Annotated in this window: 43 protein-coding genes and 1 riboswitch (1 of these 44 running past the window's edge); of the genes, 28 read left to right on the top strand and 15 right to left on the bottom strand. The window is 69.8% G+C overall.

What is annotated here, in order from left to right; translation table 11 throughout:
* Positions 1 to 190: 190 nt before the first annotated feature.
* The 3 genes from phoA to ACZ6Z4_RS36775 form a co-directional block, all read right to left on the bottom strand.
* Entirely contained in the window at positions 191 to 1,552 is a 1,362-nt protein-coding gene (gene phoA, locus ACZ6Z4_RS36785) for an alkaline phosphatase (protein ID WP_465576268.1), read from the bottom strand.
* A gap of 156 nt (positions 1,553 to 1,708) precedes the next feature.
* Positions 1,709 to 2,437: a DUF427 domain-containing protein gene (locus ACZ6Z4_RS36780; protein ID WP_465576263.1), complete on the bottom strand. Its 729-nt coding sequence runs from the start codon at positions 2,435 to 2,437 to the stop codon at positions 1,709 to 1,711.
* Positions 2,438 to 2,492: 55 nt separating this feature from the next.
* On the bottom strand, positions 2,493 to 4,625 hold the full coding sequence (locus tag ACZ6Z4_RS36775; protein WP_465576260.1) for a fibronectin type III domain-containing protein: 2,133 nt from the start codon (positions 4,623 to 4,625) through the stop codon (positions 2,493 to 2,495).
* A 112-nt stretch (positions 4,626 to 4,737) separates the two neighbouring features.
* On the opposite strand from ACZ6Z4_RS36775, the gene ACZ6Z4_RS36770 reads away from it, so the two are divergent.
* A complete protein-coding gene (locus ACZ6Z4_RS36770) occupies positions 4,738 to 5,499 on the top strand; it encodes an alpha/beta fold hydrolase (protein ID WP_465576257.1) in 762 nt (253 codons plus the stop codon).
* Positions 5,500 to 5,616: 117 nt separating this feature from the next.
* Here the strand turns inward: ACZ6Z4_RS36770 and ACZ6Z4_RS36765 are convergent, their stop codons facing one another.
* Positions 5,617 to 7,146 (bottom strand): MFS transporter, encoded by a 1,530-nt coding sequence (locus ACZ6Z4_RS36765; protein WP_465576254.1) that lies wholly within the window; start codon positions 7,144 to 7,146, stop codon positions 5,617 to 5,619.
* Positions 7,147 to 7,255: 109 nt separating this feature from the next.
* Between ACZ6Z4_RS36765 and ACZ6Z4_RS36760 the strand changes: the two genes are divergently transcribed.
* Both ACZ6Z4_RS36760 and ACZ6Z4_RS36755 read left to right on the top strand, forming a co-directional pair.
* Entirely contained in the window at positions 7,256 to 8,146 is an 891-nt protein-coding gene (locus ACZ6Z4_RS36760; RefSeq protein WP_363674832.1) for a LysR family transcriptional regulator, read from the top strand.
* A gap of 32 nt (positions 8,147 to 8,178) precedes the next feature.
* Positions 8,179 to 9,954 (top strand): thiamine pyrophosphate-requiring protein, encoded by a 1,776-nt coding sequence (locus tag ACZ6Z4_RS36755; RefSeq protein ID WP_465576250.1) that lies wholly within the window; start codon positions 8,179 to 8,181, stop codon positions 9,952 to 9,954.
* Positions 9,955 to 9,957: 3 nt separating this feature from the next.
* On the opposite strand, the gene ACZ6Z4_RS36750 is transcribed toward ACZ6Z4_RS36755, so the two are convergent.
* The gene (locus tag ACZ6Z4_RS36750) at positions 9,958 to 10,767 is read right to left on the bottom strand and encodes a UbiA family prenyltransferase (protein WP_465576247.1); all 810 of its coding nucleotides are present in this window, start codon (positions 10,765 to 10,767) and stop codon (positions 9,958 to 9,960) included.
* 18 nt (positions 10,768 to 10,785) lie between these two features.
* On the opposite strand from ACZ6Z4_RS36750, the gene ACZ6Z4_RS36745 reads away from it, so the two are divergent.
* From ACZ6Z4_RS36745 to ACZ6Z4_RS36735, 3 genes are read left to right on the top strand one after another with little or no spacing between them, the layout of a single operon-like run.
* The gene (locus ACZ6Z4_RS36745; RefSeq protein WP_465576243.1) at positions 10,786 to 11,835 is read left to right on the top strand and encodes a type III polyketide synthase; all 1,050 of its coding nucleotides are present in this window, start codon (positions 10,786 to 10,788) and stop codon (positions 11,833 to 11,835) included.
* Positions 11,835 to 12,392, top strand: a complete 558-nt coding sequence (locus ACZ6Z4_RS36740) for an isoprenylcysteine carboxyl methyltransferase family protein (protein WP_465576240.1) — start codon at positions 11,835 to 11,837, stop codon at positions 12,390 to 12,392. The genes ACZ6Z4_RS36745 and ACZ6Z4_RS36740 overlap by 1 nt, the downstream gene beginning before the upstream one ends.
* The gene (locus ACZ6Z4_RS36735; RefSeq protein ID WP_465576236.1) at positions 12,389 to 13,474 is read left to right on the top strand and encodes an NAD(P)/FAD-dependent oxidoreductase; all 1,086 of its coding nucleotides are present in this window, start codon (positions 12,389 to 12,391) and stop codon (positions 13,472 to 13,474) included. Before ACZ6Z4_RS36740 ends, ACZ6Z4_RS36735 begins: the two co-directional genes overlap by 4 nt.
* Before the next feature lie 193 nt (positions 13,475 to 13,667).
* On the opposite strand, the gene ACZ6Z4_RS36730 is transcribed toward ACZ6Z4_RS36735, so the two are convergent.
* Positions 13,668 to 15,224, bottom strand: a complete 1,557-nt coding sequence (locus ACZ6Z4_RS36730) for a helix-turn-helix domain-containing protein (protein ID WP_465576232.1) — start codon at positions 15,222 to 15,224, stop codon at positions 13,668 to 13,670.
* Positions 15,225 to 15,314: 90 nt separating this feature from the next.
* Here ACZ6Z4_RS36730 and ACZ6Z4_RS36725 point away from each other — a divergent pair, with 90 nt between their 5' ends.
* The gene (locus tag ACZ6Z4_RS36725) at positions 15,315 to 16,583 is read left to right on the top strand and encodes an NAD(P)/FAD-dependent oxidoreductase (RefSeq protein WP_363674847.1); all 1,269 of its coding nucleotides are present in this window, start codon (positions 15,315 to 15,317) and stop codon (positions 16,581 to 16,583) included.
* 815 nt (positions 16,584 to 17,398) lie between these two features.
* Here ACZ6Z4_RS36725 and trxA read toward each other — a convergent pair.
* Entirely contained in the window at positions 17,399 to 17,788 is a 390-nt protein-coding gene (gene trxA / locus ACZ6Z4_RS36720; RefSeq protein ID WP_363674849.1) for a thioredoxin, read from the bottom strand.
* A gap of 296 nt (positions 17,789 to 18,084) precedes the next feature.
* Positions 18,085 to 18,960 carry an aldo/keto reductase gene (locus tag ACZ6Z4_RS36715; RefSeq protein WP_465576227.1) on the bottom strand — a complete coding sequence of 292 codons (876 nt, stop codon included), beginning with the start codon at positions 18,958 to 18,960 and terminating at the stop codon, positions 18,085 to 18,087.
* A gap of 796 nt (positions 18,961 to 19,756) precedes the next feature.
* On the opposite strand from ACZ6Z4_RS36715, the gene ACZ6Z4_RS36710 reads away from it, so the two are divergent.
* Genes ACZ6Z4_RS36710 through ACZ6Z4_RS36675 form a run of 8 tightly spaced genes read left to right on the top strand, consistent with a single transcriptional unit; the run spans position 19,757 to position 29,621 of the window.
* On the top strand, positions 19,757 to 20,656 hold the full coding sequence (locus tag ACZ6Z4_RS36710; protein ID WP_465576223.1) for a conjugal transfer protein: 900 nt from the start codon (positions 19,757 to 19,759) through the stop codon (positions 20,654 to 20,656).
* 46 nt (positions 20,657 to 20,702) lie between these two features.
* On the top strand, positions 20,703 to 20,990 hold the full coding sequence (locus tag ACZ6Z4_RS36705) for a hypothetical protein (RefSeq protein ID WP_363674855.1): 288 nt from the start codon (positions 20,703 to 20,705) through the stop codon (positions 20,988 to 20,990).
* Positions 20,991 to 21,554: a hypothetical protein gene (locus tag ACZ6Z4_RS36700; RefSeq protein ID WP_465576217.1), complete on the top strand. Its 564-nt coding sequence runs from the start codon at positions 20,991 to 20,993 to the stop codon at positions 21,552 to 21,554. It begins immediately after the preceding gene.
* On the top strand, positions 21,554 to 24,472 hold the full coding sequence (locus tag ACZ6Z4_RS36695; protein ID WP_465576214.1) for an ATP-binding protein: 2,919 nt from the start codon (positions 21,554 to 21,556) through the stop codon (positions 24,470 to 24,472). Before ACZ6Z4_RS36700 ends, ACZ6Z4_RS36695 begins: the two co-directional genes overlap by 1 nt.
* Entirely contained in the window at positions 24,469 to 26,484 is a 2,016-nt protein-coding gene (locus ACZ6Z4_RS36690) for a hypothetical protein (protein WP_465576211.1), read from the top strand. Before ACZ6Z4_RS36695 ends, ACZ6Z4_RS36690 begins: the two co-directional genes overlap by 4 nt.
* Positions 26,485 to 26,491: 7 nt before the next feature.
* On the top strand, positions 26,492 to 27,388 hold the full coding sequence (locus ACZ6Z4_RS36685; RefSeq protein ID WP_465576208.1) for a hypothetical protein: 897 nt from the start codon (positions 26,492 to 26,494) through the stop codon (positions 27,386 to 27,388).
* Positions 27,389 to 27,392: 4 nt separating this feature from the next.
* Positions 27,393 to 28,556: a VldE C-terminal domain-containing protein gene (locus tag ACZ6Z4_RS36680; protein ID WP_465576205.1), complete on the top strand. Its 1,164-nt coding sequence runs from the start codon at positions 27,393 to 27,395 to the stop codon at positions 28,554 to 28,556.
* Between the two features lie 15 nt (positions 28,557 to 28,571).
* Positions 28,572 to 29,621: a hypothetical protein gene (locus ACZ6Z4_RS36675; protein ID WP_465576201.1), complete on the top strand. Its 1,050-nt coding sequence runs from the start codon at positions 28,572 to 28,574 to the stop codon at positions 29,619 to 29,621.
* A gap of 55 nt (positions 29,622 to 29,676) precedes the next feature.
* On the opposite strand, the gene ACZ6Z4_RS36670 is transcribed toward ACZ6Z4_RS36675, so the two are convergent.
* Positions 29,677 to 30,762 (bottom strand): winged helix DNA-binding domain-containing protein, encoded by a 1,086-nt coding sequence (locus ACZ6Z4_RS36670; protein WP_465576198.1) that lies wholly within the window; start codon positions 30,760 to 30,762, stop codon positions 29,677 to 29,679.
* A 203-nt stretch (positions 30,763 to 30,965) separates the two neighbouring features.
* On the opposite strand from ACZ6Z4_RS36670, the gene ACZ6Z4_RS36665 reads away from it, so the two are divergent.
* The 7 genes from ACZ6Z4_RS36665 to ACZ6Z4_RS36635 all read left to right on the top strand — a co-directional run bounded on the left by ACZ6Z4_RS36665 (position 30,966) and on the right by ACZ6Z4_RS36635 (position 40,734).
* The gene (locus ACZ6Z4_RS36665) at positions 30,966 to 32,432 is read left to right on the top strand and encodes a M36 family metallopeptidase (RefSeq protein WP_465576195.1); all 1,467 of its coding nucleotides are present in this window, start codon (positions 30,966 to 30,968) and stop codon (positions 32,430 to 32,432) included.
* Positions 32,433 to 32,483: 51 nt separating this feature from the next.
* Positions 32,484 to 33,404 carry an oxidoreductase gene (locus ACZ6Z4_RS36660; RefSeq protein ID WP_465576192.1) on the top strand — a complete coding sequence of 307 codons (921 nt, stop codon included), beginning with the start codon at positions 32,484 to 32,486 and terminating at the stop codon, positions 33,402 to 33,404.
* 75 nt (positions 33,405 to 33,479) lie between these two features.
* Positions 33,480 to 34,559: a lactonase family protein gene (locus ACZ6Z4_RS36655; protein WP_465576190.1), complete on the top strand. Its 1,080-nt coding sequence runs from the start codon at positions 33,480 to 33,482 to the stop codon at positions 34,557 to 34,559.
* 88 nt (positions 34,560 to 34,647) lie between these two features.
* Positions 34,648 to 37,113 carry a LamG-like jellyroll fold domain-containing protein gene (locus ACZ6Z4_RS36650; RefSeq protein WP_465576187.1) on the top strand — a complete coding sequence of 822 codons (2,466 nt, stop codon included), beginning with the start codon at positions 34,648 to 34,650 and terminating at the stop codon, positions 37,111 to 37,113.
* A 90-nt stretch (positions 37,114 to 37,203) separates the two neighbouring features.
* A complete protein-coding gene (locus ACZ6Z4_RS36645) occupies positions 37,204 to 38,055 on the top strand; it encodes an aldo/keto reductase (protein ID WP_465576184.1) in 852 nt (283 codons plus the stop codon).
* Positions 38,056 to 38,119: 64 nt separating this feature from the next.
* Entirely contained in the window at positions 38,120 to 40,369 is a 2,250-nt protein-coding gene (locus ACZ6Z4_RS36640; RefSeq protein ID WP_465576181.1) for a right-handed parallel beta-helix repeat-containing protein, read from the top strand.
* Positions 40,370 to 40,391: 22 nt separating this feature from the next.
* A riboswitch (guanidine-III (ykkC-III) riboswitch) is annotated at positions 40,392 to 40,459 on the top strand.
* Between the two features lie 20 nt (positions 40,460 to 40,479).
* On the top strand, positions 40,480 to 40,734 hold the full coding sequence (locus tag ACZ6Z4_RS36635) for a CBU_0592 family membrane protein (protein ID WP_465576178.1): 255 nt from the start codon (positions 40,480 to 40,482) through the stop codon (positions 40,732 to 40,734).
* Here ACZ6Z4_RS36635 and ACZ6Z4_RS36630 read toward each other — a convergent pair.
* The gene (locus ACZ6Z4_RS36630; protein WP_465576174.1) at positions 40,731 to 41,585 is read right to left on the bottom strand and encodes a hypothetical protein; all 855 of its coding nucleotides are present in this window, start codon (positions 41,583 to 41,585) and stop codon (positions 40,731 to 40,733) included. The genes ACZ6Z4_RS36635 and ACZ6Z4_RS36630 overlap by 4 nt on opposite strands.
* Positions 41,586 to 41,769: 184 nt before the next feature.
* On the opposite strand from ACZ6Z4_RS36630, the gene ACZ6Z4_RS36625 reads away from it, so the two are divergent.
* Genes ACZ6Z4_RS36625 through ACZ6Z4_RS36615 form a run of 3 tightly spaced genes read left to right on the top strand, consistent with a single transcriptional unit; the run spans position 41,770 to position 44,746 of the window.
* A complete protein-coding gene (locus ACZ6Z4_RS36625) occupies positions 41,770 to 42,804 on the top strand; it encodes an AAA family ATPase (RefSeq protein ID WP_184793736.1) in 1,035 nt (344 codons plus the stop codon).
* A 29-nt stretch (positions 42,805 to 42,833) separates the two neighbouring features.
* Positions 42,834 to 43,793 (top strand): DUF58 domain-containing protein, encoded by a 960-nt coding sequence (locus ACZ6Z4_RS36620; protein WP_344168433.1) that lies wholly within the window; start codon positions 42,834 to 42,836, stop codon positions 43,791 to 43,793.
* The gene (locus tag ACZ6Z4_RS36615) at positions 43,793 to 44,746 is read left to right on the top strand and encodes a VWA domain-containing protein (protein ID WP_465576168.1); all 954 of its coding nucleotides are present in this window, start codon (positions 43,793 to 43,795) and stop codon (positions 44,744 to 44,746) included. The genes ACZ6Z4_RS36620 and ACZ6Z4_RS36615 overlap by 1 nt, the downstream gene beginning before the upstream one ends.
* Here the strand turns inward: ACZ6Z4_RS36615 and ACZ6Z4_RS36610 are convergent.
* Together ACZ6Z4_RS36610 and ACZ6Z4_RS36605 are read right to left on the bottom strand one after the other, a co-directional pair.
* Entirely contained in the window at positions 44,743 to 44,874 is a 132-nt protein-coding gene (locus tag ACZ6Z4_RS36610) for a hypothetical protein (RefSeq protein WP_465576158.1), read from the bottom strand. The genes ACZ6Z4_RS36615 and ACZ6Z4_RS36610 overlap by 4 nt on opposite strands.
* A 274-nt stretch (positions 44,875 to 45,148) precedes the next feature.
* Complete coding sequence (locus ACZ6Z4_RS36605) at positions 45,149 to 45,895, bottom strand: SDR family NAD(P)-dependent oxidoreductase (RefSeq protein ID WP_465576153.1); 747 nt, start codon at positions 45,893 to 45,895, stop codon at positions 45,149 to 45,151.
* Between the two features lie 25 nt (positions 45,896 to 45,920).
* Here ACZ6Z4_RS36605 and ACZ6Z4_RS36600 point away from each other — a divergent pair, with 25 nt between their 5' ends.
* The gene (locus ACZ6Z4_RS36600; protein ID WP_465576150.1) at positions 45,921 to 46,385 is read left to right on the top strand and encodes a TetR/AcrR family transcriptional regulator; all 465 of its coding nucleotides are present in this window, start codon (positions 45,921 to 45,923) and stop codon (positions 46,383 to 46,385) included.
* Positions 46,386 to 46,428: 43 nt separating this feature from the next.
* On the opposite strand, the gene ACZ6Z4_RS36595 is transcribed toward ACZ6Z4_RS36600, so the two are convergent.
* Positions 46,429 to 49,527: a glycoside hydrolase family 9 protein gene (locus tag ACZ6Z4_RS36595; protein WP_465576147.1), complete on the bottom strand. Its 3,099-nt coding sequence runs from the start codon at positions 49,525 to 49,527 to the stop codon at positions 46,429 to 46,431.
* Positions 49,528 to 49,632: 105 nt separating this feature from the next.
* On the opposite strand from ACZ6Z4_RS36595, the gene ACZ6Z4_RS36590 reads away from it, so the two are divergent.
* Together ACZ6Z4_RS36590 and ACZ6Z4_RS36585 are read left to right on the top strand one after the other, a co-directional pair.
* Complete coding sequence (locus tag ACZ6Z4_RS36590; protein ID WP_465576144.1) at positions 49,633 to 50,634, top strand: LacI family DNA-binding transcriptional regulator; 1,002 nt, start codon at positions 49,633 to 49,635, stop codon at positions 50,632 to 50,634.
* 184 nt (positions 50,635 to 50,818) lie between these two features.
* Positions 50,819 to 51,316 (top strand): DUF3145 domain-containing protein, encoded by a 498-nt coding sequence (locus tag ACZ6Z4_RS36585; protein WP_465576141.1) that lies wholly within the window; start codon positions 50,819 to 50,821, stop codon positions 51,314 to 51,316.
* Positions 51,317 to 51,543: 227 nt separating this feature from the next.
* Here the strand turns inward: ACZ6Z4_RS36585 and ACZ6Z4_RS36580 are convergent, their stop codons facing one another.
* The gene (locus tag ACZ6Z4_RS36580; protein ID WP_465576138.1) at positions 51,544 to 52,962 is read right to left on the bottom strand and encodes an acyl-CoA carboxylase subunit beta; all 1,419 of its coding nucleotides are present in this window, start codon (positions 52,960 to 52,962) and stop codon (positions 51,544 to 51,546) included.
* Between the two features lie 70 nt (positions 52,963 to 53,032).
* A protein-coding gene (locus ACZ6Z4_RS36575) for a beta-ketoacyl-[acyl-carrier-protein] synthase family protein (protein ID WP_363674904.1) crosses the window boundary here: on the bottom strand, positions 53,033 to 53,514 show its 3' end. The gene runs 754 nt beyond the window's last position; only the last 482 of its 1,236 coding nucleotides appear in the window; its start codon lies beyond the right edge, outside the window — the gene reads right to left on this strand; it ends in the stop codon at positions 53,033 to 53,035.

Here is a 53,514-nt window from a genome sequence, read left to right as displayed (position 1 = left end):
AAGAGGAAAAAAACCAGCGCGCGCAAGCCCGCACAGAAACAGAACGCCGAGAACCGCACAAACCCCCCCCCCCCCCCACCCCCCCCCCCCCCCCCCCCCCCACCCACCCCCCCCCCCCCCCCCCCCCACCCCCCCCCTCCCCCCCCCCCCCCCCCCCCGCAGCGGGGTTGATCAGTGGTGGGCGTCGGTGTCAGCTGACGCCGAGCGCACGCCGCATCGTGTAGAACAGGTCGGTCTGGTTGGTGACGCCCAGCACGTTGGCCGCCTGCGGGCCGCCGGCGGCGATCCGCACCTCGGTGCCGGTGTGCTGCTGGTCGGTGCCCAGCGGAGCGGTCGCGTAGGAGATCGTCATGTCCGCGCCGTCGTGGGTGCGCAGCGTCGCGGTGGCGCCGGTGGTCTTGCTGCCGGCCTCGACGATCTGGCTGGTGTGCGCGTGGTCGGCGGTGACGACGACCAGCGTGTCCGGGTTGTCCTTCTGGTACTTCAGGGCCTCGTCGACCGCCTTGTCGAAGGCGACGGTCTCACCGACCTGGCCGCACGGGTTGGCGGCGTGGTCCTGCTTGTCGATCGAGGCGCCCTCGATCTGCAGGAAGAAGCCCTTCTTGCTGTCCCGGGTCTGCTTGTCCAGGACCGAGATCGCCTTCTTGGCCATGTCGACCAGGTGCGGCTGCTTGGCGTCGCGCGCGGTGTTCACCGCGCAGGTCGCCGCCGGGGTCCCGTTCGGGGTCGGCTGCGGGCCGGTCCACTCCAGGTCCATGTTGTTCGGGGCGAAGGCGCCGAGGATCGGCTTGTTCGCCGGGGCCTTGGTCAGCCCGGCCAGGTCGGTGACGATGTGGTAGCCGGAGACCTGCGCCTGCTGCAGCACGGTCAGCGTCTTGTACTTGCCACCCTGCACGGTCTGGTCGAAGTACTGCTTGCCGCCGCCCAGCAGGACGTCGGGCTTGGTCTGCACCAGCTGCTCCGCGATCGACCCCGCGCCCTTGTTCTCCTTGGCGTTGGTTGGGCACGCGGTCATCGACTGCGGTCCCTTGCAGTCGCGGCTGACCACGTGCGAGCCGAGCACGGCCGGGGTGGCGTCCTGCAGCTCCGCGGTGGTGACGTCACCGGTGCGGTAGCCGGCCTTCTTGGCCAGCTCCAGGATCGTCGGCAGCGGCTTGCCCTTCGGGTCGACCGAGATCGCGCCGTTGTAGGTCTTGGTGCCGGTCGCCCAGCCGGTGCCGGACGCGGCCGAGTCGGTCACGTAGTCCGGCAGCTTCGGGTTGTTCTTCTGGACGGCGTACGTCGTGTAGGCGCCGGTCAGCGGCAGCTTGTCCATCGACAGCCGGCCGGCCGCGCCGACCTGGTAGTTGCGGGCGATGGTGATCTCGCTGTCGCCCATCCCGTCGCCGATCAGCAGGATGACGTTGCGCGCCTTCCCGCCGACGATCGCCTTCGACGCCGCCTTGGTGTTGTCCTGGTGCTGGTCCGCCGCGGTCGCGAGCGCCGGGACGCCCACCACCAGCGCGGCGACGGCACCCGCCGCCACGATCCGACGGTTTCCGGAGAACTTCATACTCGGTCCTGCCCCCATCAATGAGATTGCTCGAACCGCTCCATAGCAATCCCGGCGGCGTGCGAACGCACCATGAACAGATGGATTCTCCCCGTCGTCCCGGTGAATTCCATTGGTCGCGAATGCATTCGGTGAACAACTGTTCACTGGGTGGGTTCAGGAGAAGGGTGTCACCGGTCGCTCGTGCGGTACGCCGTCGACGGTGAGGTCCACCTTCTCGTTGAAGAACGCGATGTGGTTGGCGACCGCGAGCAGGGGAGCGGTCGGGAAGTTGTACGACCACGCCAGGTCGTCGTACAGCTGGTCGGTCCGGACCGACCAGTACTGGCTGGTGTGGCCCTTGTACGGACAGGACGTGCTGGTCTCGCTCGGCTCGAGGTGCTCGAACGCCACGGCGGTCCGCGGGAAGTAGTAGCGCGGCGGCAGGCCGGTCTCGAAGACGATCACCGTCGAGCTGGAATCGGCCAGGACCACGCCGTCGAGGGCGACCTGGACGTGCCGGCCGGACTTGATCGCGTCGACCCGGGCGTACGGGTTGCGTGGGTGGACGAAGATCTCCTCGTCCTCCTCGAACCAGGAGTCGACGGCGTCCCACTCGAAACGGACCAGCCCGGCGAGGTCGCCCTCGTCGTACTGCCAGGCCGTGCCGGTCCCCGCGCGCATCACGCGCGCCTCGCCGTGGTGGAACGTCCGCGTCTCGCCGGTGTCGGTCAGTACGCCGTCCGCGACGTCGCCGACCGGCACGTAGTACTGCGGGTACGGCGGGATCTCCCAGACGTAGACCGCGCCTTGCGTGTCGAGCACCACCTCGCCGGCGTGCAGCGCGCGGATCCGGCGCGGGGAGGGAACGGGTGCGGTCGGGACCATCGGCTCGGGATAGCTCATGGAGCCAGTAAAGAACGGGGGACCGGCCCTCGGGAAGGCCGATCCCCCGAGGGAGTCAGACGGTGATCCAGTCGATGTCGGCGATGTAGCCGTTCGGGTTGCTGATCTTGAGGGCGTTGGTGCCGGCGCTGAGCTTGACCGGCAGGTAGGTGACCTGCGGCGTTCCCCAGTCGTTGTCACCGAGGCCGTGGTAGTTCACCCAGTACGAGTCGGCGTCGTTGACGGTCAGCATGCTCTGACGGCTGGTGTCACCGTCGGTGTAGGCGATCTTCACCAGGTAGGTGCCGGTCGCCGGGACGGTGATGCCGTTCAGCGTCACCGACGCGTCGTACCCGATGTTGCCGACCTTCTGGCCGCCGGAGCAGAGCGTGCAGCCGCCGACCCCGGCGTTGCCGGTGAAGGTGCTCGTCGAGGCCTCCGCCTCGTACCGGACCGGGCCGCCGCCGGACTTGGCGGTGAAGAAGGTGATCGGCGCGCTCGCCTCGGAGGACTTGTTGCCCTGCACCGCCTTCACCGTGAAGGTGTAGGAGGTCTGCGGCAACAGACCCGGCACGGTTGCCGACGGCGACGAGCTGGTCGCGACCTGCTTGCCGTTGGCAAACACCTTGTACGCCGTCGCGCCGCTGCTCGGCTGCCAGGTCAGCGCGGCCGTCGTCCGGCTCACGTCGGTCGCGGTCAGATCGGCCGGGCGGCTCGGACCCGAGGCGGCGTTCGGCACGATCTTGTACAGCTTCGACCCGTGCGCCGGCAGCGTCGCGCTGACCTTGCCGGAGACGTTGCGCGCGGTCCGCGCGGCCCACACGTCGCGGACCGACGCCTTGCCGGACAGGCCGAGCTGCGCGAAGTCGCCGGTCACGGTCGCGGCGGTGTCGGCCAGGTTGAACAAGCCGACGGTGACGCTGCCGTCCGGGTTCTTCGCGTACCAGGTCTGCTGCAGCTGGTCCTGGTTCAGCGGCCTGGCCGGTACGCCGGCCTGGTTGATCGCGAGCACCTCGCGGTTGGTGAGCAGCTTCAACCCGTACGCGTCGAGCTTGGTCAGGTCGTCGCCGATGAACAGCGGCGCCGCGTTCATCGCCCAGAAGGTCATGTAGCTCTGCCGCTCGACCTCGGTGATGCCGTCCATCTCGCCGTTGCCGACGTTGATCGCGTCCAGGTTGTTCCAGTGCCCCGGTCCGGCGTCGTCGACCCACTGCGGCAGGTCCCACCAGCGGCCGACCAGTGAGCCGTTCCAGCGCACGATCGTGTCGCAGTAGCACTCGACGTCGGTGTCGATCCGCCAGCCGTTCGAGTTCGCCTTCCAGGTGTCGGCGTACCGGTGGCTGAGCGACCACGACAGCGTGTACATCATCGGGCGGCCGGAGTTCTGGACCGCGCGCCACCAGGCCTCGACGTCCTCGGTGTTGTTGTGGTTCGGGTCGTCCGGCGCGCCCTTCCAGGAGCCGGGGCCGACGCCGTCCATCTTGATGAAGTCGACACCCCAGTCGGCGAACAGGTTCGCGATCGAGTCGGCGTACTTCTGCGCGCACGGGCTGGCGTAGTTGATCTTGTACGCCTGGTCCCAGCCGTTCGTGGTCCGCAGGTCGGGGTAGACGATGTCGCGGGTGAAGCAGCCGGGGGCGTTGTAGATGGGGGTGTTGCCCTCGCGGTAGACGTCGAAGCCGAGACCGACCACGGTGTAGATGCCGAACTTCAGTCCGAGCTCGTGGATGTCCTGGCCGACCGCCTTCATCCCGCGCGGGAAGCGCACGGTGTTCGCGACCGGGCGGCCGTACTCGTCGCCGCCGTTCTGCCAGCCGGCGTCGATGTTGACGTACTCGTACCCGTACGGCTTGAGCTTGGTCGCCATCGCGTGTGCCTGGGCGAGGATGTTCTTCTCGCTGATGAAGCTGCCCGGGCCGTCCGGGTTGACGCCCGGGTAGTTGGTCGACTGCAGGCTCCAGCTGCTCCAGCCGAGGTACGGCTTGGCGGCGACCTGCGGGTGCTTGGCCGGGACGGACTTGGCGGCGGGCGCTTCGAGCGGCGCCTGGCCCTGGAAGACGGAGTCCGGTTCGACCAGCGACGGCTTCGGCTGGACCGAGCGAGGCGTGGACGCGTCGGCCGGGGCGATCGCCACGGCGGCCGACACCAGGGCGGCAGCTGCGGTGACCACGATGGCGGCGCGGCGTTTTCGGCCGGTGGGAAGCGGCATGAGGAGGTTCCTCCGTCTCAGGGCGGGAGCGGGACGAGTGCCGACGAGCCTAGGTGGGATAAATTTACGAGGTCAAGTAACAAGCGCCGATAACTCTGCGTAGGGTTGATCCATGCACCTGTACGCCGAACGCCGGGGCGCCGGCGAGCCGCTGCTGCTGATCATGGGGATGGCCGGGCACCACCGGATCTGGGGCGAGCCGTTCCTGTCCGGCCTGGCCGAGCACTTCGAGGTGCTCACCTTCGACCAGCGCGGGATCGGGACCAGCGACCGCACCGACGGCGAGTTCAGCACGGCGGACCTGGCCGACGACGCCGCCCGCGTGCTCGACGAGGCCGGCTGGGACACCGCGCACGTGTTCGGGATCTCGCTCGGCGGGATGGTCGCGCAGGAGCTCGCGCTGAACCACCGCGACCGGGTCCGGCGGCTCACGCTCGGGTGTACGTCGGCCGGCCTCGGCTCGCGGCCGGAGGAGATCGCGCCCGGCGCCGGGCGGTTGCTCACGGCGATGCGGTCAGATCGCGAGGAGGCGGTGCTGCGGACCGGCTTCGAGGTGAACCACTCGGCCGGGTTCGTGGCGGATCCGGCGCACTTCGCGGCGTACGAGGAAGACGCGCTCGCCGTGCGGGTCCCGGTGCCGGTGGTCGGGATGCAGTTGGCGGCGGCACAACGGCACAACGCGGCGGACCGGCTGCCGGCGCTCGACGTACCGGCGCTGGTGATCCACGGGACCGCCGACGAGATGATCTACGCCGCGCAGGGGGAGCGGCTGGCGCAGCTGATCCCGGGTGCGCGGCTCGAGCTGTTCGAGGGCGCCGGGCACCTGTTCTGGCGTGAGCAGCCGGAGCGTGTGATCGACCTGCTGAGGAACTGAGGCAACTCAGCGCTTGGGGACCATGGCTCGCGGTCGGTGCGTGAGGTCCTCTGCGGTGCGCGCACCAGCGCACCCGTGCAAGCCCCGCACCCCTGGGGGTGCGGGGCTTCCTCTTGCTCAGCGGTGCAGCGGTTTCCGGCGGGGCCGGGTGACGGTGTGCTGGTCCGTGCGCTGGTACCTGCGACGAGCCAGCGTGAACGGCCGGGGCCTGGACGGGACGACCGGCTCGGGACGGGTGAGCTGGATGGGGAGTTGCTCCAGGCCCAGCCGGACCGGTGGTTGCCGCCACGGCGAACGGGTGCCGCGGACAACGACCACCCGGAAGCGGCCGGCCCTGGCCAGCTTGATGCCAATGGCAACTGTTGCCGTGGCCGGGATCAGGCCGGCCAGCAGCAGGCTGGTCCGGGCGCCGAAGTGCTCGGCGATCGCACCGACGGTCGGACCGCCGATCGCGCCGCCGCCGATGAAGACCAGGTTGTAGATCCCGGCGACCCGGCCGCGCAGCCCGTCGGGAGTGGTGAGCTGCACCATCGACTGCGCCGCGGTGAGGAACATCAGCGTCGCCATGCCGAGCGCGCACAGCAGCGGCAGGAAGGTCCACAGCGACGGCTGCACCGCGGCGATGATCTCCGTCACCGCGAGGATCGACGCGATCCCGACCAGGTTGCGCAGCCGGGTCGGCCGGATCCGGCGCGCCGACAGCAGCGCCCCGGCCAGCGAGCCGACCGCGACGACGGAGTTCAGGACGCCGTACCCGGTGGCGCCGGTCTTGAAGACGACGTCCGCGAACGCCGTCAGCGTCACCGGCAGGCTGATCGTGAACATGCCGAAGATGCCGACCAGCACGATCGCCCAGCGCACCGCCGGCTCGTGGAACGCGTACCGGACGCCGTCGCGCAGGCCGTCCCGGATCCGCATCCCCGCACTGGCCTTGCGGGCCGCGTGCAGCCCCGGCATCTCGCTCTCGCGCATCATCAGCAGCGCCGAGATCGAGCCGAAGAAGGTGATCGAGTTCAGCGCGAAGGCCCAGCCCGCACCGACCGTGCCGAGCATCGCGCCGCCCAGCGCCGGACCGATCAGGCCACCGAGCTGGAAGGTGGACGAGACCATGCTGATCGCGTTGCGCAGCCGCTGCTTGCCGACCAGCTCGTTGACGAACGACTGGCGGGTGGGGTTGTCGACCGCGGTCGCCAGGCCGAGGACGAGCGCGAGCGTGTAGACCTGCCACACCTGCACCTCGCCGGTGAACGCGAGCACCGCCAGGACGGCGGCCAGGCTGCCCATCGTGGTCTGGGTGACGAGCAGGATCCTGCGCTTGGGGAAACGGTCGGCGATCACGCCGCCGTACAGGCCGAGCAGCAGGGTGGGCAGGAACTGCAGCGCGGTGGTGATGCCGACCGCGGTCGCGCTGCCGGTCAGGGTCAGGACGAGCCAGTCCTGCGCGATGCGCTGGACCCACCCGCCGGTCGAGCTGACGAACAGGCCGCTGACGAGGAGCCGGAAGTTGCGGACCTCGAGAGCGCTGAAGGTCTCCCGGAAGCCGGGTCGCCGCTGGGTCGGCGGCAGTTCGCCCGGGGTGGTCCGCGGAGTGGAACGGTGGGTGTGGAAGTCGGGGACGGGAACAGAACCGGTGGCCCGGGTGGTCAAGAGTCAACCCTTTGGAAGTGGACGTGTCAGGGGAGGTCTCCACCATCCTCACCGGTCGAGGCCGGATTCTCGTAGCGAATTAGACCTATTAGTCTTATTACGAGTCGCGATGAGAGGGAAATCGATGGCCTACGACCCGGACCAGCTCCGCACGTTCCTCGCGGTGGCGCAGTCGCTGAGCTTCACCCAGGCCGCGGAACGGCTGGGGATCCGGCAGCCGACGGTGAGCCAGCACATCCGCAAGCTGGAGGCCGCGGTCGGGCGGCCGCTGTTCGTGCGGGACACGCGGACGGTGACGCTGACCGCGGACGGGGAGGCGATGGCCGGGTTCGCGCGGACGATCCTGGCGGCGCACGAGGAAGCGGTGGGGTACTTCACCGGGTCCGAGCTGCGCGGGCGGCTGCGCTTCGGGGTGACGGACGACTTGGCGCTGACGCCGTTGCCGCGGATCCTGCGGGACTTCCGGCAGTTGTACCCGCGGATCGATCTGGAGCTGACGGTCGCGCAGAGCCCCAACTTGCTGCGGCGGGTCGAGTCCGGACACCTCGACCTGGCGTACGTGAAGCACTCGGTCGGCGCCGCGTCCGAACCCAACGGGCGGCTGGTCCGGCGCGACCCTCTCGTCTGGGCCGGTATCAGCGGCACCCGCATCGCTCCCGACGGTCCCGTGCCGCTGGTCGCCTACCAGGCGCCGAGCTTGAGCCGGATGCTGGGCGTGCAGACGCTGGAGAGCGTCGGGCGGCCGTACCGCGTCACCTGCATCGTCCGCGGCGTCAACGGCGTACTGGCTGCGGTGCGGGCCGGGCTGGGGATCGCGATCTTCGCGCACTCGCTGATGCCCGCGGACCTGGTCGAGCCGCCGCCGAGCGCGGGGCTGCCCGAGCTCCCGTCCATCGACTTGGTGCTGATCACCAACCCGCGCGCCGCGAAAGAGCCGGCCGAGGCGTTGACCGCCGCGATCCTGGGCAGCAACGCGCCCTTGAAGCCGTCGAACGGCTGAATAGCGTTCTGTACCTGGGGCACCGGGCGCCCATGGCTACCACCGTGGGCGACTACCTGTTGGAACGGCTGCGCGAGTGGGAGGTCGACACCGTCTTCGGCTATCCCGGTGACGGCATCAACGGCCTCCTCGCCGCCTGGACCAGGGCCGACGGCCCCCGTTTCATCCAGGCTCGCCACGAGGAGATGTCCGCCTTCCAAGCGGTCGGCTACGCCAAGTTCACCGGCCGGGTCGGCGTCTGCGTCGCGACCTCGGGTCCGGGCGCGATCCACCTCCTGAACGGCCTGTACGACGCCAAGCTCGACCACGTCCCCGTCGTCGCGATCGTCGGTCAGACCAACCGCACCGCGATGGGCGGCTCGTACCAGCAGGAGGTCGACCTGCACAGCCTCTTCAAGGACGTCGCCAGCGAGTTCGTCGAGACCGTGAACGTCCCCGAGCAGCTCCCGAACGTGCTCGACCGCGCGATCCGGACGGCGCTGAGCCGCTCCGCGCCGACCGCGATCATCGTTCCGGCCGACGTCCAGGAACTGGAGTACACCCCGCCCGAGCACGCCTTCAAGATGGTCCCGTCGAGTCTGGGCTTCGCGCCGGCGGTGCAGGCGCCCGATCCGGACGCCGTACGACGAGCCGCCGACCTGCTGAACGCGGGCGAGCGGGTTGCTCTGCTGGTCGGCCAGGGCGCCCGCGGCGCCCGCGCCGAGATCGAGCAGCTCGCCGACCTGCTCGGCGCCGGCGTCGCGAAGGCGCTGCTCGGCAAGGACGTGCTGAGCGACCACCTCCCGTACGTGACCGGCTCGATCGGCCTGCTCGGCACGCGGCCGTCGTACGAGCTGATGACCGGGTGCGACACCCTGCTGACGATCGGCTCCAGCTTCCCGTACTCGCAGTTCCTGCCCGAGTTCGGCCAGGCCAAGGCGGTCCAGATCGACGCCGACGCCGCGATGATCGGGATGCGCTACCCGTACGACGTCAACCTCGTCGGCGACGCCGCGACCACGCTCCGCGCGCTGATCCCGCTGCTCGACCGCAAGGACGACCGCTCCTGGCGATCCGGCATCGAGGAGGGTGTCGAGCGCTGGTGGAAGGTGATGGCCGGCGCCGCCCACGTCGACGCCGACCCGGTGAACCCGCAGCGGCTGTTCCACGAGTTCTCCGAGCGCCTGCCCGACGACTGCATCGTCGTCGCCGACTCCGGCTCGGCCGCCGACTGGTACGCGCGGCAGCTCCGTTTCGACGGCTCGACCCGCGGCTCGTTGTCGGGCACGCTCGCGACGATGGGCTCGGCGGTCCCGTACGGGATCGGCGCGAAGTTCGCGCATCCCGGGCAGCCGGTGGTCGCGTTCTCCGGCGACGGCGCGATGCAGATGAACGGGCTCGCCGAGCTGATCACGATCAAGCGGTACTGGGAGGAGTGGGCCGACCCGCGGCTGGTGATCGCCGTACTGCACAACAACGACCTCAACCAGGTGACCTGGGAGATGCGGTCGTTGCAGGGCGCACCGAAGTTCCCGGACTCGCAGACGCTGCCCGAGGTCGACTACGCCGGGTTCGCGCGGTCTGTCGGGCTGACAGGGATCGCGGTCAGGAATCCTGACGAGCTGCCCGCTGCGTGGGACAACGCGCTCGCCGCCGACCGGCCGGCCGTGCTCGACGTGTACTGCGACCCCGACGTCCCGCCGATCCCGCCGCACGCGAGCTGGGACCAGATCAGCAAGATGACCGAGTCGCTGTGGAAGGGCGACGAGGACCGCTGGGGTGTGCTCAAGGAAGGCGTGAAGACGAAGCTGCAGGAGCTTCGGCCGTGAGCCTCAGAGCGTGTCGCCGCGGATGATCAGGACGACGACGCTGACCACCGCGACGCCGATCGTGACCAGGAACGGCGCCTGCTTCCACAGCACGATCACGGCCAGCAGCACCGCGACGACGGCGAGCGCGATCCAGCCGGTGAGGCCGACCGGGCCGGCCGGAGCGACCGTGAGCAGGACTGTTGCCGCGGCGAGCGGGAGGGGAGCGAGGAGCCTGGACGCCTGCCCGATCCGCTGCGGCCACCCCCGGACGCCGGTCGCGAGGTCGTCGGCGAGATCCGGTACGACGTTCGCCAGGTGCGCGCCGACACCGAGCAGCGCGGTCGCCGCCGTCGCCCACCACGGCGCCCAGTCCCCGCTCGTGCCGAGCGTGACGAACGACGGCAGCGCGCCGAACGCCACGGCGTACGGAAGCCAGGAAACCGGCGTCGACTTGAGCCCCAGGTTGTACGCCCAGGCGCACGCGACGAACAGCAGATGCGCGAGCCCGGCGAGGACGCCGTTGGCCAGCGAGACCGGGATCGTGACGGCCAGCGCGACCAGCGCGGCGATCCAGAGCGTACGGCGGCCGACGAGTCCCAGGACGACAGGCTTGTCACGCCGGTTCACAATGGAGTCGCGGGTGGCATCTATCGCGTCATTGCTCCAGCCGATCGAGAGGTGGCCGGTGAGGATGGTTGCGGCAACGAGGAGAGATCCGGTGAGGCCGCGGCCCGCGGACCAGGCCACGGCGGTGACCAGCGCGGTCACCGCGACGGTCGGGCCGGGATGGCAGGCCAGCGCCAGACCCTTGACGGCAGCGAGTCGGCTCACCGAAGCAACGATGCCACGATGAGCCGGGTCGCCGCGGTGCAGGCCGCGCTTCCGCCGTACCGGTATCCGCAGGCCGAGCTCACCGAGGCGTTCGCCGACCTCTGCCTGCCCGACGGCAAGGGCCTCGCACTGCTGCGCCGGCTGCATGCGAACGCGGGGGTGTCGCATCGACATCTGGCGATCCCGCTGGAGCAGTACGGCGAGCTGAAGGACTTCGGGGCGGCGAACGACGCGTGGATCTCGGCGGCGGTTGATCTTGGCGCCGAGGCTGTTGGCGGTGCTCTCGCTGCCGCTGGGTTGTCGGTGGACGATCTGGATCTGCTGATGTTCACGACGGTGACGGGTGTCGCGGCGCCCTCGATCGACGCGCGGGTGGCGGTGCGGCTGGGGTTGCGGGAGGACGTGAAGCGGCTGCCGCTGTTCGGGCTGGGGTGCGTTGGGGGAGCGGCGGGGATTGCTCGGTTGCACGACTATCTGTCGGCGTGGCCTGGGCATGTCGCTGTGTTGCTGTCGGTGGAGCTGTGTTCGCTGACGTTGCAGCGGGATGACTCGTCGCTGCCGAATTTGGTGGGTGGGGCTCTGTTCGGGGACGGGGCTGCTGCGGTGGTGATGGTTGGCGATGAGGTTGCGGTTGGTCGAGATGGACCATCAGTAGTTGCCACCCGCAGCCGGCTCTACCCCGACTCCGAGCGCGTGATGGGCTGGGACGTCGGCTCCGGCGGCTTCCGGATCGTGCTCGGGGCCGACGTACCGGAAGTGGTCCGCAAGTACCTCGGCGGCGACGTCCGCGACTTCCTCGCCTCGCACGGGCTGACCGTCCCGGAGATCAGCACCTGGGTGAGCCACCCCGGCGGCCCGAAGGTCCTCGAAGCCGTCGCCGAGACCCTCGACCTGCGGCCCGGCGCCCTCGACCTGACCTGGAAGTCGCTCGATGCGGTCGGCAACCTGTCGTCGTCCTCGGTGCTGCACGTGCTCGGTGACACCATGACCCTGGATCCTGCTGGTCCCGGGGTGTTGCTCGCGATGGGCCCGGGTTTTTGTTCCGAGCTCGTCCTGATGGAGTGGTGATGGACACGTCGTTGTGGTGGTACGCCGTACTGGTCCTGCTGGTCGGCCTCGAGCGCGTCGCCGAGCTGGTCGTCTCGCTGCGCAATGCCAAGTGGAGCGTCGCGCAGGGCGGTGTGGAATCGGGCAAGGGCCACTACCCGTTCATGGTCGTCCTGCACACCGGCCTGCTCGCCGGCTGCCTGGTGGAGGCGATCGCCGCCGACCGCCCGTTCATCCCCGCGCTCGGCTGGGTGATGCTGGCGGTGGTGCTGCTCGCGCAGGGTCTGCGGTGGTGGTGCATCAGCGTGCTCGGTCGCCAGTGGAACACCCGCGTGATCGTCGTCCCCGGCCTGTCGTTGGTTGCCCGCGGCCCCTATAAGTTGCTGCGGCACCCGAATTACGTGGCGGTGGTCCTGGAGGGCATCGCGCTCCCGCTGGTCCACACGGCTTGGGTCACCGCGGTGGTCTTCACCGCCCTCAACCTCCCGCTGCTCGCGGTCCGCATCCGCGCAGAAGAAACAGCCCTGGACACGGCGCTCACCAGGGCCGGGTCGTCCGGAACGCCGCCCCCGGCGTGATCGACCTCCTCGTCGTCGGCTGCGGCCCCGCCGGCGCCGCCACGGCAATCCGCGCCGCGCTGGCCGGCCTCGAAGTCGTCGTCCTCGAACCCCGCGAAGCCCCCATCGACAAGGCCTGCGGCGAAGGCATCGCCCACTCCGCCGCGGCCTACCTGAACCGCCTCGGCGTACACCTAGAAGGCCGCCCCTTCCACGGCATCCGCTACCTCGACGCCACCCACTCCGTCGACGCCCACTTCCGCACCGGCCCCGGCCTCGGCGTCCGCCGTACGACGCTCCAGCAATCCCTCCGCTCCCGCCTCGACGACCTAGGCGTCCGAGTCGTTCGCACCCGCGCCGACACCATCACCCAGACCCCGACGTCGGTCACCACCGCCGGCCACACCGCCCGCTACCTCGCAGCAGCCGACGGCCTCCACTCACCCATCCGCCGCCAGCTGGGGCTGGCAGCAGATCGTCCCCTCGCCAGCTCCGCCTCCCGCCTCCCGCTCTCTCCCCGCGCCGCCCGCCCCGCAGGGGCGGGCGCCGCGGGTGCAGTCCGCCGGGGCCTACGGCAACATTTCGCCATCCGCCCCTGGACCGACCTCGTCGAGGTCCACTGGTCCTCCCTCGGCGAGGCCTATGTCACCCCCGTCGCCGACGACCTCGTCGGCGTCGCCGTGCTCACCTCCGCCCGCGGCTCCTTCGACGAGCACCTCCGCGCCTTCCCCCGCCTCCGCGCCCGCCTGACCGGCGCCGCGCCCGCCTCCGCCGTACTCGGCGCCGGGCCACTCCGTCAGCGAGTACGACGCCGGGTCGCGCATCGCGTTCTCCTGGTCGGCGACTCCGCCGGCTACGTCGACGCCCTCACCGGCGAGGGCATCGCCGTCGCCCTCCGCACCTCCGCCGAGCTTGTCGACTGCGTCCTCGCCGACACCCCGCAGACCTACGAGCAGGCCTGGCGCAGAGTCTCGCGCGAGTGCCGCGCCCTCACCGCGTCGTTGCTCTGGGCCCGCAACCGTTCGTTGCTCGCTCCCCGCATCGTCTCCGCGGCGGCCGCCCTGCCAGGCGTGTACGGCGCGATCGTCAACCGGCTGGCATGACAGGGGCCCGGCGACCGCTCAGGCGATCGCCGGGCCCGCTTGGTTCGAGCTCCCTGGTGAAGAGCTCGAACCGGTCGGCTCAGCTCCCTGGTGAAGAGCTGAGACGTCTTGGTGAGAAGTACTTTTCCACTCCGATGTTGCTCGTCGATTGCCGGAATGTGAAGCCTTGTTACGCCGCGCTGTGGCGAACGTCTCAGTGCTCGGTGCGCACCGACGCGATCTGCAGCTGCAACGCGAGCCGTTCGCGCGGGTCGGTGAGGTCGAGCTTGGCGATCTCCCCGATCCGTTTCATCCGGTGCCGCAACGTGTTCGTGTGCAGGTGCAGGTCTTTCGCGGCCTGCTGCGGCTGACCGGGATGGTTGAGCCACGCCTCCAACGTGTCCACGAACGCCGTGTCGTTCTCGATGTCGTGCCGCAGCAGCGTCGCCAGCGGCCCGTCCATCTTCGTCGTGTCCAGAGAAGTCACCGCCCGGTGCACGGTCAGTACGTGCCAGGCCTGCTCGACCCGCAACGCCGGGCCGCGCGCGACACCACGGCGTACGAGGTTGAGCAGCTCCACCGCTTCGGCGCGGGAGCTGGGCAGGTCAGCGGGGTAGCGGGCGCGGCCACCGGCAGCGGCCGCCGTACCGGGGTTGTCCTTGGCCTGGTCACCAACCAGCTTCCGCAACCACCGCCACGAACCTGGCACAGGTTCGCCATCTGACACCACAGCGAACACAGTCCCGTCCAGGTCAGCCAGCAGCGGCTCGCTCCAGCCGTGCCTGCGCCCCAGCGACTCCCACAGGTCCAGCTGCTGCGGTACGTCGTACCCGTCGGGGGAGTTGAGCGCGACAACCCGCCACGGCGCCGAGGGCAGCCGCACCTCCACCGGCGCCTCAGGAGAGAACTGCCGCAGCACAGTACGCAGCCGGTCGATCGCTGACCGCCTGGCGACGTCCGCCTGCGCCCGTAGCCGCAGCAGGTGCAGCGCCAGCACCGACGCGGCGTTGCTGAGCTCCTCAGTGACCTCTTGGCTCACCGGCCCGTCCACTACCGCCCAGATGGACCCCAGCCACTCACCACCAGCCCTGACCGGTACGACGAGCCGCGGGCGGATGCCGTTCGGCCCGTCGGGCACCAGAAACGGCTCGCTGGACCTGGTGAGCCGCCGGAAGATCCCCCGGGCCCGGAAGTGCGCGATGACCTCAGCTGGGACCCGGCGGCCGACGATGGTCGACACCCGCGTCGGGTCGGTGTCGGACAGGTCCTGCTGGGAGGAGTACGCCAGCACGCGCGACTGGTTGTCCTCGATCGTCACCGGCGCGCTCACGATGGCTGCAGCCGCATCTGCCAGAGCAAACAGCTCCTGGTGGACCCCTGCGTCACCAGCAGCGGGGGAGTCGGGCGCTGCGGCCCGGTCGATGACACCGCGCAGCAGCCAGACCACGTGCGCCCAGGTCACGGTCGGCTGCAGTGAGATGAGTGTGAGCAACCAGCGCTCCGCAGTAGCCACTACGGTTGGCTCCTGCGCCAGCCCGGTCCGCAGTACGACGCCGGACGCGTTGCCGGCCGCACAGCGCTCCAGGAGCTCGACCGCCTCCTCGGCGTTCCGCAGGCCGAGCCCGAGAACCAGGTCGCCCGGCCCGCCGGTGGCCGGCTCCTGCGGATCGGCGAGGAAAACGTCCCGCACCTCGCCGTCGCCGTGACCGGCGACGACGATCTCGAACAGGGCTGGGCCGACGGCAACGACCAGGTCAGGCGCGGTGATCATGAGGTTATTGTGCTCTGCGCACTGTCATTTGCTCCAGCAGTGGTGCGATCGCACCATGACAGCGGTCTGGGAGCGGCGCACCATCGATACATGGTCGCTGCTGGTTCAACCACTCACATCGTCCCCGACCGGGTCGCCGTCGTCGGCGCCGGGATGGTCGGCCTCGCCACTGCCTGGTTCCTCCAGGAGCGGGACATCGAGGTCACCGTGTACGACCGCGAAGGCGTCGCCGCCGGAGCGTCGTGGGGCAACGCGGGCTGGCTCACCCCGGGTCTCGCGACCCCGCTTCCGGAGCCCGCGGTGCTCAAGTACGGCGTACGGGCCGTGCTCAGCCCGTCCTCGCCGGTCTACGTACCGCCGACCGCGAGCCCGCGGCTGCTGTCCTTCCTGACCCGGTTCGCGCGGAACAGCACCGCCGGGCGCTGGAAGACGGCGATGGACTCGCTGGTCCCGATCAACCGGCAGGCGCTGAGCGCGTTCGACCTGCTGGCCAAGGCCGGGGTCGAGGCCGAGACGTACGAGGCGAAGTCGTTCCTGGCGGCGTACCGGACCACTGAAGAGCGGTCGGTGCTGCTGGAGGAGATCGAGCAGATCCACGCCGCCGGCCAGGGCATCGAGTTCGAGGCGATCACCGGCGACGACGCCCGCGAGATCGAGCCGTCGCTGTCCGACGAGATCGGTGCGGCGATCCGCCTGCACGGGCAGCGCTTCATCAACCCCGGCGACTACGTGCACCTGCTGGCCGAGTCGGTCGTCGCCCGCGGCGGCCGGATCCTGACCGGCGCGAACGTCGCCGACATCGTCGACGGGATCCGCGACACCCGCGTGGTCACCGCCGACGGCGACAGCCGGACGTACGACGCGGTCGTGATGGCGACCGGCGCCTGGATGGGCGACCTGGCCCGGCGGTTCGGCGTCAAGACCGTCGTCCAGGCGGGGCGTGGGTACTCGTTCAGTGTCCCGATCGAGCACGTCCCGGCCGGCCCGGTCTACTTCCCGGCGCAGCGGATCGCCTGCACGCCGCTGGGTGACCGGCTGCGCGTCGCCGGGATGATGGAGTTCCGCAAGCCCGACGCGAAGCTCGACCCGCGCCGGATCGACGCGATCGTCGAGGCCGCCCGTCCGCTGCTGCGCGACGCCGACCTGGACGCCCGCACCGACGAGTGGGTCGGCCCGAGGCCCTGTACGCCGGACGGCCTGCCGCTGATCGGTGCCACCTCGTCCCCGCGGGTCTTTGCCGCCGGCGGGCACGGGATGTGGGGCATCACCCTCGGCCCGGTCACCGGCCAGCTCCTCGCCGAGACCATCACCACCGGCCGCCGCCCCTCGGAGCTGGCGCCGTTCGACCCACTCCGCTGAGCTTGCGGCGGATCGCACCCAGCGACCCGCCGCCCTCCCGGGGCCGTGGCGACACCTCACCGCCACGACCCCACCCGGCCGGCCAGAGCTCTCTGACCCGGCCCCACCCGCCTCCAGCGCGGGCGCCGTACCCGCTCATCTCCTCGAGCGGCGCAGGACCCCCGGACCACCTCAGACCCGGGGCGCACCACACTCCCGACACCTCAACGGGAGGCACCACCCCACCGGACCCTCGGTGGGCGCACCACTCCCCGTCCCTGCGCGGGAGGCGCCACCACCCGTTCAGCAGCGAGCGGGCAGCACCACCGCTCAACTCAACAGTGGACAAGGTCAGCACCACCGTTCACCGATGAATGAGCGGACAGCACGACGCCCGTCCCTGCACGGGCAGGACCACCGCTCGCGCCTGGAGCGGACGCACCACCCGCTCGCGCCTGGAGCGGCAGCACGATCGCAGGACCCGCTCGCGCCTGGAGCGGCAGCACCACCCCGTTCGCGCCCCTGGAACGGGCAGCACGGAGTCCGCCATGCGGGGCGGACCAGCACCACGGGGCGGCCACAGCCACCCCGGCACCACCCGCTCGACCCTGAGCGGCCAACCCGCCCCTTCCGGGACGGAGACGCACCATCCGCCACCCCTGTGGCGGCAGCACCACCGACCGGGCATCCCCGAGACCGGTCCGAGAGCGTGGTTCCCACCAGCACCTGGGAACCACGCTCTCGTCGTACCACCCCGGCGTCCTCAGACCCCGCCGGGACAGCGAAAGGCCCTGGAACCGCCTCTCGGCGGCTCCAGGGCCTTTTTGCGTACTACGTCAGTGCGTGTGCGGCTCCGTGCCGTGCTCGGCCTCGTGGGCCGCGATCTGGGCGCGGACCTCGTCCATGTCGACCGCGCGGAGCTGGCTGATCAGGTCCTCCAGCGCCGGGGCCGGGAGCGCGCCCGGCTGGGAGTACAGGACGACGCCGTCGCGGACCGCCATCAGGGTCGGGATCGACCGGATCTCGAACGCCTGCGCCAGCTCCGTCTGCGCCTCGGTGTCCACCTTGCCGAAGGTGATGTCCGAGTGCTCCTCCGAGGACTTCTCGAACACCGGCCCGAACATCTTGCACGGACCACACCACTCGGCCCAGAAGTCCACCAGGACGAGCCCGTCGGAACCGACGACCTCGTCGAAGTTCTGCTGGGAAAGCTCGACCGTTGCCACTACGACCTCCGAAAGATTGGGGAATTCGTGCTGTTCAACACCGCGGGCGCCGCCGGTGTTCCCAAGCACCGCCGGACGGCCGGCGAGCACGGTCCCACCATCACACATCGCACCCCGCCGGGCACACTCCGCACCGGTCACCGACCTGACCGGTTGACCCGTCCAATCGGTCGCCTGAACCGAACAACTGATTCACGTCCGGCAAGACACCGGACTGGAACCCCCCGTCCCGGGGCAAAATGCCCCCGCGAAGGATCTGCCGCCCCAGCCCGGCGCGACGCCGTACCGGGGCGGGATCAGATCGGGATGTCGACGAACGGAGACGCGTAGTCGTGCACCTCGTCCAGGATCGCCGCCGCGGCCTCCGGCGTCAGGTCGGCCCGCTCGCGCTCCGCGATCACCATCTGGCGCAGCAGCCGGGTCTCGCCCGCGGTGGCCAGCCCGGTGATCTCGGGGTGCCCGTTGAGCAGCCAGGCTGTCGCGGCGGTGATGTAGCGCTGCTCGTCGAACGGCCGGTACCAGGTCGAGTACGTCTTCTCCTCGCCGTCGTTCCAGTTCCGCCGGGCGATCATCTTGATCGTCATCAGCGCCGCGTCGGAGGCCTGCACGGCCTCGACCAGGGCCGCGTAGTCGTCGGCGTACTTGGCGTCGGTCGAGAGCCGGTAGTTCAGCGGCGTCAGCACCGAATCGAAGTCGAACCGCCGCAGCCCCTCCCGATGCACCGCCGGCGCCTGGTCGGTGTGCCCGGTGATCCCGATCGCGCCGACCATCCCCTCCTCCTTGGCCCGTACGGCGGCCTCGAGCGACCCGCCCTTGCCGGTCACCAGATCCAGGTTCTCCAGGTCGCACACCGCGTGCATCTGGATCAGGTCGATCCGGTCGGTCTGCAGCCGCTCCAGCGACCGGTTGATCTCCGACCACGCCTCGTCGTACGTCCGTCGTCCGGTCTTGGTCGCGAGGAAGATCCGGTCCCGGATCTCACCCATCCGCGGCCCGAGCCGCAGCTCCGCGTCGCCGTAGTCGGCGGCCACGTCGAAGTGGTTCACGCCGGCCTCCAGCGCCTCCTGGATCGACGCGTCGGCGGTGTCCTGATCGACGCCGCCGAGCGCCGCGGCGCCGTAGATCAGGACCGAACTGCGGTGCTCCAGCCTGCCCAGCCGTCGAGTCTCCATGCCAGTCCTTCCGCAAGTCCTTCGGGATGCCGGCCCGGGGGTCGGCAAAGTCACCAAGAACCTATTACTTTGACCCCGCGCCACGACAGAGTTTTCCACAGGCTGGTACGGGCATCGACTACACTGCGTGATCAGTTGAATCGGTTCTCTACCCTGTCCTTCGCACGGATTTTCGAACCTGTCCGCGGCGTGTGGCATGGTTTGCGCTGCCTGATCGAGCCGGTCGGGCATGAGAGAGGAGCTATGGCGACGGTACCGAAGGTGTCACGCTTGCGGTCGAAGTGTGCATCTGCCCCCGAGTGGGGTAACAGTATGGCTGCGGGGAGCGATGGAGCATCCGGATCCTGGTCTCAGGACTCCCGGAGGACAGTTGCTTGCCGTATCCTCCCGGCTACTGTCCGCATAACTGCTGTCTGAGGGGCGGGGAGAGATGAGTTGGTGGCGAACGGTCCTGAACTTGCCGCCAAAAGGTGAGCACTGGTCGGACCAGCGGCGGACGAAGAAGCCCAAGGGCCGTCCGCAGAACACCGCACCGGAGTGGTGGCAGCACCCCGACGGTCCGGTGTCACCCACCCCTCGCCAGGCCCAGGGCGTCGCCGCGCAGTACAGCGCACCCCCGGCCGGTAACGGCGGGGTGATGGCGCCTCCGCGCCGCCCTCAATCACCGGACGCACCCCGTACGGCGAACCAGCAGCCGCCGCAGCACGCGGCGGCTCCCAGCCAGCGGCCCCCGGAACGTCTTCGCCAGCGGTCCCCGCACGGCGCTCACGCGGCACCCCAGCCGCCGCGTGGCCCGGTGGACCCCGGCCAGACCCCGTGGGCGACCGAGCCGGAATCCTCCTTCTCGACCTGGGCCCGCAGGTTCTTCCGCGGCCTGGTGGTCGCCGTGCTGCTGCTCGCGGCGATCAGCGGCGTCCGCTCCTGGATCCGGCCGAACACGGGGACCAACAACGGCGTCGTGACGAGCCAGTCCGGTTTCCCGGCCGACGAGGCCCGCGCGGTCGCGACCAGGTACGCCGTCTCCTACCTCAACTGGGACGAAGGCAACCCGGACGCCCGCCCGGCCCAGATCGGCCTCGACCTGGCCGCCGGGCTGGACGCCCGGGCCGGCTGGAACGGCCGCGGCAAGCAGACCGCCAACGCGGCGTACCCGGGTGAGGTCAAGGTCGACTCCGGCGGCGTCACCGCCGTGGTCGACGTCCGGGTGCAGGTGCGCACGTTCACCAAGCAGGGCCGCGGTTTCGCCGGCGGTCCGTACACCTGGCAACGGGTTTCGGTGCCGGTGGCCCGGACCTCGTCCAGGATCGTTGCCAGCGGCCCGCCCACGTTCGTCGCCGACGAGCGGGTGGCGCTGCCCGACAACATGCCGGACGCCGGCGTACCGGACGACGACCTGACCGCGGCCACGTCGAAGGATGCGGAGGCGTTCTTCAGCGCCTACGCCGAGTCCGACGCGAAGGTCGAGGCGGTGGCCGCCCCGGGGGCCGCGATCCGCAGCCTGAACGGCTCGGTGAAGCTCGGCGAGCTGAAGGACTGGCAGGTCTTCACCGGAAACGATGACGAGCGCCGGGCCACCGGTGCCGTCACCTGGAACGGTTCGGGGGACACCACCCTCGACCAGACCTACACGCTCACGCTGCGGCGCACGGTGGCCGCGGACGGGGCACAACGATGGCAAGTGGCTGCCGTCGGATGATCACAGCCAACTGCCGGACGACCAGAACACCTTGGGAGACACCGCAATGATCACGACTCAACTGGTAGCCGGCGTGGTGGAGCTCACCGCGCCGCTGGCCGACCCGAACGTGCCCACCGGCGCGGACTTCAAGGACTGGGTCCTGGTCATCGCGGGCAACATCTTCATCGCCATCCTGGTGCTGCGGGCCATCGGCCACTACTTCAAGCGCGAGTGGGGCGAGCTGTTCGGCCACATCGCGGCCGGCGTACTGGTCGGTGGGCTGATCTACGCCAACAACCAGACGATCAACGTGCTCAAGGGCTTTTGGGGATTGCTCTCCGGGGGTAACTGAATGCGCGTCGGCCGGACCCTGACCCACCACTTCGAGATCGAGACCCGGCAGTACGACCTGCTCGGCATCGACCTCGGAGAAGGCGCCCGTCGCCGGATGATCATCTTCGGTGCGGTGATCATCCTGCTCTGGATCGCCCTGCTCGTGCCGTTCATCGGCGTACCGAAGAAACCGACGGTCAGCCTGTACGTCGTACCGCCGTTCGTGATCACCGCGTTCGGCTGGCGGGCCGGCAAGCACCACGAACGCCGCCGCCGCGTCACCGAGTGGGCGCTGGCCGTCCGCTACGCGTTGCGCGCGCACCGGCCGATCATCGGGCTCGGGGCCCGGGCGGCGGACAAGACGGAGTACCTGCCGTGGCGTGAGCGCGTCGCGACCCAGAAGGTGGCCAGCCTGGCCAAGGCCAGAGTGACCCCGGAGTGGGAGCGCGAGGTCGTGGAGGAGCTCGACCCGCAGGTCCGCGCGGGTGCGGACATCACGGTGAGCCAGCGGGCCCGCCTGCTGGGGTCGGACTACGTGCAGAAGGTCAGTCGCAGGACGTCACCCTCGGGGAAGAGGCACTGATGAAGATCGCCGACAAGCTCCTCAACCTGGTCGGAGTCGGCCGCGAACGCGGTCTCCCGCCGCCACGCCTGGTCGCGATCGCCGACGGCCTGCTCGTCACCGAGCGCAGCGCCGAGGCGTGGTTCCTGATCTCCGTCGCGAACACCGACCTGGCCACCGAGGGCGAGCAGGACGCCGCCCTCGACGCCGCGGTCAGTGCGGCCGCGACGATCCTCGGCGACCGGCTCAGCCACCTCAAGGTGGTCTGGGGCCGCTCGACCGGCCAGGACTACATCGACTCCGTCGCCGGCCACTACCGGCTCGGCGACCACGAGGCCTGGGCGCAGACCCGCGCCGACCGGATCGACGAGATGCGGATGCCGGAGCGGTACGTCGCGCTCGGCGTCCACCTCAGCGACCGCGACCCACGCGCGACCGCGCAGGTCCGCGGCTCGATCAGCGACGCCCTCGGTACGACGTCCTGGCGGGTCAGCGCGCGCGAGCTCGCGCACCTCGACGAGCGGGTCCGCAAGCTGGCCCGGCAGCTCGGCTCGACGGTCTGGCGGGCGCACACCGCGCCGGCCGAGGTGATCTCCTGGCTGGTCAGCCGCGAGATGCACCGCGGCGCCGTCGCCGCGCCCCGCCGCGGTCTGATCACCGGCGCCTCGCTGGCCCGCCTCACGGCCGGTCGAGTCGTCCCCTACACCGACCACCTGCGCATCTACGACACCCGCGGCCAGATCGCGGCGTACACGAGTGTGCTGGCGATGACCGACTTCCCCGAGGAGCTCGAGACCCCGGGCCCGGGGGAGTGGCTGCGGACGCTGTCGGAGATCAAGGCGATCGACGACGACGGCGACGAGATCGATGTCACCGTCGAGGCGTCGGTGCGGTTCCGGGTGCTGACCAAGAAGACCGCGCGGCACCTGGTCGACGAGACCCGCAAGTCGGCCAAGGAGCAGCGCCGCTCGGCCGCCAAGGGCACCGCCGAGGAGACCGCCGACGAGATCGTCGAGACCGAGCGGATCATGCGCGAGGTCAAGCGCGACATCAACCGCTCCGGCCTGACCCTGGTCGAGGACCACCCGCGCCTGCTGGTCAGCGCGGACACCCGCGAGGACCTCGAGGCGTACGTCGACGCCGTCATCGCGCACTACGCCGACCGCGGCATCACCGTCGCCGCGGGCGCCGACGAGCAGCGCGACCTGTGGCTGGAGTCGCTGCCCGGCGACCAGCTCCGGGTGCCCGACCTCGGGCACGTCCGCGAGTCGACGGCGTTCTTCGGCTCCTGGTTCTGGGGCGGTGCGTCGATCGGTGACGCCACCGGCCCCTCGATCGGGTACCTGACCGGCTCGACACCGGGCCTGGTCCGCTTCGACGCGGCCGCCGGCTCGGCGCTCGGCGACGCGACCACGACGCTGTTCCTCGGCCGCTCGGGCCGAGGCAAGACCACCGCCGCGATGCTCGGCGGCCTCGACTCGGCCTTCGCCGGCGCGTGGGTCCCGCTGCTCGACCTGAAGGGCGACGCCGCGGGCGTCTCCGCGGTCGCGGCGGAGTACGGCGTACCGACGGCGGTCATCGAGATCACCGCCCAGTTCTCCGGCGCCGCGGACCTGCTCCGCGTCCTCCCGGTCGACGACGCGCTCCTCCAGGCGCCGTCCCAGCTGATGCTCCTGCTCCCGCCACACCTCCGCGGCGCCGCAGAAGCCCCCGTCATGGCCGCGACCCGCGCCGAGATCCAGTCCCCGGACCCCTCGTCCTGGGGCGTGATCCAGCGCCTCTGCGCCTCCGAGTCAGAAACCACCCGCACAGTAGGCTTCGCCCTACGAGACCTCGTCGAAACCGGCCTGGGCTCGGTAGTAGCCGGCCCACCCTCAGGCCTCTCGTCCCTCACGACGAACCCAGGCCTCTGGGTAGTCCAGATGCCCGGCCTGACCCTCCCCTCACCCGAATCGGCCCCGGAATCCTGGTCCCCGATCGAACGAGTCGGCATGGCCTGCCTCCGCGGCTGCCTGGCCTGGATGGTCCGTACGACGGGCCGCCGCGAGTTCCGCGGCCGCTCGAAGGTCGTCATCGTCCCCGAGGTCCACCTCCTGACGAAGACCCCCGACGGCGCCAGCTTCCTCGACTACATCGCCCGAGTGGGCCGAGCCCTCGGCGCATCCCTCGTCCTGGACACCCAGGACCCCGCGTCGATCCTCAAACTCCCCGGCCTCGTAGAGCAGATCACCACCCTCTTCGCCTTCTCCCTACGCTCCCGCGAACAGGTCGATTCCCTCCTCGAACTCCTGGGCCGCCCCCAAACGGCCCCGTACCAAACCCTCGTCCGAGGCATCAACACCGCAGCCAACGGCAAATCCATCCGCCACGGCCACTGCATCATGCGAGACCGCTGGGACGAGGTCGCCACCGTCCAGATCGACATCCCCAGCCAACGCGTAGCCGACCTCCTCCGCACCACCCCCGAGTCGGAACACGCCCTCGAACCCACCCAGCCCATCCCCACCCTCCCCGAGGACATCGACCCCTTCGCCGACGACGAAGAAGACGACGCCCTCCTCCCCGAACCAGCCGCCACCGCCACAGCCCAAGCCGAAGCCCACACCCTGGCCCCAGAGCCCACGGCGGACGTCCCGTCAGAAGACGCCCCCACCCCCGCTAACCCCCAGGACCCCCCAGCCGCCGTAACCCAGCCCACGGCCACCCCCAACGGCACACCCACCACCCCCAACGGCACACCCCCCGTAGCCCAACAATCCGGCACGGCCCCCGCCCCCCTCTCCCCGAACACCAACGGCCACACCCCCCACCCCACCCACCACGATTCCCCCATCGGCCCCGACGAGGTCTACGACCAGGAAGCCGACGACCCGGGCTACAACAAGGCCATGTACAACCCGGACAACCCCCACCCGACAAAGAAAGAGCACGTCGGATGACGTGGCCCCGCCGTGCCCGAACGGCGCTCACCGTCCTCGCCATCTCCTTCATCGTCACCGCCCAGGTAGCTTTGGCCGCCGACCCCGACACCGGCCCCACCAACCCAACCGGCTTCGGCGACCTCCTCCCCACCCCCGACCTGACCCACGGCGACACCCGAACCCTGTTCGAGCAGTACAGCCCGACGGTCTACGGCCTGGATTTCGAGACCAGCTTCAGGGACCCGGTCGAGGCAGTCTTCAACGGCTACGCCCACATGGTGATGCTCTACATCGTGGCCATCACACGGGCCGCGATATCGGTCGGCTGGTGGTTGTTCTCGTTCACCGATCTCAAGCCGCTCACCGAGACGGCGGCTACGGCGATCGGGTCGGTCAACACCGAACTGGTCGGATGGCTACTGCCGTCGGCATTGGCGTTCGGCGCCATCGCCGCTTATGCCGCTCGACGGGCCAACGGCAGCGCGATGGGGCAACTGGTGTGGGTCTTCGCTGCGGGCCTCCTCGCCACCAGCTTCGCCGTTGCGCCGTCGACGTGGCTGTCGGGCGTCGACGGCGCTCGGCAGGTCGGTTCGGACGCCGTCGTGAGTACTTCGAACGAGGTGCTCGGCAGCACGGTCAAGGTGCCTATTCCGATGCCGGAGCCGAGTTTCTCCGGGACGGCCCGGGACAATCTGCTGCGTAAGTCGGGGGATGCGACCTGGCGAGCTTTCGCGGCGACGCCTTGGTGTGTCGCGGAGTTCGGCTCGCTGGCAGCCTGTCAGCGTTACGGCAAGGCGATCCTCGACAAGGGCACCGACGGCGATGCGAGGACGAAGTACATCGACACCGAGGTCAGCAACGCTGAAGGTGGGGGAAACTCCGCGACGGTCAAGTGGGCGAAGGGCGACAATCCGTTCGGGCGCGTCGGAGTTCTGACGCTCGGCGCGATCGCGGCGACACTGTTCGCCTTCCTCACCGTTTCGCTGGCTTTCACGGCGTTGATGGCGTTCGTCGGTTGCATGCTGTTGCTGGTAGTCGGTGTGCTGTTCGCCTGTTTGTGGGCGGTGCCCGGGCGAACCCGGCAGTGGGGCATGAACTGGTTCGAAGCGCTGCTCGGCCTCGTCCTCCAGTCGATTCTCGCGCTCCTGGTGTTCTCCACCACGCTTGCGTTCGTCACGGCCGTCTTCAGCCTGACGGACACACTTGGCTGGCTTCCGGTGAGCGGCCTCGCGATCGCGGTGCTGATCGCCGGCTTCCGGCTGCGGCGCCTCTTCGAGAGCATGAGCTCGATGATGCGTCCGGGTGCGGGAAGCCTGTTGATGGGAGGCCTGGCGCGGCGCGGAGCCATGACGGCGGTACGTCGCCTGATGGGAGCTGTGGGCAGCCGGGCAGCGAGCCCGACGATGGGGGAGCGATTCGCAGGCCGGGGTGGCAGCGCATCTGATCCGCCCGCGGAGCGGGCCACTGCGGTGCGGGTTTTTCGGCAGGCGCCAGCGATCGGTGCAGGTGCGCCGGGCGCGCTGGCCCGCCAGCAGCCGGCGCACGAGATCGGAGGCGGACAGGAACGTCGTGCGATTGGTTCCGGTTCGACCTCGACCGGTACCGGCCCAGCTGCCCGTAAGGAGGGTCTGCTGGGTCGCTTGAGGGACCAGCCACGAGCCACTCACGCAGCTGCCATCTCGACCGCACCTGTTCCGGGTGACACGTCGCAGTCCGGGCGACGCCGAGCGATCTCGGTTGGGCTGGCCTCGACCTCAGGCGCGTCGGCATCGGGAGCCGCGAGTAGTGCCGCAGCTCCCAGCACATCGTCTGACAGGCGCGGCAAGCATGCTCGGGAAGCCAAACCGGCGCCCGCGTCGTCGAGCCGCTTCGAGCCGCGCGTGCACAGCCACTCGGCCAGCCTTCGTGACGGTCCGCCGAAGACTGTGCGGGAGCGTCGGCGACCGGCGGCTGGTACGCAGCGCCGGTTCCGGGAGTACTCGACAGTGACCAAGGACGGCGTGACCGTCATGGTGCCCAAGCGCAGGTGAGCCGGGGATGACCAAGCGGAACCGGACGCCCACCGGTGACAACCCCGATGGCGCCGACGGCGAGAACACCTCCGGGGGAGCCCGGCGGCGTCCGGATCAGCCCTCGAACTGGCGCGACGTGATGAGCTCGGATTACTCGTACCCGGAGGAGATCGACGATCTCGGCCGGCGTGAGCGAAGGCGGGCCAAGCGCTCCTGGCGTCGTGACGATCAGGCTCAGCGGATGGCGTGGCTGCGGGACCAGCGGCGAGCTGAGCCGACGAGCCCTGTCACGGTGATCGTGGCTGTCGTGATTCTTGCCATCGTCGTTCTGGGATTCGGTGGTGGCCTTCCGCGCTTGCTCGGCAAAGACGAACCGGCGGGCCCCAATGTCGGTCTGCTCACGCCTTCTGCACAGCCGCCGCAACCAACGACGGGAAACGATTCTGAGCAGAATTCGCCGACGGACACACTGACCCCTGAAGCCACGCTCTCCACGCCGCCCGTCCTGACCGAGCGGCCGTCCGGGCTGGCGACCACTGCGGCAGCGGACATCGCGACCCGATGGGCTCGAACTTTCTACACGCGCGATCCGTCGGTCGAGAGCTACGCAGACCTGGTCCAGCGGACCGGGCCTTACATCAGTGACGAGGTCGGCGCGAGCCTCACTGCTGCGGGCGACTCCACGTACGAAGCGCTGAAAGCAGACGGCGGCAAGTCCAAGGTCGTCTCGCTGACGGTCGGCGTCCCGAGACCTGAATCTGCTCCGGTCGACACACCGACCCGCATCAGTCGTCTGCTCACGATCACCATCGACGTGACCGGCAAGCAACCGAACCGCATCGTTCTACCTCTGGTGGTCACCCTCGTTCCCGAGGACGCGGTCTGGGTGATCAGTGATCTCAACGGCGGAGCGGGACCATGACGAAGTGGGTGAGCTGACCGTGTTCGAGGAGCGGCAGCAGGGAGGACTGTTCGGCGCTGTGGCCGGACAGTCGATGGTGGTGAAAGCCGTAGGCGTCATGGCGGCACTCGGTCTGATGACACTGGTCCTCGTCGTGCCGTTCGGGGCAGGTGACAGCAACTTCGCCTCAGGGTGCCCAGGCAGCAACGGAGCTCGTACGGACGATCCGCCGGCAGACGCGTCGACGCGAGCACGTCAGGTCGGCTTCGCCAAGATCATCGACTCCGTCGCCGTCGCACGTGGTCTCCCTGGCCGCGCGACACTGGTAGCGCTGATGACCGCTCTGCAGGAGTCTCAGCTCGAGAACATCGACTACGGCGACCGAGACTCTGTCGGTCTGTTCCAGCAGCGCCCTTCGGCTGGGTGGGGAACTGTCAAACAGATCCTCGACCCGAGATACGCGGCTGAAGCCTTCTTCGGTGGTGCGAATCCGCCGAGTCCCCCCGGACTGGTCGACATCGACGGCTGGCCGTCGATGTCCTACACCGAAGCAGCTCAAGCAGTTCAGGTGTCTGCCTTCCCGTACGCGTACGCGCGGCACGAACGCACTGCTCAGCAGATCGCGGCCGAGGCTGGGATCGACCTGTCCCGAGCCGGTGATCCGTACGCCGGTCGAACCAAGGCAAAACCGACCGACAACGCGTCGCCGGGTGAGCAACTGCTTGACGAGTGCGACGACGGACAAGGACTGATCGCAGGCCGGCCGGTGAACGGTGTCTGGCCGCCACAGCGTCCCAGTGTCACCGATCCGACCGGAACGGGTGGCCTGGTTACCGAACGCACTGCGCTGTGGGTTGGCCAAGCTCGCGCAGCGTTGGCCAACCCGTCGATGAGCTGCTGGGACCGGCATGCCTGGAACCCGACCAGCGACCATCCCCAGGGCAAGGCCTGCGACGTCTTCGTCGGAGCCGATTCGCGGCGCGCGCCGGCAGCCCGGGCGAAGGGCGACCAGATCGCGAACTGGACGATCTCGACGGCAGGAAAGACAGGCGTCCGGTACCTGATCTGGTATGGAAAGATCTGGAGCGCGCGCACTGGTCAGTGGAAGGTCTACAACGGCGGCGGTGTCTACGATCCGAACAATGCAACTGGCGGTCATTACGACCACGTCCACGTGTCGCTCTACTGAAGGCAGGAGCGTCGCATGAACAACGGGAACGGCCCAGATGATGGTCGCGAGCCAGAGCCGCCGAACTCCTTTCCTCGTCCGCAGCAGGGTCCACCTCCCGAGTCGGGACGTCCGCAACTGCCTGGCGGTGCATCAGGTGAGGTGAACCGCGCCGTTCCGCCGTCCAGCGGTCCGCAACACCCGGGCGGGACCGGTCTCTTGGTGGCCGAGTCCTTGAACAGTTTGCTGTGGGCGGTTGCGAGCTTCGTGATCATTTACTGGATCTGTCAGGCCTTCGATCTGTACGAGGGCACGTGGGTGCTGATCTCGCTCTGGATCTTGACCGGCCTGATCGTGCTGTGGCCCGGCTTCGACGGTTTGGTCGCTAAGTACCTGCTCGGTCTGAGGCAACCGACGATGGTCGAGGCGCAGCGGCTCGCGCCGAGCTGGATCGGTGCTGCGACCCGCGCACGTGTCGACCCCCATCGCTACACGCTGTGGATCGAGGCGGGCGAGAACGCCACCGGGACCGCCGCAGGCGGCTACACCGTGACAATCACGGGCTGGGCGCTCTATACCTTGCCGCCGAGCCATCTGGAAGCAGTGCTTGCACAGGACCTCGCGACGCACTTGCGGGGTCGCACCTGGGTCAGTCGGCTAGCTCTGTGGTACTCGGTGCCAACTCGCATCGTCGCTCTGGTGATCAGGTTGCTGCTCAGGTTGAGCCGGACCATCCCGGCCGTCGGGTGCACGATCATCGGCTTCCTGATGGTGTCCTACTTCGGATTCATCCTCGCGTCGCTGATCTTCTACGACAGTCTGCTGGTACCGCTGCTGTTCCTCTCGCCCTTGTTCGCGCCGTTGCTGTTCATCGGAGTCGGCAAGTTCGTGGAGCGGATGGCAGATCGGGCTGCGGTGGATCTCGGCTACGGCCGGCGCCTGCTGGAGGTGTTCTACGGCTGGCAGGCACAACATCAGGAGACCGCACGCCGGATCGGGCTCAGCCAGCCGGATTGGATGAGCGGTCAGCCTTCGGTAGCGGAGCGGATCCGGGCGCTCGAGGTCTACATCCAGCAGCCCCGCTGATCGGCGCTCGGCCGGTACGACAGCTCGATCCCCTTGGGGATCGGGCTGTTGTGGTTTACGGGGTGAGGAACTTGACCTCGTGGTTGGTTTCGGGGGCGACGAAAGTTAGGAGTTTGTGAGCCTCGGATTCCAGGGCCTCGCGGGTGGCCTTGGGGAGCTTGGCGATGGGTTGGATCTCCAAAGCCTTGGGTTGGAGTTTCCACAGTGCGGTCACCTGGCCGTTGTGGAGGGCTGTGCCTCGGGTGAGGAGTTCGGTGAGGGCCAACTGCTTTCTCGTGGAGTCCGGAATGAAACGGGATCGGTCCTGGTGGGAGAGGAGGAGGTTGTCGTACTCCGGGAGGAAGCGGACCGGGGTGGGGAGGTCTTCGGGTGGGAGGGGGGTGTCGGGGAGGTCGTAGAGGGTTCGGCCGGTGGGGGAGGTGTAGGTGCGGAGGTCTAGGCGGGGGAAGACTTCGGCTAGGTGGGTCAGGCCGGACCAGGTTTGGGTGTCTTGGATTGAGGCTGGGCCGTAGGAATTCAGGTAGCGGAGGATTAGCGGGGCTGGGTCGGGGTTTGGGGTGATGGGGGTGTTCAGCCAGAGGTCGGCGGTGGTGAGGGTGGGGGTGGAGCCTTGGTGCCAGAGGCCTCGGGGTGGGGTTTGGAGGGTGGGGAGTAGGCAGCGGATGGCGTGGGCCAGGGAGGCCGGCGGGTGGTTGGGGAAGAGGGGGGCCAGGTGGGCTCGGAGTTGGGTGGGGGTCGCGGGGGAATCGGACAGGCGGGCTTGGCCGGCGGCTAAGACCGCGGGGATGTCCAGGCCGTCGAGGTGGTGGCGGCCGTAGGTTTGGTTTTGGTAGATCTCTCGGTCCAAGCGGGGCTGGAAGAGGGCTCGGTAGGCGAGGAAGTCTCGGCTCGACATCAGGTGGATGGTGGCTCGCATGATGGAGCCTCGGACTGCCGCGCGGGTTTCCAGGAGGGTTGAGAGTTCGGTGGGGTTGAAGTCGGCGAGGCGGGACCAGAGGCCGACGTAGGGGGCTTGGGGGCTTTGGGCCTGCATGCCGACTAGGTGCTCCAGGGCCTGGAGGGGTGTGGCCTCCTGGCGGGTGGTGAGCCACTGGCGGTGGAGGGTGGCTCGGTTGAGGGCCTGGAGGGTCAGCTTGGTCATACGGCGACGGTACGAGGGGTAGCGGTCAGGTTCTGGCCGCTGACAAGGCGACGTTTGCCGGGGGCAAGGCGGTGGCGTGTTTGTGCCGGGGGAGCGGGGTTTTCCCTTGCCGCTGCTTCGGTTGCTTCCCAAGACGGCGGTGGGCGAACTAGGGTCGCGACGGATCGTAGTCGTGTCACCACGGATGTCCACAGGGAGGGAAGATGTCGAAGCGCAAGGCGGTCGCGGCAGTCACTGCCGGGGTCGCGGCGGTCACGCTCGGGATGTCGTTCACCAGCGCCGCGGGGGCGGCGCCGGGGAGTGCCGACGCCGTGCCGGCGAATCTGAAGCTGATCAAGACGAAGAACTCGTTGCTCGGCCAGCACGTGTGGTACCAGCAGACCTTCAAGGGGCTGCCGGTGATCAACGGGTACTACGCGAAGCACACCGACAAGTCGGGCAAGGTGCTGCAGGTCTCCGACGGCCGCGACGCCGTACCGGACTCGCTGGACGTGACGGCCAAGGTGCCGTCGGCAACGGCGACGAAGTCGGCGAACACCGCGGTCAGCGCGCGGGCCGCGCGGAACCGGATCGCGCAGCCGAACAAGAGCGTCGTCCAGACGCCGGCCGCGACCAGCGGCGCCGCGCAGCTCGCCGTCATCGGCGGGCCGAACGCGCGGCTGGTCTGGAACGTCACCTCGCGCTCGTCCGAAGGCGTCAGCCGGTCGCTGGTCGACGCGAAGAACGGTGCCGTCGTCGAGTCGAAGGTGATCAGCGACAACGTCGACGGCAAGGGCTCGGTGTTCGACCCGAACCCGGTGGTCAGCCAGAAGAACGAGGACCTGACCGACCAGAACGACAAGAACCAGAACGCCCTGTTCGTCGCGCAGAAGAACGTGATCCTGCGCAACCTCGACGGGTCCGGCAAGCTGAACGGGACCTACGTCAACATCGCCGAGGCCAAGGGCGGCGTCGCGCAGAACAAGAACAACACGTTCGTGTACCAGCGCGCCAACGACAAGTTCGAGCAGGTGATGGCGTACTACCAGGTCAACCAGACCCAGGAGTACATCCACTCGCTCGGCTTCACCGAGGTCAACAACGAGTCGCAGGACTTCTCGATCAACACCTTCGAGGGCGACAACAGCTTCTACGACCCGTCGACCGACGTCATCACGATGGGCGAGGGCGGCGTCGACGACGCCGAGGACGCCGAGGTGATCTGGCACGAGTACGGTCACGCGATCCAGGACGACGTCGTCCCGGGCTTCGGTGAGTCGCTCGAGGCCGGTTCGATCGGTGAGGGCTTCGGCGACTACTGGGCCGTCCAGCAGTCGATGCCGGTCAGCAAGAACTACGACATCCCGTGCGTGATGGACTGGGACGCCACGTCGTACACCGACGGCCCGAAGCACTGCCTGCGCCGCACCGACACCGGCAAGACCACCGACGACATCGTCGGTGAGGTGCACGACGACGGTGAGATCTGGTCGAACGCGCTCTGGGACATCCAGAAGGCGCTCGGCCGCACCAAGGCCAACAAGGTGATCCTGCAGGGCACGTTCTTCTACGCGCCCGACACCAGCTTCGCCGACGCGGCCCGCGTCACCGTCCAGGCGGCTCGCCTCCTGTACGGCAAGGGCGTCGCCGCCCAGGTCACCGAGGCCTTCCAGGCCCGCAAGATCCTCTAGTACGCCGTACGACGCGCTTCCGGCTCGTGCGCCCACCGCTACTGTGGGCGCATGAGCTGGAGCACTGCGGACATCCCCGACCAGTCCGGACGGCGAGTTCTCGTCACCGGGGCCACCAGCGGCATCGGCTACGCCACCGCCCTCGAACTCCTCCGCCACAACGCCGACGTACTGATCGCGGCCCGCAACCCGGAGAAGGCCGCCAAAGCAGCCGCCGACCTGAGCACCCGATCGGGCAAGGCCCCGGAAGTCGTCGAGCTCGACCTCGCGGATCTCGCCAGCGTCCAGAAAGCCGCCGAGCAGCTCGGCGAGAAGTACGACCGCCTCGACCTGCTGATCAACAACGCCGGCGTGATGGCTCCGCCGTACCGGGAGACGCCCGACGGGTTCGAGCTGCAGATGGGCACCAACCACCTCGGGCACTTCGCGCTCACCGCCAGGCTCCTGCCGCTGCTCGATCAAGCGGAGCAGCCGCGGGTGGTGACGGTCAGCTCGTTCATGCACAAGACCGTCCGCGGGATCAGCCAGGCGGACTTCAGGCCCACGAGCTACCGCAAGTGGGACTCGTACGGGAAGTCCAAGCTCGCCAACCTGTTGTTCATGCGCGAGCTGGATCGGCGGGCACAGGCCGCTGGGTCGAAGCTGATCAGCGCGGGGGCACATCCTGGCTATGCGCGGACCGGTTTGCAGGCTGCCGGGCCGGAGATGGCCGGGCGGCGACTTCAGGCGAGGGTGTGGAACGGGTTCACCAGCTTGGTCGCGCAGTCGGCGGCTGCCGGCGCTTGGCCGACCCTGTACGCCGCGACGCAGCCGCAGCTGCGACCGGGCTCGTTCGCCGGGCCCGCTCTCTTCGGCTACCGCGGGGCTCCCAGGGTGGAGTCCCCGAGCAGCGCCGCGCGTGATCCGGAGCTCGCGCAGCGGCTGTGGGCCTGGTCCGTCGAGGCCACCGGTCTCGACATGCTCGACCACTGAAAGTACGCGGTACGTGACACAGCGGTGATTTCGAAGCTAGTCTTCGATAATCCTCAACCGCCCCGGAGGTCCACCATGACGACAACCCGACGCGCCTTCCTCGGTCTCACCGCGGCTCTCGCCGCCTCCACGGCCACGCCGGCCGCAGCCAGACCCAGAGCCACCACCAACCTGTACGTCGGCACCTACACCTCCGCCGGTGGCACCGGCATCGGTCTCGCCTCGTACGACGCCAGCACCGGCGCCATCACCAGCAACGGCGTGCTCCAAGGTGTCCAGGAGCCGTCGTTCCTGATCGCCGCCCCCTCCAAGAAGTTCCTGTACGCCGTCAACGAGCAGGCCAACGGCGGCGTCACCGCGATCGCGGTCGATGCCCCCGGCAAGCTCCGTGTCCTGAACCGCCAGTCCACCGGCGGATCCGCGCCCTGCCACCTCGCTCTGGTTGCCAACGGCAAATACCTGCTGAGCGCCAACTACGGCTCCGGCGACGTCGCCGTCCACCCGGTCAAGACCGACGGCAGCCTCGGTGCGCGGACCGATCTGGTCAAGCACGTCGGCGCCGCCCCGCACGCCCACCAGGTCGTCCAGGACCCCACCGGCAACTACATTCTCGCCGTCGACCTCGGCACCGACACGGTCTACACCTACACGATCACGGCGGCCGGGAAACTGAACGAAACAGCCCAGGCGAAGCTGAAGACCGGCGCCGGCCCACGCCACCTGGCCTTCCACCCGAACGGCCGCTTCGCCTACGTCGCGAACGAGCTCGACAGCACCGTCGTCCCCTGCGCGTACGCCGACGGCCGCCTCACCCCCGGTACGCCGCTCCCGACGGCGCCGGCCGGCCCGCAGAACTATCCCGGCGAGGTGATCGTGTCGCCCGACGGCAACTTCGTGTACGTCACCAACCGCGGCCACAACAGCGTCGCGGTCTTCGCCGTCGGCGACGGCGGCGCGACGCTGACCCGGATCGCGACGCCGTCGGTCAACGGCGACTGGCCGCGGCACTGCGCGATCGACCCGACCGGCACCCTGCTCCTGGTCTCCAACCAGCGCTCGAACACCATCACCACCTTCCACAGAAACCAACAGACCGGAACGCTCACTCCGGCCGGTACCTTCAGCACTCCGAGCCCGGTCTGCACGCTGGTGTGATGTTCGAATCTGATTGAGCCCTTGCAATTCTGTCGTGGGAGCGTTTCCATCGTGCTGTCCTTTCCCCGCCCCGGAAGGAAACCTCAGCATGAAACGACGCCTCGCCGCGGTCGCGGCCGGACTCCTGGCCGCGACCGCGATCGTCGTCCCGACCTCCCAGGCCGCACCGGCCTGGGAGCCCGGGACGCCACCGCTCAGCACCCCGTGGACCGATGACGTCTCACCCACCAACGCGCTGCCGGAGTACCCACGCCCGCAGCTGACCCGCCAGCGCTGGCAGAACCTGAACGGCCTGTGGGAGTTCGCGGCCGCCCAGCCCGGCGAGGCGCCGCCGCTCGGGAGGCAGCTCGCCGAGAAGGTCCTCGTCCCGTACCCGATCGAGTCCGCCCTCTCCGGAGTCCAGCGCCACGAGGACCGGATGTGGTACCGGCGCACGTTCACCGTCCCGCAAGGCTGGAAGGGCCGGCAGCTCCTGCTGCACTTCGGCGCCGTCGACTACGACGCGAAGGTCTGGGTCAACGGCCGCCAGGTCACCACCCATCGCGGCGGCTACGACGGCTTCTCGGTCGACATCACCAACGCCCTGCACCAGCGCGGCCCGCAGGAGGTGATCGTCTGGGCCGAGGACCTCACCGACGAGACCTTCCAGCCGATCGGCAAGCAGCGCGAGGTCGGCGACCACGGCATCTTCTACCAGGGCAGCTCCGGCATCTGGCGCACCGTCTGGATGGAGCCGGTCGCCCGCTCCTCGATCGAGCGCCTCCAGCTGACCCCCGACGTACCGGGCAAGGCCCTGAAACTCACCGCCGACACCACCGGCCCGACGAACCTCGACGTCGAGACCACCGTGTACGACGGCAACCGCAAGGTCGCCACGAAGCGGGGCAAGGCCGACCAGCAGCAGACCATCCAGATCCCCAACCCGAAGCTCTGGTCACCCGACACCCCCTTCCTCTACTCCCTGAAGGTCAAGCTGATCGACCGCGGCAAGGTCGTCGACGAGGTCGGCTCGTACGCCGGGCTCCGCCAGGTCGGCAAGCTGAAAGGCGCCGACGGCAAGCTACGTCTGGCCCTGAACGGCAAGATCCTCTTCAACCTGTCGACGCTCGACCAGGGCTTCTGGCCCGACGGCCTGAACACCGCCCCGACCGACGAGGCGCTGCGCTTCGACCTCGAGCAGCACAAGGAGCTCGGCTTCAACACGGTCCGCAAGCACATCAAGGTCGAGCCGGACCGCTGGTACTACTGGGCCGACAAGCTCGGCCTGATGGTCTGGCAGGACATGCCGGCCGCGAAGACCGACCCGATCCCGCCGGCCTGGCAGGCGCAGTACAAGGCCGAGCTGCACGAGATGGTCGAGGAGCACAAGAGCTTCACCTCGATCACCACCTGGGTGCCGTTCAACGAGGGTTGGGGCGAGTGGGACCTGGCCGAGACCGGGCGGATCGCCGACAGCGTCAAGGCCCAGGACCCGTCCCGGCTCGTCAACGCGCACAGCGGGATGAACTGCTGCGACTCGCTCGGCGACTCCGGCCGCGGCGACATGATCGACCACCACGCCTACCTCGGTCCGGCGACGGCGACCCCACAAGGTGACCGGGTCGCGGTCGACGGCGAGCACGGCGGCTTCGGCCTCAAGACCGAGAACCACATGTGGTTCGGCGACGGGTTCGCGTACGAGATGACGCCGGACTCGGCGACCCTCACCCGCCGGTACGTCGAGAACCAGCGCGACGTGCTCCGCTCGGCGAACACCTGCGGGATCAGCGGCTCGGTGTACACGCAGATCACCGACGTCGAGGGCGAGGTGAACGGCTTCTTCACCTACGACCGGCAGGTCCCGAAGGTGGACTTCGCCCAGGTCCGCACGATGAACGACCAGATCATCGCTGAGGCGGACGGATCCGGCAGCAGCGGCCCGAACCCACCACCCGGTACGCCGGGGGCCGACGGCATCCACTTCTACCCGCTCGACGGCACCGGCGAAGACGTTGCCGGTGACAACGATGCGACGCTCCAGAACGGCGCGACATTTGCTCCCGGCAAGAACGGCCAGGGCGTCGCGACCAACGGCAGCAACCAGTACGTCGACACCGGCGCGCAGCTGCTCGACACCAACGGCAACTACACCGCGACCGCCTGGGTGAAGCTGAACAAGGCCGACGGCGGATTCCAGACCGTCGTCAGCCAGGACGGCGACCGGGACAGCGCGTTCTTCCTGCAGTACTCCGGCCAGGACCAGCGGTTCGCGATGAGCTTCCCCGGACAGCGCGCGCTCGCGCCGGCCAAGCCGAACCCGGGCCAGTGGTACCACCTGACCGGCGTACGGGACGCCGCGAAGGGTGAGCTGCGGCTGTACGTCGACGGCGCGCTGGTCGCGACCAAGGCGGCCTGCACACTCGACGCGACGTCGACCGGCAACACGGTGATCGGCCGTGGCAAGTTCGGCGGCAACCCGGTCGACTACCTGGACGGCGTCGTCGACCAGGTGCACCTCTTCGACCGTGCGCTGGACGCGACGGAGGTACGCGCGCTCTACGAGTCCGGCCGCTGACGCGATCTCGGGCCCCGCACGCGCGGGGCCCGAGATGCGAAACCGTCGCGGAGGCCTGATCCTGGTAGAGCCGACCAGGGAGGTGTGCGGATGACCGCTCCCAGCCGTGTGCTCGCAGCACGGACAGCGACCCGTTTCCGTCCGCCCCGCTTCGGTCTCGGCGGTTCCCGGCTCGGGATCGCCGAGCCCGCCGCCGCGGCAGCGACGGTGGACGCGGCCTACGCCGCGGGGATCCGGTTCTTCGACACCTCACCGGCGTACGGCGAGTCCGAGCGGCGTCTCGGCGCGGCGCTCGCGCCGCACCCGCGGTCGGGCTTCCTGCTGTCCACGAAGGTCGCCGCGGGTTTGAGCAGCGACGGGGTCCGTGCGTCGGTCGCCGCGAGTCTGGAGCGGCTCGGGGTGACGACGCTCGATCTCGTCTTCGTGCTGGATCCCGGTGACCGGCCGGTTGGTGCGGCGTACGGCGTACTGGCCGATCTGCGCGAGCAGGGCAAGGTCGGTGCGATCGGTGTCGCCGGCCGGGAGTGGCAGCGGCTCGACCGGGCTGTGCGCGACCACGAGCTCGACGCGGTGCTGCTGGCCGGGCAGTACTCGCTGCTTGATCGCAGCGGGCTGCCGTTGCTGGATCGCTGCCAGGCCAGGGGAGTGGCGGCGATCGTCTCCGGGGTGCTGACTCGCGAGATCCTGCTGACCGACCGTTCGCGGCAGAACACCGACCCGTTGACGATCCGCGCGCGCCGGATGTCCGCGGTCTGCGAGCCGTACGGCGTATCGCTGCCGCAGGCCGCGCTCGCGTTCCCCGGCCGGCACCCCGCGGTGACGTCGGTGCTGATCGGTGCGGCGGCGCCGGCCGAGATCCGCGCCGACGCGGCGCTGGTCCGGCAGCCGGTACCGGAGCGGTTCTGGCGCGATCCCGAGCTGATGCGGTTGCTGGGTGAGTGACTGCTCTTGTCAGCACGGGGACGGTAGGAGAGTCTGAGGCCGTCGATTCCTGTGGGGGGATTCCATGTCCAGAATCACCGCGTTCTGCCTGCGTGCCGCCGTACTCGCCGGGTTGGTCGGATCGTGCGTCGTCGCCACGACGGCGCCGGCCGCGGCCGGCGCCATCACGGTCACCACGACCGCCGACGTGGTCGACGGCGGTGATGCCTTGACCTCGCTGCGCGAGGCGTTCGCCACCGCGTCCGGCAACGGCGCCGACGACGTCATCACGCTCGGCGCCGGGCTGACGTACACCCTGACGGTCTGCTCCGGCCCGTTGACGCACGCCGACGACCACGAATTGGTTGTCCAGGGCAACGGCTCGACGATCGAGCAGAGCTGCGACGCGACCGGGGTGATCGACAGCACCAGCCACGACGGCCGGCTCGAGCTGCAAGTCCTGGTGATCGACGGCGGGCCGAACACGACCAACACCGCGCTCGAAGGCGCCGCGGTCCGCTCCGACAGCGAGCTGCTGCTCGGCGACGTCGAGGTCCGCAACGTGCTGTCGCCCGGCGGCAGCGTCGTCTGGAGCAGCTTCGGGCACGGCACCACGCCGTACCGGATGACGTTGCTCGGCGGAAGCCTGCACGACAACACCGGCAGCGTGGTCAGTTGCGACAACTGCTCGCTCGCGATCGACGGGACCAGCATCGCGGGCAACACCGGCTCCGGGCTGTCGCTGGTCGACGGCTACCCGGTCCAGATCGAGAACGCGACCATCGACAACAACACCCGGACCGGGATCACCAACACCGGCCAGGGGTTCGCGGTGAACAAGCTGACGGTCAACCTGAGCAGTATCTCCGGCAACGGCCGGGCCGGGATCCTCTGCAGCAACTGCGGTGCGCTCAGTCTGTACTCCGCGAACATCAGCAACAACGGCCTGACCGCGCCCGACGCGCGCGGCGGCATCTCGTTCACCGCGTCCAAGCGCGGCAACGGCTCGACCGGGATCAGCGGGCTGCTCTCGACCGTGACCGGCAACAAGAGCACGCAGCCCGGTGGCGGCATCGCGCTGACGCCGGTGCTGATCGAGGACGCCGGCGCGACGCCGAACGTGAACCTCGACCGGGTGCTCGTGGAGAACAACCAGTCCGTCGGAGGTGGAGGCGGCGTTTGGCTCGGCTTCGGCGCGCTGCACATGTACAAGGGCTCGCTGGTCGGCAACAGTACGACGGGCAACGGCGGCGGTGCGGCGACGATCGACGCCACCGGACCGTTCGACCTGTCGTTCGACGAGACGCCGATCAACCACAACTCCGCGACCGGTGACGGCGGCGGGCTGTACGCACAGGCGATCACCGCGCTGTTCGTCGACCGGACCGGGCTGAGCAACAACACCGCGGGCGGCAACGGCGGCGGCGCGAAGGTGGTCAACAGCTACTCGGTCACGCTCGACGACATGGCCGTCGACGACAACACCGCCGCGAACGGCGCCGGGCTCGACGTCGCGACCGAGAACCTCGGTGCCGACAAGGTGACGTTCGCCGGGAACGTCGCGACCGGGACCGGTGGTGGCGTGCGGGTGGCCGCCGTCGCGGCCGATTTCCTCAACAGCACCTTCAGCGGCAACACGGCCGCGACCGGCGGCGGGCTCGCGGTGACCAACGGCGCCGTGGCGACGCTGTCCCACGTCACGATGGCCGACGACGAAGCGGTCACCGGCGCGCACGTGGCCGCCGTACCGGCTGCTCAGGTGCGGTCCGATCGGAGCGCGATCGTGCTGCCGAAGGTCGGTACGTCGTGCGCGGGCATCGGCGGCGCGTTCGCCGGTACGTCGCTGGGCTTGTCCGTACGACGGGACGCCAGCTGCGGCAGCATCGCGTCGGATCTCGTGACCGCTGCCGACCCGCAACTCGCAGCGTTGACCGGGAGCGGGTTCTCGCAGGTGCGCGTGCCGGCGGCGACCAGTCCGCTCGGTGGGCGGGTGCCGGTCGCGAGCTGCCTGGTCGAGGACGATCAGCGGATGATGCCGCGCCCGGCGGGGGCGAACTGCGAGGCCGGGTCGGTCGAGATCGTGGAGGCGCCGAGCCTCACGACCCTCATCGCCGACGTGAAGGCGCTGCATCTCCCGAAGGCGATCGAGGCGGCGCTGGTGCTGAAGCTGGAGCTGGCGCGGGTGGCGGTGCAGAAGAACCAGAAGCCGGTCGCGAAGGCGCTGCTCACGACATTCGTGCTCGACGTGAAGCTGCTGGCTGCGCAGAAGATCGTCCCCGCACCAGCCGCCGCTCAACTCGTCGCGAAGGCGACGGCGATCAAGAACAGCCTCTGAGAACCGGATCGGTATCGTAGGCGCGGGTCCGCGGTCGCGGATCTCCGGACGAGACGGCGCCGTACCCGGCCGACGCAAAGACGACGCCAGCCCGCGGAGGGGCACGCGCCATGCATGCTGTCGACGTCCTGGAGATCGCCGGTGCGATCACCATCCTGATCGCCTTCGCCGCCTCGCAGGCGGGGAAGCTGGAGCAGAAGACGCTCAGGTACCAAGTGCTGAACCTGGTCGGATCCGGCGTCCTGGCGGTGATCGCCGGGGTCGAGAGGTCCTGGGGATTCCTGCTGCTCGAAGGCACCTGGGCGGTGGTCAGCCTGATCGGGCTGATCGCACTGCTCAGGTCGAGGCAGCAGGCCGCGAGCTAGAAGCGGTCGGCGGGGTCGACCGGGGTCCCGGGAGAGTTCGGGTTCGGCGTACCGGGCCCAGGACCGGTCGACCCCGGGCTGCCGGGGCTCGGGCTGGGCAGCGGGGTGCCGGTGCCGGGCGAGCCGGGCGGCGGCGTGGTCGGGGTGATCGTGACCGTGGTGGTGCCGCTCGGGTTCGGGATGATCGGGGCCGGGTCGACCTCGGGCGCGTTGCGGAACAGCAGCCACGCGATCAGCACGGCGAGCGCCATGATCAGCGCCATCGTGAGCAGCGACAGGACCAGCGCGAGCCGCGACGCCGGCCGCAGCACGGCGGGCCAGGGCAGCGGCCAGATCCGGAACAGGCCCGGGCGGCGCCGGCCCTCCCAGTAGTGCCGGAAGTCCGGGCCGCGAACGCGACCGATCTGCGGGATCCTGTCCATCAGTACGGCGGACAGCACGTCCTCGCCGCGCCGCTCGGCGATCAGCCGCTCGTCGGCGGCCGAGCTGGAGCCGTCGTCCTCGCGCAGCGGGCCGAGCGCGACCCAGAGCGCGAGGTCGTCGTCGTCCGCGTCGTTGTGCGCGAGCACCGACTCCCCGGGCAGCCCGTCGACCGCCCGGACGAACCGGTCCCGCGCGGAAGCGTCGTCGGCCGAGCCCTCGGTCATCATCGCGACCACCGCGCCGCGGCCGGTCTCGTCCGCGGCGGCGTACAGGTACCCGGCGGCGTTGGCGCCGAGCCGGCCGCGCAGCCAGAACTCGCCGACCCGCGGCGGGTCCTCCGGCAGCAGCGGGAGCGCGTCCGGGACCAGCTGCGGCGGCTCAGGGGCCTGCGGCGGCGCAGCGGCAGCGGGAGTCTCGGTCGCGGTCATCGGGGTCAATCCCATCACATCCCCGGTAACACTGTCGCGACCCGGCCGTCCAGGGCTGGTCCGGAGTGGAATTTGGGTGGGTGGGGAGGATGGTTGACGGGCCTTTGGGAGGTTTGCCCCCGGATCTGATGGAATGGCCGTTGTTCCCGAGCACCAGGCCCGTGCGGGCCCCGGAAGGACTGGCATGACCGAAACCACCGTCCCGGCAGGGTCAGTGGCCCAGCAGTCTCGTCTGGTCGGCGAGGCGATCACCGAGGTCAAACGCGTGATCGTCGGCCAGGAGCACATGGTCGAGACGTTGATGGTGTCGTTGCTGGCCAAGGGCCACTGCCTGCTCGAGGGCGTGCCGGGGGTCGCCAAGACGCTCGCCGTACGGACCTTCGCGTCGGTGGTCGGCGGCTCGTTCGCCCGGATCCAGTTCACCCCCGACCTGGTGCCCTCCGACATCGTCGGGACCCGGATCTACCGGCAGACCCGCGAGGCCTTCGACATCGAGCTCGGCCCGACCTTCGTGAACTTCGTGCTCGCCGACGAGGTGAACCGGGCGCCGGCCAAGGTGCAGTCGGCGATGCTGGAGCTGATGGCCGAGCGGCAGGTGTCGATCGGCGGCCAGACCTTCCCGATGCCGAAGCCGTTCATCGTGATCGCCACCCAGAACCCGATCGAGTCCGAGGGCGTCTACCCGCTGCCCGAGGCGCAGCGCGACCGCTTCCTGGTCAAGATCGACGTCCCGCACCCGCGCGGCCACGAGGAGTTCGAGATCCTGCGCCGGATGAGCGTCGACCCGCCGCAGCCGCGCCAGGTGCTGCAGCCGGAGACGATCATGGAGCTGCAGCGCTCCGCCGAGCAGGTCTTCGTGCACAACCTGGTCGCCGAGTACGCCGTCCGCCTGGTGATGGCGACCCGGACGCCGACCGACTTCCACCTGCCCGACCTGGAGCCGATCATCGAGCTCGGCGTCAGCCCGCGGGCGACCCTCGGCCTGATCTCGGCCGGGCGCGCGCTGGCCCTGATCCACGGCCGCGACTACCTGCTGCCCAGCGACATCCAGACCGTCGCGCTGGACGTGATGGGGCACCGGCTCGGCCTGACCTTCGACGCGATCGCCGACAACATCGACGCCCGCGCCGTGATCGAGCGGATCCTGGCCACCGTCCCGCCGCCGCAGCCGGTCTGGCGCGACGGCAACGACCAGTCCGGCCGGCCCGAGTTCGTCTAGTGGCCAACCGACCCGACCCGAGGGCTGCGATGACGATCTCGCAGCTCGCGCCCGAGCGTGCGTTGCGGCGCCTCGAGCTGACCGTCGTACGGCGGCTCGAGGGGTATCTGCACGGTGAGCACCTCGGGCTGCTGCCCGGGCCGGGGACCGAGCTGGCCGAGGCCCGCGAGTACCAGGTCGGCGACGACGTCCGCCGGATGGACTGGGCTGTGACGGCTCGTACGACGATGCCGCACGTCCGCGACCTGATCGCCGACCGCGAGCTGGAGACCTGGGCGCTGGTCGACCTCTCGGCCTCGATGGACTTCGGGACCTCGCAGCTGGAGAAGCGCGAGCTCGCTGTCGCCGCCGTGGCGACGGTCGGGTTCCTGACCCACCGCCTCGGCGACCGGTTCGGCGGGCTGATGCTGCGCGACTCGACGCTGCGCCGCTGGCCCGCCCGCTCCGGCCGGCTCGCGCTGTACGGGCTGCTGCGCGCGCTGCTCGCCGAGAAGGACCACGGCGAGCACAAGGCGCGCAGCGACCTGGCCGGCGCGCTCGACTCGATGGCCCGCACGCAGCGCAAGCGCGGGCTGCGCGTGGTCGTGTCCGACTTCCTGACCCCCGAGGACGGCGAGATCGACTCCCGGATGGAGCCGTCCTGGGAGCGCGCGATGCGCAAGCTGACCGCGCAGCACCAGGTGCTCGCGGTCGAGATCGTCGACCCGCGCGAGCTCGAGCTGCCGAACATCGGCGTCGTGATGATCGGCGACCCGGAGACCGGCGCGGTGCGCGAGATCGACACCCGCAAGCGCCGGGTCCGTGAGGAGTACGCCGCCGCGGCGCTCGCGCAGCGGGAACGAACAAGGACGGCCCTGCGTAGGGTAGGAGCCGGGCACCTGGTTCTGCGGACCGACCGGGACTGGGTCGCCGACACCGTGCGGTTCGTGCTCGCCTACAAGCGAGTCGCGCCGCGCCTGCACCAACCGCCGAAGGGAGTGGCTCGCTGATGGAGTTCCTGTCTCCGGCCCGACTCTGGTTCCTGCTGCTGATCCCGCTGGTGATCGCGGCCTACATCTACCTGCAGCACCGGCGCGCCCAGTACGCGCTGCGCTTCACCAACATCGCGCTGCTCGACCGGGTCGCGCCGCGCCGCCCGCAGTGGCGTCGGCACCTGGCTGTCGGGCTGGCGCTGCTGGCGGCCTGCTCTTGTATCGTCGCGTTCGCCCAACCCAAGGACGAGGTCAAGGTGCCGCGCGAGCGGGCCACCATCGTGGTCGCGATCGACGTGTCGCTGTCGATGATGGCCACCGACGTCGACCCGAACCGGCTCGAGGCGGCGAAGAAGTCGGCGAAGAACTTCGTCAACCAGTTGCCGTCGAAGTTCAACGTGTCCCTGGTCAACTTCGCCGGTACGGCGTCCATCATCGTGCCGCCGACCACCGACCGGGCGACCGTGCAGCGGTCGATCGACGGCCTGGAGCTGGCCGAGTCGACCGCGACCGGTGAAGGCATCTTCACCTCGCTGCAGTCGCTCACCCAGGTCCCGCCGGACCCCGAGCACCCGAACGACCCGGCCCCGGCACGCATCGTGCTGCTGTCCGACGGGAAGCGCACGGTCGGCCGGACGGCGCAGGAAGGCGCGCAGGCGGCCAAGGCGAAGAACACCCCGATCTACACCATCACCTTCGGCACCGACTCCGGCTTCATCGAGATGGACGGCATCCGCCAGCGCGTCCCCCCGGACCGCGCCGAGCTGCGCAGCGTCGCCGAGATCACCGGCGGCGAGGCGTACACGGCGGAGTCCGCGGGCGAACTGGAGGACGTCTACAAGGACATCGGCTCGTCGGTCGGCTACGACAAGGTCGACAAGGAAGTGACGTCCCGCTTCGCGGGCATCGCGATGCTGTTCACCCTGGCCGCGGCCGGCGCGTGCATCGCGATGGCGTCGCGCTTCCCCTAAGCGTGCGGCTGGGCGTTCGCTGTCCGGGTGAAACCGCCGAGGTGCTCCGGGAACACGGTGATCGGGATGCCGGCCCCGGCCAGCTGGTCGAGCATCTCCAGGATGGCCGGCGTCGGTTCGCCGTACATCCGGATCGCGGTGGTGCCCTCCAGGGTCTCCTTGTACGACAGGTCGGACTTTCCGCGAGCACCCGCATGTGGTGCTCGAAGGAAGCGGTGTCGGGGTGCACCTGGACGTACTCGACCTCGGTGCCGTCGGCACTGACGTACTCGTGGAACGCGATCGTGGGCGGTTCGTTGTCCTGGATGAACCGGACCCAGCCGGGCACCCGGTCCTTCTCCGCGGCGAGCTTGCCGTCGCGGACCTTGTTCGTGGCGACGAAGACGAACGCTCCGGTCATGATCACACCTCCATGTCCACCGGGGTGTTCCCCGGCTTGGCGGCCAGGCTGCTCCACAGCGAGCCGGCAGTTCCGATGATGGACTGGCGGAACAGCCGCCAGTAGGTCTGTGGTCCGAGGATCTGCTTGCCGACCGGGATGAACTCCGCGTCCGGGCCGGAGTAGTAGCGCACCGGTGCCGGGTCGGCGTCCACGGCCGCCTGGTAGACGACAGCGGCGGTGACAGCCGGGCCCGAGCCGGTCGGCGAGTTCTGGGCGAAGAACGCGGCGACACCGGGCTGGTACGCCGCGGAGATGTCGGCGACGTCGATCTTGGTGAAGATCCGGGTCGCGTGCTGGCCGGGCAGGATCGCCCGGACCTTGACGCCGAACTCGGCCAGTTCGAGGTTGAGTGCCTCGCTCAGCGTGGCCACCGCGGCCTTCGACGCGGCGTACAGCGAGCTGTACGGATAGCCCTGCTCGGCGGTCAGCGACGCGATGTTGACCACCGCGCCGGAGCGCTGCGCGCGCAGTGCCGGCAGGAACGACTTGGTCAGCGCGATCAGCCCGAAGACGTTGGCCTCGAACTGGTGCCGGGCCTGGTCCATCGTGGTGTCCTCGAGCGGGCCCATCTGGTAGTGGCCCGCGTTGTTCACCAGGACGTCGACCCGGCCGAACTGCGCCAGCGCCCGCTCGGCGAACGTCGTGGTCGCGGCCTCGTCGGTGACGTCGAGCAGCACGGTCTTCACCGCCGGCAGCGCGTCGTGCACGCCGAGGTCCTGCTCGCGACGGACGGTGGCCGAGATCGGCCGCGCCGCCGGGGTCGACCGGTCGACGGTCTACCGCCGGTTCCCGTCCCGCGACGCGCTCGTCGCGGCGATGTTCGAGGCCAAGCTCGACGCGGCCCAGCAGGCGATCGACGAGGCGCGCGTCGAGACGGCGCCGTTCGCCGTCGCCGTGCACCGGTTCCTCGAGGAGATGATCCGGGTCGGCCGCCGCTGGCCGGTCGACATGTCGCTGATGCTCCAGGACGCGCCGAGCCGCGCCCGCCACGACGAGCAGCGGGCGCGGATCGAGCGGCTGGTCGAGCGCGGGACCCGGGACGGCGACGTCCGCGGCGACCTGCCGGCAGGCTGGGCCTGCGACGTCCTGCTCGCGCTGCTCGACCTGGCGATCCACCAGTACGAGGAGATCGAGCCGGGTCCCGCCGCCGACCTGGTGATGGACTCCTTCCTCAACGCGACCGCGACCGGCCGCTGAGGCCCGCCTGGTCGGCGGCAGCGCGGACGGCGTTCCCCGGCCTTCAGGTCCCGTTGATCAGCCGGACGGCGAGATCGGGGTTGAACTGCCCCGCCGGAGTGCTGGGCGCCGTGCCGCACGGCCCGTCCGAGTTGCCGGGGACCTTGATCCAGAGCAGCATCTCGGCGCCGCCACCCAGCTGCGTGGGGGAGCCGAGCCGGCGACCTGCGGGGTTGCACCAGTTGCCGTTCGAGCCGTTGCCGTTGCGGCTGGTGTCGACGACGTACGGCTTCGGCGTCGAGAGACCGGCGCGGACGTTGTTCGCGTACGCCGTGGAGGCCGCGGTCGTGTAGTAGTTCGACACGTTCACCGAGAAGCCGTGCGCCGCGCTGACCCCGGCGCCGGTCAGGCGCTGCGCCATCGTTGCCGCAGGCACCCATCCGGCGTTGCCGGCGTCGAGGTAGGTCCAGGTGTTCGGCGCCTTGTCCCGGAACTGCTGCAGCGCGAAGGTCAGCATCGCGTTGCGTTCGCTGATCTGCGCGGCCGTCATGCACTCGAAGTCGCCGAGGGCATCGGGCTCGACGATCACCAGCGCGGGGCGAGCGCCGATCGAGCTCGCGAAGGCCGACACCCAGGTCCGGTACGCCGCCGGCGAGCCGGCCCCGCCGCCGGAGTGGCCACCGCAGGCGTCGCGCCCGGGGAGGTTGTAGGCGACGAGGACGGGCAGCTTGTCCGCGTTGTCGGCCGCGCCGACGTACCCGCCGACGAGCTGGCCGATCGTCGAGCCGCTCGGTGCGTTGCCGAACCAGCGGGCCGTCGGCTTGGAGGCGATGTTGGTGTTGATGGTCGCCGCGCGGGAGTCGGAGGCGTGGGAGTCGACCCAGGCCTTGGGGGTCGATGTCGGGTTGACGTAGAAGCCGTTCGTGAGGTCGACGGGACTGGCCAGCGCCTTCAGGTTCCGTGACGTGCTCTCCGCGTCGGCGAACGCCGTGATCCAGGCCAGCGCCGAGTTCCAGTTCACCGCGACCTCGTTGGTCGAGTACGACCCGCTGTGGTCGACGTAGCACGTCGCCGGCGCGCACCCCTGCAGGTTGCGCTGCGCGACCGGGTCCTGGAGACCCGAGTTCGGCCCGCCCGCGAGCGACCCTGGGTACGGCGACGGCAGGGCCGGGTCGAGCGACTTGGCCCAGAAGCGGTGGTGCTGGTTCTGGCTGCTGCGTTCGCCGTACCCGGTGACGTAGGACTGGTTCAGCGCGTTGCGCCCGAGCAGGTAGTCGAGCGACTCCAGCGCCACCGTTCGGTACGTCGCCCGGTGCGTCAGGTCGTACGCGACCCCGAGGATCATCGCGCTGTTCGCGACCGCGCTGTTCGACCCCCAGACGTACTTCCCGTCCAGAGGCTGGTACGAGTTCGCATACCCCTGCCCCTGCGCGGCGGCAACGTACACGTCCGCCACCGACGAGATCCGCGTTCGCAGCTTCCACTGGTCCAGCACCGACAACCGCCACGGCGCCCGCGCCAGCGCAAGGTCGGCCAGCCCACCCGTCTCCTGCCACGAGAACCCGTCAGCAGCCTTCAGCTCCGTCGTGATCGCTCGCCGGTACGACGCCTTGCCGGTGGCAACGAACAGCTCGGCTGCCGCCCACGAGAACTCGTCGCTGACCTTCGTGTCGTCGTACGCGCCACCGCCGACGCCACCGTCCGGCGCGTAGACCGCCGGATGCGCCACGGCGGCCTTCCAGGCCCGCTCCGAAGCCTTGAGGCAGCGGGCGGCGAGCGCCTTGTCCCAGGCCGCGTAAACCCGCGCACAGCGCGCGCCGACCGCCGCCACGTTCAGCGTCGCAGCGGTCGACGGCGGGTACAGGTACCGCGGCTGCGGATCGGCTGACGGCAGCAGCGGCAGACCGGTCCACGCGACGTCGTGGATCTTGTGGTGCACCATCCCGGACGGCGCCTGCATCCGGAGCAGGAAGTCGATCTCCCACCGCGCCTCGTCCAGTACGTCGGGCGTCCGGTTGCCGGCCTCGGGGATGCGCAGGGCGACGCCGCGGTCGCCGTGCTGCGCCGACCGCTCGTACAGGTCGAGCAACTGCCAGGCCGCCAGGGCGCCGTTCACGACGTACTTGCCGTGGTCGCCCGCGTCGTACCAGCCGCCGTGCACGTCGAGGCTGTAGTCGCACGTCCCCGGCAGGCAAGGGACCGAGATGTCACCCTGGTTGGGCGCGACGCCGAGATGACCGGCCGGGCGCGCGTAGGCGGCACCGACGTACTGGGCCTCGATCGGGATGCCGCTGCGGTTGTTGTAGAAGTACGCGAGCGCGTCCCGGCGCAGCGACCGGTAGAGATCGTTGCCGAGGTCAAACGCTTCGCTCACGTCCGAGCCGACGGCGAGCCGGAACCCCTGGCCGTTGCCTCGGTACCGGCCGAAGTCGATCAGCTGCACCCGCGTTCCGGCCGCCGCGTCCATCCCGTACGGCGTGGTCGAGCCCGAGCTCACGACGCGCTGCGTCGCGTCGAGCAGCCGCCACTGCTGCGGATCCGCCGCGTCCGTCACGTACGTCGCCCGCCGCGGCCCGTCGTTCAGGTAGCCGACCTGGTTGACCCGGACCGGCGACCCGAGGTCGCGGATCCCGCCGGGCGGCACGACGCCACCGACCAGTGAGATGTCGTCGAGGCACAGCGTGAAGCCCGCACCGTTGCCGCCGGCCTGGAAGCTGAGCTGCGCGTGCTCGCTGCTCACCGGCGACGGCGCGGTGAACTCGAAGCTCTGCGGTGTCGCGCCGAGCGCGGCCGGCTTGTTCAGCACCGTCGTCTGCGGCGTCCCCGCGAGTTGCACGACCGCGCGGACCGTGACGTCCCGGCTGGCCGTTGCCGTGAATCGCAGCCGGTAGTCCTGACCCGCTTCGACCGGGATGTCGTCCTGGCCGATCATCGCGTCCCAGACGTTGACCGTGCCGGCCGGGACGTCGGCGCAGAGCCGCCCGTCCCGCACCGCGGTCGGCGTACTGCCGCTGCTCCACCACGGCGCCTTGTCGGCGGCGTCGAACGTCCCGTTCAGGACCCGCTCGTACGCCGGATCGGCCGCCTGCGCGGCGGGTGGGGTGACGAACGGGACCAGCAGCGCCGCGAGGGCGAGCGCGGACCAAGGGCGGGACGGGATCATGCGCTGCCTCCGTGGGCGATTTGGGAGCGCTTCCAGTCCGACCAGGGTGACCAGGCTGTGATCAGGTGTCAAGATGTACCGGGAGCGCTTCCAGAAAGGGACCGGATGAGCAAGCGGCAGGTGACGCTCGACGAGGTGGCCGAGCGGGCGGGGGTCTCCCGGTCGGCGGCGTCGCGGGTGATCAACAACGCGCCGCACGTCAGCCGCGCCAAGCGCGAGGCGGTCCAGCAGGCGATCGATGCGCTCGGCTACGTGCCGAACGCGACCGCCCGTGCGCTCGCCACGCAGCAGGCCGGCTCGGTCGTGCTCGCGATCTCCAGCGAGGACCCGGCGCTGTTCGCCGACCCGTTCTTCGCCGAGGTGGTGGTCGGGATCTCGTCGGTCCTGGAGGAGACCGACCTCGAGCTCGTCCTGTCGCTGGCGACCTCGCAGCGCAGCCGGGCCCGGCTCGAGCAGCTGCTGCGGACCCGGCAGGCGGACGGCGTGATGCTGATGTCGCTGCGCGAGGACGATCCGCTCGCCGCGCTCGCGCAGCAGGCCGACGTACCGGTGGTGTTCGGTGGCCGGCCGCTCGGCTTCGAGCCGTCGTACTACGTGGACGCGGACAACCGCGGGGGAGCGCGGGCCGCGACCGAATACCTGGTCGCCGCGGGCCGGACCAGGATCGCGACCATCACCGGCCGCCTCGACGAAGGCGCCGGTACGGCGCGCTACCGCGGCTTCCAGGAGGCGCTCGCGGTCGCTGGGCTGGAGGCGACGCGGGTCGCGCACGGCGACTTCGCCGAGGATGGCGGCGCCCGGGCGATGGCGGAGCTGCTCGACCGCTGGCCGGACCTGGACGCGGTGTTCGTCGCCTCGGACCAGATGGCGGTCGGCGCGCTGCGGGTGCTGCGCGAGGCCGGCCGGGCGGTGCCGGACGACGTACGGGTGGTCGGCTTCAACGACATCGCGAGCGCCGCGCACACGGTCCCGCCGCTGACCACCGTGCACCAGCCGATCCAGGCCCTCGGTCGCGAGATGGCCCGGATGCTGCTCGCACTGCTGGCGGGGGAGCAACCTAGTCCACTGATCCTGCCGACGCGACTGGTCGTCCGCGCGTCGGCCTGAAGGGCGCCGACACATTCCGGACCGATCGGTGCAGCATCGCGACACGACGGTGATGTGGTTGACACGGCGAGGTTACTGGTGTCAAAGGGATCTGTGGTGCAAGATGGGTCTCGCTGTCAGGACCGACTGGCCGTGATTCGAGAACGCTGGGGAAGGCGCAGCTCGAGCACAAAAGGAGGTCCTGGTGGCGACGACTCGTGGCGTTCTGTACGTCCACACGGTGCCGTCAGCGCTGTGCCCGCATGTCGAGTGGGCAGCGGGCGGCATCCTTGGCGTGCCCGTGAAACTGGACTGGACCCCGCAACCGGCGGCCCAGGGTCAGTACCGGGCCGAGCTGTCGTGGCAGGCGGAAGCCGGTACGGCGGCCAAGCTGGCGTCCGCGCTGCGCGGGTGGCAGAAGCTGCGCTTCGAGGTGACCGAGGAGCCCAGCAACGGGGTCGAGGGCGAGCGGTACTCGTTCACCCCGGCGCTCGGGGTGTACCACGCGACCACCGGGGTGCACGGCGACATCATGGTGCCCGAGGACCGGCTGAAGGCCGCGATGCTCAAGGCCGCGAGCGGCGAGGCCGACCTGACCGAAGAGGTCGAGCGCTTGCTGGGAAGGCCGTGGGACGACGAGCTCGAGCCGTTTCGCTACGCAGGTGACGGTGCTCCCGTTCGCTGGCTGCACCAGGTTGTGTAGGCACTGAATCAAGTGCCTGAGCCGAAACCTGAGAAGTTCTGAAGAAAGCAGTGAAGGCAGGAGCTTTTCGGTGGATCTTCGACGATGCTGGTCAGGTACTTCCCGCTAGGGGACAAAAGCGTGGCCGTTGGGCCACCGGGTGTCGGGACACCCCCGGTTGTCACAAACAACGGCCGCACCACGTGGAAAGGGCGCGAACCGCAACGGTTCGCGCCCTTTCGCTTGTCCTACAACGGGATGTTTCCGTGCCGCCCACGAACATGCTGGTCGGCGGCGGCGATCGCGGCGGCCAGCGCCGACCGCGTCCTGCCCGGCTCGACCACCTCGTCGACGACGCCGATCTGCCGGGCCCGCTCGATCCCGCCGGCGATCTTCTCGTGCTCGGCCGCCAGCTCGGCCTCGACCTGCGCCTTCAGCTCCGGCGCGACGTCGGCGAGTTTGCGCCGGTGCAGGATCCGGATCGCGGCCACCGCGCCCATCACCGCCACCTCGGCGCGCGGCCAGGCGAACACCCGGGTCGCGCCGAGCGAGCGCGCGTTCATCGCGATGTACGCGCCGCCGTACGTCTTGCGGGTCACCAGCGTCACCCGCGGGACGACCGACTCGGCGAAGGCGTGCAGCAGCTTGGCTCCTCGCCGTACGACGCCGTCCCACTCCTGACCGACCCCCGGCAGGTACCCCGGGACGTCGACCAGCACGACCAGCGGCACCCCGAACGCGTCGCACATCCGGACGAACCGCGACGCCTTCTCCGCCGACAGCGCGTCCAGGCAGCCGCCGAGCCGCAGCGGGTTGTTCGCGATCACGCCGACCGTGCGCCCGCCGAGCCGGCCGAGCGTGGTGACGATGTTCGGCGCCCAGCGCTGGTGCAGCTCGACGCCGGACTCCTCGTCGAGCACGCCGCCGACCAGCGGGTGCACGTCGTACGCGCGCTTGGCGGACTCCGGCAGCAGGCCGGACAGGTCGGTGTCGGAGACGTCGCCGGAGACCTCGCCCTGGTTCGCGAACAGGTCGGCCAGCCGGCGCGCCTGCTCGATCGCGGCGGCCTCGGTGTCGGTGGTGATGTGGACGACGCCGGAGCGCCGCCCGTGCGGCTCGGGACCGCCGAGCCGCAGCATGTCGACGTCCTCGCCGGTGACCGAGCGGACCACGTCCGGCCCGGTGACGAAGATCCGGCCCTCCGGCCCGAGGATCACCACGTCGGTCAGCGCCGGCCCGTACGCCGCACCGCCCGCGGCCGGGCCGAGCACGACGGAGATCTGCGGGATCTTGCCCGAGGCCTGCGTCATCGCGTAGAAGATCTTGCCGACCGCGTGCAGGCTGAGCACACCCTCGGCGAGCCGGGCGCCACCGGAGTGCCACAGCCCGATGATCGGCAGTTCCTCGCGCCGGGCCACCTCGTACGCCGTACAGACGACCTCGCAGCCCTCGTCGCCCATCGCGCCACCCATCACGGTGGCGTCGGAGCAGAACGCGACCACCGGCGCGCCGGCGATCGTGCCGCGGACGGCGAGCATGCCGGACAGGTCGTCGGGCGTGATCAGCTCGAGGCTGTCCGGGTCGAGCAGGTTCGTCAGCCGGGTGTGCGGGTTGCGCGGATCGAGCTCGCGCGGCAGCTTCGCCGGCTTCGCAGGGGCAGTGGTCATGGCCATCTCCAGGGGATCAGCTAGCGAAACTGCCTGCGGGGGAGCCGGGCCCGGAGGCCCGGCTCACTACTCAGACCGACTTGAACGCGAGCGCCACGTTGTGGCCGCCGAAGCCGAACGAGTTGTTCAGCGCCGCGATGTCGCCGTCGGCCAGCTTGCGCTGCTCGGTGGCGATGTCGAGGTCGACGCCGTCGTCCACCTTGTCCAGGTTGATCGTCGGCGGTACGACGCGGTGGTGCAGTGCCAGCACGGTCGCGATCGACTCGACCGCTCCGGCCGCGCCGAGCAGGTGACCGACCATCGACTTCGGCGCGGTCGCGATCGCGTGGTCGGTCGCGCTGCCGAGCGCCTTGCGGATCGCGATCGCCTCGGCGACGTCACCGGTCGGCGTGGAGGTCGCGTGCGCGTTGATGTGCACGATGTCGCCGGCGGCCAGGTCGCCCTCGCGCAGTGCCATCAGCATCGCGCGCTCGGCGCCCGAACCGGTCGGGTCCGGCTGCACGATGTCGTGGCCGTCGGCGGTGATGCCGGAGCCGGCGAACTCGGCGTAGA

It is taken from the genome of Kribbella sp. NPDC104740 (assembly GCF_055583505.1).
This window is presented reverse-complemented; position numbering and strand designations above follow the sequence as displayed.

Excerpts from the sequence above, each read along its gene's own strand:
- phoA (WP_465576268.1), bottom strand. The coding sequence starts at position 1,552 with ATGAAGTTCTCCGGAAACCGTCGGATCGTGGCGGCGGGTGCCGTCGCC.
- ACZ6Z4_RS36780 (WP_465576263.1), bottom strand. The coding sequence starts at position 2,437 with ATGAGCTATCCCGAGCCGATGGTCCCGACCGCACCCGTTCCCTCCCCG.
- ACZ6Z4_RS36775 (WP_465576260.1), bottom strand. The coding sequence starts at position 4,625 with ATGCCGCTTCCCACCGGCCGAAAACGCCGCGCCGCCATCGTGGTCACC.
- ACZ6Z4_RS36770 (WP_465576257.1), top strand. The coding sequence starts at position 4,738 with ATGCACCTGTACGCCGAACGCCGGGGCGCCGGCGAGCCGCTGCTGCTG.
- ACZ6Z4_RS36760 (WP_363674832.1), top strand. The coding sequence starts at position 7,256 with ATGAGAGGGAAATCGATGGCCTACGACCCGGACCAGCTCCGCACGTTC.
- ACZ6Z4_RS36755 (WP_465576250.1), top strand. The coding sequence starts at position 8,179 with ATGGCTACCACCGTGGGCGACTACCTGTTGGAACGGCTGCGCGAGTGG.
- ACZ6Z4_RS36745 (WP_465576243.1), top strand. The coding sequence starts at position 10,786 with ATGAGCCGGGTCGCCGCGGTGCAGGCCGCGCTTCCGCCGTACCGGTAT.
- ACZ6Z4_RS36740 (WP_465576240.1), top strand. The coding sequence starts at position 11,835 with ATGGACACGTCGTTGTGGTGGTACGCCGTACTGGTCCTGCTGGTCGGC.
- ACZ6Z4_RS36730 (WP_465576232.1), bottom strand. The coding sequence starts at position 15,224 with ATGATCACCGCGCCTGACCTGGTCGTTGCCGTCGGCCCAGCCCTGTTC.
- ACZ6Z4_RS36725 (WP_363674847.1), top strand. The coding sequence starts at position 15,315 with ATGGTCGCTGCTGGTTCAACCACTCACATCGTCCCCGACCGGGTCGCC.
- ACZ6Z4_RS36715 (WP_465576227.1), bottom strand. The coding sequence starts at position 18,960 with ATGGAGACTCGACGGCTGGGCAGGCTGGAGCACCGCAGTTCGGTCCTG.
- ACZ6Z4_RS36705 (WP_363674855.1), top strand. The coding sequence starts at position 20,703 with ATGATCACGACTCAACTGGTAGCCGGCGTGGTGGAGCTCACCGCGCCG.
- ACZ6Z4_RS36700 (WP_465576217.1), top strand. The coding sequence starts at position 20,991 with ATGCGCGTCGGCCGGACCCTGACCCACCACTTCGAGATCGAGACCCGG.
- ACZ6Z4_RS36695 (WP_465576214.1), top strand. The coding sequence starts at position 21,554 with ATGAAGATCGCCGACAAGCTCCTCAACCTGGTCGGAGTCGGCCGCGAA.
- ACZ6Z4_RS36690 (WP_465576211.1), top strand. The coding sequence starts at position 24,469 with ATGACGTGGCCCCGCCGTGCCCGAACGGCGCTCACCGTCCTCGCCATC.
- ACZ6Z4_RS36685 (WP_465576208.1), top strand. The coding sequence starts at position 26,492 with ATGACCAAGCGGAACCGGACGCCCACCGGTGACAACCCCGATGGCGCC.
- ACZ6Z4_RS36675 (WP_465576201.1), top strand. The coding sequence starts at position 28,572 with ATGAACAACGGGAACGGCCCAGATGATGGTCGCGAGCCAGAGCCGCCG.
- ACZ6Z4_RS36670 (WP_465576198.1), bottom strand. The coding sequence starts at position 30,762 with ATGACCAAGCTGACCCTCCAGGCCCTCAACCGAGCCACCCTCCACCGC.
- ACZ6Z4_RS36665 (WP_465576195.1), top strand. The coding sequence starts at position 30,966 with ATGTCGAAGCGCAAGGCGGTCGCGGCAGTCACTGCCGGGGTCGCGGCG.
- ACZ6Z4_RS36660 (WP_465576192.1), top strand. The coding sequence starts at position 32,484 with ATGAGCTGGAGCACTGCGGACATCCCCGACCAGTCCGGACGGCGAGTT.
- ACZ6Z4_RS36655 (WP_465576190.1), top strand. The coding sequence starts at position 33,480 with ATGACGACAACCCGACGCGCCTTCCTCGGTCTCACCGCGGCTCTCGCC.
- ACZ6Z4_RS36650 (WP_465576187.1), top strand. The coding sequence starts at position 34,648 with ATGAAACGACGCCTCGCCGCGGTCGCGGCCGGACTCCTGGCCGCGACC.
- ACZ6Z4_RS36645 (WP_465576184.1), top strand. The coding sequence starts at position 37,204 with ATGACCGCTCCCAGCCGTGTGCTCGCAGCACGGACAGCGACCCGTTTC.
- ACZ6Z4_RS36640 (WP_465576181.1), top strand. The coding sequence starts at position 38,120 with ATGTCCAGAATCACCGCGTTCTGCCTGCGTGCCGCCGTACTCGCCGGG.
- ACZ6Z4_RS36635 (WP_465576178.1), top strand. The coding sequence starts at position 40,480 with ATGCATGCTGTCGACGTCCTGGAGATCGCCGGTGCGATCACCATCCTG.
- ACZ6Z4_RS36630 (WP_465576174.1), bottom strand. The coding sequence starts at position 41,585 with ATGACCGCGACCGAGACTCCCGCTGCCGCTGCGCCGCCGCAGGCCCCT.
- ACZ6Z4_RS36625 (WP_184793736.1), top strand. The coding sequence starts at position 41,770 with ATGACCGAAACCACCGTCCCGGCAGGGTCAGTGGCCCAGCAGTCTCGT.
- ACZ6Z4_RS36620 (WP_344168433.1), top strand. The coding sequence starts at position 42,834 with ATGACGATCTCGCAGCTCGCGCCCGAGCGTGCGTTGCGGCGCCTCGAG.
- ACZ6Z4_RS36615 (WP_465576168.1), top strand. The coding sequence starts at position 43,793 with ATGGAGTTCCTGTCTCCGGCCCGACTCTGGTTCCTGCTGCTGATCCCG.
- ACZ6Z4_RS36610 (WP_465576158.1), bottom strand. The coding sequence starts at position 44,874 with ATGTACGGCGAACCGACGCCGGCCATCCTGGAGATGCTCGACCAGCTG.
- ACZ6Z4_RS36595 (WP_465576147.1), bottom strand. The coding sequence starts at position 49,527 with ATGATCCCGTCCCGCCCTTGGTCCGCGCTCGCCCTCGCGGCGCTGCTG.
- ACZ6Z4_RS36590 (WP_465576144.1), top strand. The coding sequence starts at position 49,633 with ATGAGCAAGCGGCAGGTGACGCTCGACGAGGTGGCCGAGCGGGCGGGG.
- ACZ6Z4_RS36580 (WP_465576138.1), bottom strand. The coding sequence starts at position 52,962 with ATGACCACTGCCCCTGCGAAGCCGGCGAAGCTGCCGCGCGAGCTCGAT.